Annotated in this window: 48 protein-coding genes (2 of these 48 running past the window's edge); 34 read left to right on the top strand and 14 right to left on the bottom strand. The window is 70.4% G+C overall.

Translation table 11 applies throughout. The features are described from left to right. Together F9C11_RS01530 and F9C11_RS01525 are read right to left on the bottom strand one after the other, a co-directional pair. Positions 1–1114, bottom strand: the 5' portion of a protein-coding gene (locus F9C11_RS01530) for a hypothetical protein (RefSeq protein WP_409186786.1). 218 nt of this gene lie to the left of the window's left edge; the window shows 1114 of its 1332 coding nt (coding positions 1–1114); its start codon is at positions 1112–1114; its stop codon lies beyond the left edge, outside the window. Positions 1115–2118: 1004 nt separating this feature from the next. Continuing rightward, complete coding sequence (locus F9C11_RS01525; RefSeq protein WP_409183169.1) at positions 2119–3891, bottom strand: DEAD/DEAH box helicase; 1773 nt, start codon at positions 3889–3891, stop codon at positions 2119–2121. A gap of 328 nt (positions 3892–4219) precedes the next feature. Between F9C11_RS01525 and F9C11_RS01520 the strand changes: the two genes are divergently transcribed. After that, positions 4220–4903, top strand: a complete 684-nt coding sequence (locus tag F9C11_RS01520; protein ID WP_409183168.1) for a ferritin-like fold-containing protein — start codon at positions 4220–4222, stop codon at positions 4901–4903. A 104-nt stretch (positions 4904–5007) separates the two neighbouring features. Beyond that, positions 5008–5238, top strand: coding sequence for a DUF3107 domain-containing protein (locus F9C11_RS01515; RefSeq protein WP_409183167.1), 231 nt, complete (start codon positions 5008–5010; stop codon positions 5236–5238). 99 nt (positions 5239–5337) lie between these two features. On the opposite strand, the gene F9C11_RS01510 is transcribed toward F9C11_RS01515, so the two are convergent. Together F9C11_RS01510 and F9C11_RS01505 are read right to left on the bottom strand one after the other, a co-directional pair. Further along, complete coding sequence (locus tag F9C11_RS01510; protein WP_409183166.1) at positions 5338–5658, bottom strand: DUF4873 domain-containing protein; 321 nt, start codon at positions 5656–5658, stop codon at positions 5338–5340. A gap of 14 nt (positions 5659–5672) precedes the next feature. Continuing rightward, positions 5673–6461 carry a TetR/AcrR family transcriptional regulator gene (locus F9C11_RS01505; protein ID WP_409183165.1) on the bottom strand — a complete coding sequence of 263 codons (789 nt, stop codon included), beginning with the start codon at positions 6459–6461 and terminating at the stop codon, positions 5673–5675. Between the two features lie 102 nt (positions 6462–6563). Here F9C11_RS01505 and F9C11_RS01500 point away from each other — a divergent pair, with 102 nt between their 5' ends. The 3 genes from F9C11_RS01500 (at position 6564) to F9C11_RS01490 (ending at position 10120) form a co-directional block, all read left to right on the top strand. Next, entirely contained in the window at positions 6564–7472 is a 909-nt protein-coding gene (locus tag F9C11_RS01500) for an AurF N-oxygenase family protein (protein WP_409183164.1), read from the top strand. After that, a complete protein-coding gene (locus F9C11_RS01495) occupies positions 7469–8371 on the top strand; it encodes an alpha/beta fold hydrolase (protein WP_409183163.1) in 903 nt (300 codons plus the stop codon). The genes F9C11_RS01500 and F9C11_RS01495 overlap by 4 nt, the downstream gene beginning before the upstream one ends. A gap of 162 nt (positions 8372–8533) precedes the next feature. Beyond that, positions 8534–10120 carry an ATP-binding protein gene (locus F9C11_RS01490; protein ID WP_409183162.1) on the top strand — a complete coding sequence of 529 codons (1587 nt, stop codon included), beginning with the start codon at positions 8534–8536 and terminating at the stop codon, positions 10118–10120. Position 10121: 1 nt separating this feature from the next. Here the strand turns inward: F9C11_RS01490 and F9C11_RS01485 are convergent, their stop codons facing one another. After that, a complete protein-coding gene (locus F9C11_RS01485; protein ID WP_409183161.1) occupies positions 10122–10796 on the bottom strand; it encodes an alpha/beta fold hydrolase in 675 nt (224 codons plus the stop codon). Between the two features lie 5 nt (positions 10797–10801). Then, the gene (locus tag F9C11_RS01480; protein ID WP_409183160.1) at positions 10802–11425 is read right to left on the bottom strand and encodes a TetR/AcrR family transcriptional regulator; all 624 of its coding nucleotides are present in this window, start codon (positions 11423–11425) and stop codon (positions 10802–10804) included. A 108-nt stretch (positions 11426–11533) separates the two neighbouring features. On the opposite strand from F9C11_RS01480, the gene F9C11_RS01475 reads away from it, so the two are divergent. From F9C11_RS01475 to F9C11_RS01425, 11 genes are all read left to right on the top strand, one after another. Then, positions 11534–12520, top strand: coding sequence for an alpha/beta fold hydrolase (locus F9C11_RS01475; RefSeq protein WP_409183159.1), 987 nt, complete (start codon positions 11534–11536; stop codon positions 12518–12520). Between the two features lie 80 nt (positions 12521–12600). Beyond that, entirely contained in the window at positions 12601–13764 is a 1164-nt protein-coding gene (locus F9C11_RS01470; protein ID WP_409183158.1) for a DUF3152 domain-containing protein, read from the top strand. A 98-nt stretch (positions 13765–13862) separates the two neighbouring features. Beyond that, the gene (gene moeZ, locus F9C11_RS01465) at positions 13863–15044 is read left to right on the top strand and encodes an adenylyltransferase/sulfurtransferase MoeZ (RefSeq protein WP_409183157.1); all 1182 of its coding nucleotides are present in this window, start codon (positions 13863–13865) and stop codon (positions 15042–15044) included. A 362-nt stretch (positions 15045–15406) separates the two neighbouring features. Further along, positions 15407–16204, top strand: coding sequence for a TIGR02569 family protein (locus tag F9C11_RS01460; protein ID WP_409183156.1), 798 nt, complete (start codon positions 15407–15409; stop codon positions 16202–16204). Between the two features lie 115 nt (positions 16205–16319). Then, the gene (locus F9C11_RS01455) at positions 16320–18356 is read left to right on the top strand and encodes a molybdopterin oxidoreductase family protein (protein WP_409183155.1); all 2037 of its coding nucleotides are present in this window, start codon (positions 16320–16322) and stop codon (positions 18354–18356) included. Beyond that, the gene (locus F9C11_RS01450; protein ID WP_409183154.1) at positions 18353–19777 is read left to right on the top strand and encodes an FAD-dependent oxidoreductase; all 1425 of its coding nucleotides are present in this window, start codon (positions 18353–18355) and stop codon (positions 19775–19777) included. Before F9C11_RS01455 ends, F9C11_RS01450 begins: the two co-directional genes overlap by 4 nt. A 26-nt stretch (positions 19778–19803) precedes the next feature. After that, a complete protein-coding gene (locus F9C11_RS01445; protein ID WP_409183153.1) occupies positions 19804–21141 on the top strand; it encodes a nitrate/nitrite transporter in 1338 nt (445 codons plus the stop codon). A gap of 1 nt (position 21142) precedes the next feature. Beyond that, entirely contained in the window at positions 21143–23647 is a 2505-nt protein-coding gene (nirB, locus tag F9C11_RS01440) for a nitrite reductase large subunit NirB (protein WP_409183152.1), read from the top strand. Further along, positions 23644–23976: a nitrite reductase small subunit NirD gene (gene nirD, locus F9C11_RS01435; protein ID WP_409183151.1), complete on the top strand. Its 333-nt coding sequence runs from the start codon at positions 23644–23646 to the stop codon at positions 23974–23976. The genes nirB and nirD overlap by 4 nt, the downstream gene beginning before the upstream one ends. After that, positions 23973–25100 carry a uroporphyrinogen-III synthase gene (locus tag F9C11_RS01430; protein ID WP_409183150.1) on the top strand — a complete coding sequence of 376 codons (1128 nt, stop codon included), beginning with the start codon at positions 23973–23975 and terminating at the stop codon, positions 25098–25100. The genes nirD and F9C11_RS01430 overlap by 4 nt, the downstream gene beginning before the upstream one ends. Positions 25101–25110: 10 nt before the next feature. Further along, entirely contained in the window at positions 25111–25725 is a 615-nt protein-coding gene (locus tag F9C11_RS01425; protein WP_409183149.1) for a formylglycine-generating enzyme family protein, read from the top strand. On the opposite strand, the gene F9C11_RS01420 is transcribed toward F9C11_RS01425, so the two are convergent. The 3 genes from F9C11_RS01420 to F9C11_RS01410 are packed head-to-tail and all read right to left on the bottom strand — an operon-like array spanning position 25722 to position 28220. After that, positions 25722–26672, bottom strand: coding sequence for a squalene cyclase (locus F9C11_RS01420; protein WP_409183148.1), 951 nt, complete (start codon positions 26670–26672; stop codon positions 25722–25724). The genes F9C11_RS01425 and F9C11_RS01420 overlap by 4 nt on opposite strands. Before the next feature lie 22 nt (positions 26673–26694). Then, positions 26695–27813 (bottom strand): DNA glycosylase AlkZ-like family protein, encoded by a 1119-nt coding sequence (locus tag F9C11_RS01415; RefSeq protein WP_409183147.1) that lies wholly within the window; start codon positions 27811–27813, stop codon positions 26695–26697. Positions 27814–27824: 11 nt separating this feature from the next. Next, the gene (locus F9C11_RS01410) at positions 27825–28220 is read right to left on the bottom strand and encodes a DUF3224 domain-containing protein (protein ID WP_409183146.1); all 396 of its coding nucleotides are present in this window, start codon (positions 28218–28220) and stop codon (positions 27825–27827) included. A 62-nt stretch (positions 28221–28282) separates the two neighbouring features. On the opposite strand from F9C11_RS01410, the gene F9C11_RS01405 reads away from it, so the two are divergent. Continuing rightward, entirely contained in the window at positions 28283–29260 is a 978-nt protein-coding gene (locus F9C11_RS01405; RefSeq protein ID WP_409183145.1) for a helix-turn-helix transcriptional regulator, read from the top strand. 190 nt (positions 29261–29450) lie between these two features. Next, complete coding sequence (locus F9C11_RS01400; protein WP_409183144.1) at positions 29451–30257, top strand: uroporphyrinogen-III synthase; 807 nt, start codon at positions 29451–29453, stop codon at positions 30255–30257. Here the strand turns inward: F9C11_RS01400 and F9C11_RS01395 are convergent. After that, positions 30254–31075 carry a siderophore-interacting protein gene (locus tag F9C11_RS01395; RefSeq protein ID WP_409183143.1) on the bottom strand — a complete coding sequence of 274 codons (822 nt, stop codon included), beginning with the start codon at positions 31073–31075 and terminating at the stop codon, positions 30254–30256. The genes F9C11_RS01400 and F9C11_RS01395 overlap by 4 nt on opposite strands. Before the next feature lie 420 nt (positions 31076–31495). Then, on the bottom strand, positions 31496–31825 hold the full coding sequence (locus F9C11_RS01390) for an MGMT family protein (protein WP_409183142.1): 330 nt from the start codon (positions 31823–31825) through the stop codon (positions 31496–31498). Positions 31826–31941: 116 nt separating this feature from the next. Between F9C11_RS01390 and F9C11_RS01385 the strand changes: the two genes are divergently transcribed. Both F9C11_RS01385 and F9C11_RS01380 read left to right on the top strand, forming a co-directional pair. After that, a complete protein-coding gene (locus tag F9C11_RS01385; RefSeq protein WP_409186785.1) occupies positions 31942–35115 on the top strand; it encodes an ATP-dependent helicase in 3174 nt (1057 codons plus the stop codon). Then, positions 35112–38480 carry an ATP-dependent helicase gene (locus F9C11_RS01380; RefSeq protein WP_409183141.1) on the top strand — a complete coding sequence of 1123 codons (3369 nt, stop codon included), beginning with the start codon at positions 35112–35114 and terminating at the stop codon, positions 38478–38480. The genes F9C11_RS01385 and F9C11_RS01380 overlap by 4 nt, the downstream gene beginning before the upstream one ends. A gap of 3 nt (positions 38481–38483) precedes the next feature. On the opposite strand, the gene F9C11_RS01375 is transcribed toward F9C11_RS01380, so the two are convergent. Next, positions 38484–38867: a DoxX family protein gene (locus F9C11_RS01375; RefSeq protein WP_409183140.1), complete on the bottom strand. Its 384-nt coding sequence runs from the start codon at positions 38865–38867 to the stop codon at positions 38484–38486. Positions 38868–38973: 106 nt separating this feature from the next. Between F9C11_RS01375 and F9C11_RS01370 the strand changes: the two genes are divergently transcribed. Together F9C11_RS01370 and F9C11_RS01365 are read left to right on the top strand one after the other, a co-directional pair. Next, on the top strand, positions 38974–40056 hold the full coding sequence (locus F9C11_RS01370; protein ID WP_409183139.1) for a potassium channel family protein: 1083 nt from the start codon (positions 38974–38976) through the stop codon (positions 40054–40056). Positions 40057–40660: 604 nt separating this feature from the next. Further along, positions 40661–41131: a hypothetical protein gene (locus F9C11_RS01365; RefSeq protein WP_409183138.1), complete on the top strand. Its 471-nt coding sequence runs from the start codon at positions 40661–40663 to the stop codon at positions 41129–41131. A gap of 35 nt (positions 41132–41166) precedes the next feature. Here the strand turns inward: F9C11_RS01365 and F9C11_RS01360 are convergent, their stop codons facing one another. Continuing rightward, positions 41167–42351: a neutral zinc metallopeptidase gene (locus F9C11_RS01360; protein ID WP_409183137.1), complete on the bottom strand. Its 1185-nt coding sequence runs from the start codon at positions 42349–42351 to the stop codon at positions 41167–41169. A gap of 198 nt (positions 42352–42549) precedes the next feature. Between F9C11_RS01360 and F9C11_RS01355 the strand changes: the two genes are divergently transcribed. Genes F9C11_RS01355 through F9C11_RS01335 form a run of 5 tightly spaced genes read left to right on the top strand, consistent with a single transcriptional unit; the run spans position 42550 to position 48051 of the window. Beyond that, entirely contained in the window at positions 42550–44043 is a 1494-nt protein-coding gene (locus F9C11_RS01355; protein ID WP_409183136.1) for a hypothetical protein, read from the top strand. Continuing rightward, positions 44037–44672 carry a DUF4129 domain-containing protein gene (locus F9C11_RS01350; RefSeq protein ID WP_409183135.1) on the top strand — a complete coding sequence of 212 codons (636 nt, stop codon included), beginning with the start codon at positions 44037–44039 and terminating at the stop codon, positions 44670–44672. The genes F9C11_RS01355 and F9C11_RS01350 overlap by 7 nt, the downstream gene beginning before the upstream one ends. Continuing rightward, positions 44669–45808, top strand: a complete 1140-nt coding sequence (locus tag F9C11_RS01345) for a DUF4350 domain-containing protein (RefSeq protein WP_409183134.1) — start codon at positions 44669–44671, stop codon at positions 45806–45808. The genes F9C11_RS01350 and F9C11_RS01345 overlap by 4 nt, the downstream gene beginning before the upstream one ends. After that, positions 45805–46770 carry an AAA family ATPase gene (locus F9C11_RS01340; RefSeq protein WP_409183133.1) on the top strand — a complete coding sequence of 322 codons (966 nt, stop codon included), beginning with the start codon at positions 45805–45807 and terminating at the stop codon, positions 46768–46770. Before F9C11_RS01345 ends, F9C11_RS01340 begins: the two co-directional genes overlap by 4 nt. Further along, a complete protein-coding gene (locus F9C11_RS01335) occupies positions 46771–48051 on the top strand; it encodes a DUF58 domain-containing protein (RefSeq protein WP_409183132.1) in 1281 nt (426 codons plus the stop codon). A gap of 36 nt (positions 48052–48087) precedes the next feature. On the opposite strand, the gene F9C11_RS01330 is transcribed toward F9C11_RS01335, so the two are convergent. Beyond that, complete coding sequence (locus F9C11_RS01330) at positions 48088–49092, bottom strand: stage II sporulation protein M (protein ID WP_409183131.1); 1005 nt, start codon at positions 49090–49092, stop codon at positions 48088–48090. A 51-nt stretch (positions 49093–49143) separates the two neighbouring features. Between F9C11_RS01330 and F9C11_RS01325 the strand changes: the two genes are divergently transcribed. The 7 genes from F9C11_RS01325 to F9C11_RS01295 form a co-directional block, all read left to right on the top strand. Next, on the top strand, positions 49144–49986 hold the full coding sequence (locus F9C11_RS01325) for an RDD family protein (protein WP_409183130.1): 843 nt from the start codon (positions 49144–49146) through the stop codon (positions 49984–49986). Positions 49987–49990: 4 nt separating this feature from the next. Next, positions 49991–51094 (top strand): hypothetical protein, encoded by a 1104-nt coding sequence (locus F9C11_RS01320; protein ID WP_409183129.1) that lies wholly within the window; start codon positions 49991–49993, stop codon positions 51092–51094. Further along, on the top strand, positions 51091–52599 hold the full coding sequence (locus F9C11_RS01315; RefSeq protein WP_409183128.1) for a DUF2207 family protein: 1509 nt from the start codon (positions 51091–51093) through the stop codon (positions 52597–52599). The genes F9C11_RS01320 and F9C11_RS01315 overlap by 4 nt, the downstream gene beginning before the upstream one ends. 9 nt (positions 52600–52608) lie before the next feature. Further along, on the top strand, positions 52609–53901 hold the full coding sequence (locus tag F9C11_RS01310; RefSeq protein ID WP_409183127.1) for a M16 family metallopeptidase: 1293 nt from the start codon (positions 52609–52611) through the stop codon (positions 53899–53901). Further along, the gene (locus F9C11_RS01305; protein ID WP_409183126.1) at positions 53898–55289 is read left to right on the top strand and encodes a M16 family metallopeptidase; all 1392 of its coding nucleotides are present in this window, start codon (positions 53898–53900) and stop codon (positions 55287–55289) included. Before F9C11_RS01310 ends, F9C11_RS01305 begins: the two co-directional genes overlap by 4 nt. Next, complete coding sequence (gene nudC, locus F9C11_RS01300) at positions 55289–56296, top strand: NAD(+) diphosphatase (RefSeq protein ID WP_409183125.1); 1008 nt, start codon at positions 55289–55291, stop codon at positions 56294–56296. Before F9C11_RS01305 ends, nudC begins: the two co-directional genes overlap by 1 nt. A gap of 326 nt (positions 56297–56622) precedes the next feature. Beyond that, on the top strand, positions 56623–57671 hold the 5' portion of the coding sequence (locus F9C11_RS01295; protein ID WP_409186784.1) for an ROK family transcriptional regulator. The gene runs 148 nt beyond the window's last position; the window shows 1049 of its 1197 coding nt (coding positions 1–1049); the start codon lies at positions 56623–56625; its stop codon lies beyond the right edge, outside the window.

Raw genomic sequence — 57671 nt, 5'->3', positions numbered from 1 at the left:
GGGGCGACAGGTCGTCTCGGGACAGCGCAACGGTTTTGGAGCCGCTGAACCAGTAGATCCCCGCCGCGGTGCGGGTCGTTGCTTCGGTGCCGCCGACGGGGTCGTTCGCGGTGTCCGCGGCGGGGAGTTCCATTGGGTAGGCGGCTTTTTGCGAACCGTCCGCGCCGTAGACGACGTACAGCTTCTGGTCCGGCAGCAGCACCCCGGTGAGGTCGCCCGACATCGCGATGACCCGGGCTCGCTTGCCGGCCAGCAGGGCGGTGTAGGTGACCTTCGGTTCGTCCTCGTGCTCGGCGGTCGCCTTGTAGACAGTCAGCCGGTCCGTACGGTCGCCGGGGCAGCGTTCGATCACGCCGATTTTGTCGGCGGCCACTGCTACCGTGCCGTAGGTGCAGTTGGGGCGCGGTTGCTTGTTCGCATTTTGCAGGAACGGGACTTTGCCGTACTCCATGCTCTTCACGAGATCGTCGCGCCACGTGTCGAGAAGATGTTTGCCGGTCGTCGTGACGTGGCTGCCGTCGTTGACGAGACGGGTGCCGAGTTCGGCGTCGCCGTTGCGCTGGGCGGTGATGCGGCCGGTGGCGGGGTCGAGCTGGGTGACCTCGCTGCAGCCCATGGTCTTGTGGTACACCGCGTTCACCCGTCCCCATGCAGTGTCCACAGTGCACAGTTGCAGGTTCTCGCGGGTGTAGTGCCAGCGGATCTGCCCGGTGAGCGGATCGCGGCCGGCGACCTCGCTGCCGTCCGCGGTGGTGACGGTGTCGGACTGTCCGATCGGGATCGGCGTCGCCGAACTCGGGGCCTGCCACAGCTGCGTCATCGACCCGGGCACCGAGGACGGCGGCGCGGGGAGCGCGTGCGGCGGATCCGCGAGCGCGCGGCTGGTGTGCAGATTGTCGCTGGTGGCGGCGACGATCGCGGCGACCACCGCGACCACGACGACGATCGCCCCCGCGATCAACCGGTCCCGCCCGCGATTCCACGGCGAACGGCGGGCTTTGCCGGGCGGCGCAACGGGATCTGCGGCGGGTTGGCGGGGGAGGAGGTTTTCGGAACCGTACGACCTGGCGGCGGTGCTGCCGCCCGCGGCGGGTTCGTCGGTGACGCGCGCGATCGGGCCGGTTTGCTCCTCGGCGGTGACCGGCGGGATCGCGGGGGTGGCGTCTGAGGCTGAAGCCTGGGCGGCCGGGTCTGCGGATTGGGGGCCGCGAACTGGCGATGCGGCGGGAGGGCTGCTCGGGGTTGCCGCGGGGGAGTCTGCAGCTGGTGCGGGGGTGTTTCCTGTGGAGGGGGAGGCGGCCTCGGTGGGCTTGTGTGCTTCGGGGGAAGCTTGGGCCGGGTTGGCGGTGACCGGGCTGCTTGAGGTTGCGGCAGGGGAGTCTGCAGCTGGTGCGGGGGTGTTTCCTGCGGAGGGGGAGGCGGCCTCGGCGGGCTTGTGTGCTTCGGGGGAAGCTTCGGCCGGGTTGGCGGTGACCGGGCTGCTTGAGGTTGCGGCAGGGGAGTCTGCAGCTGGTGCGGGGGTGCTTCCTGCGGAGGGGGAGGCGGCCTCGGTGGGCCCGTGTGCTCCGGGGGAAGCCTCGGCCGGGTTCGCGGTGGCAGGGCTGCTTGGGGCTGCTGCCGGGGTGTTTCCTGCGGAGTTGGCGGCCTCAACAGGCCTCTGTGACCCGGCGGAAGCTTCGGCCGGGTTCGCGGCGGCAGGGCTGCTTGGGGTCGCGGCAGGGGAGTCTGGAGCTGGCGCGGCAGATCCGGGGGTGTTTCCCGCGAAGGGCGAGGACGCCTCAGCGGCCCCGGGCGATTCCGCATGAGCCTGGGCCGGGCCTCCGGCTGGTGCGGCAGCGCTTCCCGCAGAGCCCGGGACGGCCTCAGCGCGTCCGGATCCGGCGGAAGCCTCGGCAGGAGTCGGCAGCCCGGCGGTTGCGGAGGACTGGTCAGCCGACGGCGAAGTCGGACCGGCCCCCGCAGCACCTCCCTCCGAGACGTGCGCCCCGGCCGGAAAGTCCGGCCGGGGGCGTTCGTCGGGATTCGCGGGAGTGCCCGCTACGTTCGATCCGGGTTCGGGGGGCGTTTCGTCGGTGCCGTTCCCGTGGTCGTTCACGTAACTGACTCCCGGTGTGTCGCTCAGTCTGCCGACGCAGGTGTATCAGATGCGGACGGGCGGCGGCGACGGCGGCGGCGGGCCGGGCGTTCCGCGGTCTCTCCGGAGTCGGACGTCGTCGCGGGGGTGGCGTTGCCGGTGGAGGTCGCCGGGCCGGTCGCGTCTGCTCCCGAGCGGGTGCGGCGGCGCGTCCGGGGGCGTTCTTCCTGCTGGTCCGACGCCGTCGAAGCGGTGGCGTCCGCGGCTTCTACCGCCGCGGCCGCACGAGCGCCGCCTCGGGTTCGTTTGCGCGGGGTTCGGTTGCGTTTGCGCGGGGCTTCCTCTTCCGAAGAAGCAGAAGCGGCAGAACCTCGACGGCCGCCGCGGCGTTTGCCGCCCAGGTCTTCTTCCTTTTCCGCGGACAGGCCGGCTCGCGTGCGCTTCGACAGCGGCAAGCGGCCCTTCGTACCCTCCGGGATGCCCAGGTCGCTGAACAGGTGCGGCGACGACGAGTACGTCTCCACCGGCTCCGCCAGGTCGAGGCCCAGCGTGTCCGAGATCAGTTTCCAGCGCGCTTCCTCGTCCCAGTCGACCAGGGTGATCGCGACCCCGGTGCGGCCCGCGCGGCCGGTGCGGCCGATGCGGTGCACGTAGGTCTTCTCGTCCTCCGGGCACTGGTAATTGATCACGTGCGTGACGTCGTCGATGTCGATGCCGCGCGCCGCGACGTCCGTCGCCACCAGCACGTCGACCTTGCCCGAGCGGAACGCGCGCAGCGCCTGCTCGCGCGCGCCCTGTCCGAGGTCGCCGTGCACCGCGGCCGCGGCGAAACCGCGTTCGACCAGGTCGTCGGCGATCTTCTGGGCGGTGCGCTTGGTGCGGCTGAAGATCATCGTGAGCCCGCGGCCCTCGGCCTGCAGCGCCCGCGCGATCAGCTCCGTCTTGTCCATCGAGTGCGCGCGGTAGACGAACTGCGCCGTGCGCTCGTGGATCGCGCCCGCGTCGTTCTCCTCGGCCCGGATGTGCGTGGGCTGGTTCAGGAACGTCCGCGCGAGCGTGATGATCGGGCCCGGCATCGTGGCGGAGAACAGCATCGTCTGCCGCTCGTCCGGCACCATCCGGAGGATCCGCTCGATGTCCGGAAGGAAGCCGAGGTCCAGCATCTCGTCGGCCTCGTCGAGGACGAGCCCGCGGATCTTGCCCAGCACCAGGTGCTGCTGTTCGGCCAGGTCGAGCAGCCGGCCCGGCGTCCCGATGACGACGTCGACGCCCTTGCGCAGCGCCTCGATCTGCGGCTCGTACGGCCGCCCGCCGTAAATCGCCAGCGTGCGGATGCCGAGGTGCTTGCCCGCGCCCTTCAGGTCGTTCGCGACCTGGATGCACAGCTCGCGCGTGGGCACCACGACCAGCACCTGCGGGGTGCCGTCGCCGGGCACCTGCACGCGGTGCAGCAGCGGCACGCCGAAGCCGAGCGTCTTGCCCATGCCGGTGCGGGCCTGGCCGATGAGGTCGTCGCCGGCCATGGCCAGCGGCAGGGTCAGTGCCTGGATGGCGAACGTGTGCTCGATGCCCGCCTCGGCGAGCGCTTTGACGATTTCGGGTTTCACTCCGAACGACGCGAACGTCGGCGACTCCTCGGTCACCGGGGCACCGGCCTGCAGCGGGTGCGACGTGTCCAGCGCGGCCGGCCCGTTTTCGCTGTGCTCGAGGGCGACAGCGGGGCTGGCCTGCGCGGTTTCGGTCTGTTCGGTTGTGGACTGTTCTGCGGTCAGGGTGATCGCCTCTCTCGTGACCAGCGCGCACAGGCCGGTTGTCACTCGACACTCGACCGGGGGCCTGACTCGCACCGCGGCCTCTGCGATGGAGGCCAGTGGTGCCGGAGCCGCCCTCCCGGGAATGCCGCTGGGAGGCGTGCACGCACACTTGCGGCGAACCCCGGCTGCCCTGGTGGCACCGGCCGTTCGCCTGGTTCCCGCCGCTCCCGGGACCCTTGAGAAAAAGGCGGTCCGGCGCGGCGAAGCTTCTGTTTATCCCTCCCCACTCTACCTGGTCAGCCGTTTTCCGGGGAATACCGGGAGCGGCGGCGCGGCGTGGGATCGGTCTCTTCGCGGCGCGGGCCTGCGGTTCGGCGATACCCTCGTCGCCGTGACCGACCCCGCCGTGCCCGCAGAGCCCGCCGCATCCCCGCCCACGATCAGCGAAGGCGTCGTCGACCTGCTCGGCGTGATCGCCTACCTGGAGCTGTCCGCGTTCGACCGGATGGCCGAGGACGCCCGCAGCGCGCCGACGCTCGCCGGCCGCGCCGCGCTCGCCTCGATGGCGGCCGCCGAGATCGGGCACCTCGATCTGCTGACGAAGCATCTGGCCGCGAACGGCGTCGCGGTCGAGGACGCGATGGCCCCGTTCGTGTCGCAGGTGGACGCCTGGCACGCCTCCACCCGGCCCAAATCGTGGCTGGAGTCGCTGGTCAAGGCGTACGTCGGGGACGGGCTCGCGGCCGACCTCTACCGCGAGATCGCGAACTGGCTCGACCCGGAGACCAAGGAGCTGGTGCTGACCGTGCTCGCCGACACCGGGCATTCGGCGTTCGCCGAGCGCGAAGTCGCGGCCGGGATCAAGGCCGATCCGAAGGCCCGCGACAAGCTCGCGCTGTGGGGGCGGCGGCTGCTCGGCGAGGCGCTCACCCAGGCGCAGTACGTGGTGGCCGAACGCGATGGCCTGGCCGAACTGATCGTCGCCGGGTCCGGCGACCTCGCGGGAATCGGCGCGCTGTTCCGCCGGTTGCAGCAGGGGCACACCAAGCGCATGCAGGCACTGGGGCTGGGCTGAGCCGAGTGGTCGCGAATCACCCGCTGGTCGCGCGCCACCGCGGCGGCCCGCTTCGGTTAGCCTTGCCGGGCGTAGTCACAACGAGTTTCCAGCGGAGGTCCCACGTGGAGGTCAAGATCGGCATCAAGGACACGCCGCGCGAGCTGGTGGTGTCCAGTGGCCAGACTCCCGAAGAGGTGGAGAGGCTGGTCGCCGAGGCGCTGACGGCCGGTGACGGGCTCTTCCGCCTCAACGACGAGAAGGGCCGCAAGTACCTGGTCCCGTCCGACCGCATCGCGTACGTCGAGATCGCCCCGTCCGACGTCCGCAAGGTCGGGTTCGGCGTCGGCGACTGAGCCAAGCCGTACACGAAAGGCCGCCCCGGAGATCGCTTCCGGAGCGGCCTTTTCGCGTAATCAGCCCTGGTCAGGCAGGGTCAGGCGGGGTCAGGCGGGTCAGGCAGTCGCTTCCTCGACCTCGGCCAGCGTCTTCGGGACCGCGAACGGCGGCGTGGACGTGCCGGTGAGCCGGTAGCGGCCCCACGGGTCGGGATCGGACAGCTCGCCCTCGGCGGTGTGCTCGCCGACCCGCACCTCGCACGCCTTCTTCCGCCCGCCGATCGCCTCGGCCAGCTTCGGGTTCGCGGCGACGCGGCCGTACCAGTGGTAATACCCGTCGATCGGCTGGAAATAGCCGCGCAGATCGACCTCGGCGGACACCTGCTCGCCGTCGACGACCAGCGTCGCGGTGCCCGTGTAGCCGTCTTCGTCGCTCATCCGGAGTCCTCTCGTCAGCCTGCGTCGCTGTTCGTGCCTTCTTCGGTGCGTCCGAGCTGGACGACCTTGTTCTCCTCGAGCGGCAGGTTCGGGTCGATCACCACGCCTTGCTGGCGGGTGAGCCCGTCGATCGCCGCCCAGATGATCTGGGTGAGGTACTCGACCACCGAATCGCGGCCCATCGAACGCCGGTCCAGCCACCATTCGCCGGTGCTCTGGACCATGCCGACGATCCCGTGCGCCCACGGTTCGGCCGCGCCGGAGTCCATGTTGAACATCCGCATGTAGTCGCCGAGCAGGGCGGTCAGCGCGGTGGCGATGACCTCCTTGTCCTCCGCGACGACGTCCGAATCGACGGTTTTGCCCGGCAGCCCGCCGTGTGCCAGCAAGCGGTACAGGTTCGGGTGTTCTTCGATGACGCCGAAGAACGCGTCGAGCGCCATCCGGATCCGCGGCACCGGCGCGAGTTCCGCGTTGATCGCGGGGATGAGCCGCTCGAACAGGATCTCCGTGCCGCGCTGGCCGAGTGCGACGTACAGGTCGGCCTTGTCCTCGAAATGCCGGTACAGCACGGGTTTCGTGACGCCGGCTTCCGCGGCGACGTCCTCCATGCCGAGTTCGGGACCGTGCGCGTCGAGCGCGCGCAGGGCCGCTTCGACGAACTCCGCGCGGCGCGCGATGCGGTGCTTGCGCCAGCGATCGCGGCGGGCGTCCCCGGTGTCCGCCGGATCTTTCCCGGTGTCGGCCGCCTGCTTGCCGGACTGCTTGCTGGAGCGCTTGACACGTTCGATCACGGCGGTCATGCTACCAGAGGTAACTGTTACCACGGGTTACATGTTCTGTGGGAGCAGGCGGTACGCGGCTTCTCGATTCAACGGCGAGTCAGGCGCTGGAAGGGGCTGATGATGACGCGGACGCTCAAGGTGACCGACCGGGAGGCGACGGCACAGCGGTTGCTGAAGTCGGCGGCGAACAAGTTCTACGATCCGGACGTCGACATCGACTGGGACGCGCCGCTGGTCGAGGGCAAGCGGTACATCCTGCCGGAGCGCTCGTCGCTCTACGGCACTCCGCTGTGGGACCGGCTGAGCCCGGAGCAGCGGATCGAGCTGGGCAAGCACGAGATGGCCAGCATCGCGACCACCGGGCTGTGGTTCGAGATCCTCTTGATGCAGATGCTGCTCAAGGAGGTCTACGAACAGGACCCGACGACCGCGCACGCGCAGTTCGCGCTCACCGAGATCGCCGACGAATGCCGGCACTCCACGATGTTCGCGAGGATGTCCGCGCGGATCGGCTGCCCGACCTACGGCCCGGTGCCGGTGCTGCGGCAGCTCGCGAAGCTGATGCCGACCATTTCCTACGGCCCGGCGCGCTACGGCGCGATCCTGGTGGCCGAGGAGGTGCTCGACCGGCTGCAGCGCGAGCAGATGAACGACGACCAGATCCAGCCGCTGGTCCGGATGGTCAACCGGATCCACGTGCTGGAGGAGGCGCGGCACGTCACCTTCGCCCGCGAGGAAGTCACCCGCGGCATGGCGAAACTGGGTCGCGCGGAGGTCGCCTACCAGCAGTTCAGCATCGCGCTGATCTCGTACTTCGTGACGCGGGCGTTCATCAACCCGAACGTCTACAAGGCGGTCGGGATCCGGCCGCGCGAGGGCGTCGAGACGGCGCTCAACAACCCGCATTGGCGCGCGACGATCGCGTGGGCGGGGGAGAAGATCATGCCGTTCCTGCAGGAGTCCGGGCTGGTCGGGTTGCCAGGGAAACCGTTCTGGCGCAAGTCTTTCCTGTTGCCGGAGGGCAAATGACCACCGTAGAGCGGCTTCGCAATCCGGCTCGCGAGCATCGGTTCGTGACCAGCGACGGCTGTGCGCTGCACGTCGAACTGAGCGGTCCGGCCGACGCCGCGGTGACGCTCGTGCTGGTGCACGGCTGGACGCAGGACCACCGCACGTGGGACGGCGTCATGGAGCACCTCGGCCCGGGCGTCCGGACGTTGCGCTACGACCTGCGCGGGCACGGCGGTTCCGCGCCCGCGACCAAGGAAACCGGGACGATTCCGCGGCTGGCCGACGATCTGGCCGAGCTGATCGCCGCGCGCGTGCCGTCGGGTCCGCTGGTGCTCGCCGGGCATTCGATGGGCGGCATGACCATGATGGCGCTCGCCGAGCGGCATCCGGACCTGGTCCGGGACCGGGTCGTCGGAGCGGCGTTCGTGGCGACGTCGTCGGGGCAGATGGACCGGATCACGTTGGGGCTGCCCGGAATGGCGGGACAGTTCTCCGCGCGGTTCGAGCGACGGCTGGCGAAAGCGTTGTCGCACCGCAAAGGCGAGCGGCTGCCGTTGAGCCCGGCGATGGTGCGTTCGGGCGCGCGGTTCCTCGTTTTCGGCGACCACCCCCGGCGCGCCGACCTCCGGCTGGTGGCGGATCAGCTGCTGTGCGCGCATCCGGCGAGCCTCGGCGCGTTCCAGGACGCGATTTCGACGCACGACCGCCGCGTCGCGCTGGCGACTTTGCGCGGCACCCCGTCGGTGGTGCTGGCCGGGGAAAAGGACCGGCTTTGCCCGCTGCCGCACGCGAAAGTGATCGCGGACGAGTTGCCGGACGCGGAGTTTGTCCGTTTTCCCGGCGCCGGGCACATGTTGCCGCAGGAACGGGCGGGCGAGGTCGCGAAACGCATCGGGGCGCTGCTGCGGGTTTCGTGAATGTCTTTGCCGGGAGGACCGGCATGAACACTCACGAGAGCCACGCATTCGTGACCGTGCGCGTTCGCCTTTTCCGCGCTCGTACCTGACTGTCGGCTGTTCCTGGTCGCCCGGCGCTGTCACGCTGGGTGGCTGGGATGTCGCCGACGGGACAGGACGGGCATGGGGCAGCCGCTGAGCGCGCACGTCAACCGGAGCCTGATGGCGATTTCCCGGCGGGCGGAGAGCGTGGACCGGCATACGCTGGCCAAAACCTTCGTGGTGGCCGGGTCGTTCTCGGCGATTCTGCATTCCGCCGACCATCAGATCCTTTACGGCCGCCGCGGCACCGGGAAAACGCACGCCCTGCTCTATCTGGCCGATCTGGTCGAGGAAACCCACGACGTCGCGGTGTACCTGGATTTGCGCACGATCGGCTCCACCAGCGGCCTGTACGCGAATCAGCAGCTGCCGGTGCCGCTTCGGGGCACGCAGTTGCTGGTCGACACGCTGGAAGCGGTGCACGAACAGCTGCTGACCACCGCGATCGAGACGAGAGTTTCCGACCAGGAAGGCCTGCTGCAGGGCCTGGACGAGCTGACCGAGGCGGCGACGACGGTCGAGGTCGTCGGCAATGTCGAGCGCGAGACCACGGTCGGCGGCTCCGCGGAGCAGGCGAGCAGCGCCGGAGCGTCGGCGTCCTGGGGGCCGGGCGGTCCGCGTGGTCAGGTGACGATGTCGGGCAGCAGCCGGCAGTCGGTGACGGCCTCGGATCGGTTGCGGCGCACCGGAACCGAGCATCACCAGGTCATTTTCGGTCCGCTCAGCCGGGCGCTGGCGCGGGTCACGGCCGCGCTGGCGCCGGCCCGGCTGTGGCTTTTGCTGGACGAGTGGAGTTCGATTCCCCTTGAGCTGCAACCATTGCTGGCGGATCTGCTGCGCCGCAGCGTGCTCCCGACGCGCGGGACGACGGTCAAGATCGCGGCGATCGAACGCCGGTCCCGGTTCCGAGAACCGGGCTGCGAGGGCGATTACGTCGGGATCGAGGTCGGTGCGGACGCGGCGTCGGCGGTCAGCTTCGACGACGTGCTCCTGTTCGACCACGGCCGGAGCCAGTCGAGGCAGTTTTTCGCCGAGTTGTTCCTCAACCACGTACGACCGCGGATGCCGGTGACCGACGACGCCGCGGAGTTCGTGGCCACCGCGTTCAGCCGCACGGCCTTTCCCGAACTTGTCCACGCGGCCGAGGGCGTGCCCCGCGACGCGATCAACATCGCCGCGCTGGCCGCGCAGCACGCGAACACGGCGACGATCGGGATCCGGCACGTCCGGCAAGCCGCGCAGGATTGGTATCTGCGGGACAAATACGCCGCGATCGCCGGGAACGAACCGGCCTTGACGACGCTTCGCTGGCTGGTGGACGAGGTGGTCGGCCGGCGGCGCTCCCGCACTTTCCTGCTCGACCACGCGAGCGGCGCGCACGACGAGACCATGCGCGATCTGTACGACGCCCGGCTCGTGCACCTGGTGCGGCGCGGCATCGTCAACCGGAAGCGGCCGGGAACGCTCTACGACGGGTTCGCCATCGACTACGGCTGCTACGCCGCCTTGTTGTCCGAGGGCGAACAACCGTCCCGGAGAAGCAAATCCGACACCTGGCTGACCGATCCGAGCGGCGCGCTGCCGGACAGCGTCCATCTCGAGCAACTGCTGGTCGAACTGCCCGGCGCGGCGAGATCGGTGCCCCGCCAGCGAAAACCGCGCGAATGAGCTAGCGGAGCCGTTCGAGCGCGGCGACGGTGGCCGGGACGTCCTCCCAGATCGGCGAGTGCCCGGTCTCGACGGGGACGAGTTCGCTGTCCGGCAGATGGTCGACGAGGTGCTGGGCGTCCGCGAGGGTGCGGGCCCGGTCGTGGATTCCGTGCAGCACCGCGACCGGGCAGCGGATCGACGCCAGCCGCGGCGTGAGGTCCAGCTCCCGTTGGCTCGTCAGGACTTCCAGCGCGGCTTCGGCCGGGACGCGGGCGGCGTAGCCGAGAAGTTCGGCGCGCAGCTCGGGCGGCAGCGGTCGAGCGAAGGACCGGTCGAGGATCGCCGCGTGCAGTTCCGGACCCCAGTCGGTGGCGATCGTGGCGAGGATCCGGTCGACGTCGCCGTGGCCGCGCATGTGCGCGCCGGTGTTCGCGAGCAGCAGCCCGGACACCAGTTCCGGCCGGGTGGCCGCGACCGTCGCCGCGATACAGCCGCCAGTGGAGTGTCCGATGAGCGTGACCGGGCGGCCGCGCTGCTCGATCCGGTCCGCGACTCGCGCCGAGACGTCCTCGATCCGCCACGGGCCGGGCGCGGTCATCCAGTCGACCGCGTCCAGCTCGCCGGGCAGCGCGGCCGCCAGCGGCGCGTAGATCCGCGGGCTGCAGAGCGTGCCCGGAACCGCGACCACGCGCACTGAGGTCAGCTGTCCTTGAGCGGGAACCCGCCGCCGATGCCGCGCCACGCGAGGTTCGCGGTGAGCGCCACCGCGTCCTCGCGGCTCATCGACTGGTTGTGCTGCAGCCAGTAACGCGCGCTGACCTGGCTCATCCCGACCAGGCCGACCGCGAGCAGCCGGGCCTTCTCCTCGTCCAGCCCGGCGTCGGAGGTGATCGTCTCGGTGATGGCCTCGACGCTGGCCGAGGTCGCGCGGTCGACCGCCTCCTGCACGGCGGGCTCGCCGCGGAGGTCGGACTCGAAGACCATGCGGAACGCGCCCGCGTCGTTGTTCACGAAGTCGAAGAACGCCCCGACCGTGGCCGGGACGCGCTGGCGGTTGTCCGTGGTGGAGTTCAGCGCGCCCTGCACCCGGCCGACGAGGTCGTCGACGTGGCTTTCCAGCAGCGCGATGTACAGGTCGAGCTTGCCGGGGAAGTGCTGGTAGAGGACGGGCTTGCTGACCCCGGCCTCCTCGGCGATCTCGTCCATCGCCGCCGCGTGGTACCCGTGCTCGGCGAAGACGCGCTGCGCGGCCGTCAGCAACTGGGCCCGGCGCTCGGTCCGGGGCAACCGGACGCCTCGTTGCAGTCGCGCCATCTCCGTCATTCTTCCTCCGTCCGCAGCCTTCGCCGGGCGGGTTCACCACCGCGTGAAGTGAATCTGACATTACTCGTGGGTACGCCCGAAATGCCAAGGGTGAGGCATCCTGGACTGGTGACGACCACGACCTCCCGCCCCGCCGCCGCGGGGACGGTCCGCCCGCCGGTGACCCAGGTGCCATTGTCGACTACGCCCCTTCCGCCGCTCGACGGGGCGCTGCCGGCTTGGCCGGGAACGGTCGAAGACGGCCTCCACGTCCGGCACACGCCCGGTCCGGACGGCACGCCCGCGGTGTACGTGCACGGGCTCGGCGGCTCGTCCACGAACTGGACCGACCTCGCCGCGCTGCTCGCCCCGACCGCGTCCGGACAGGCTGTTGACCTGCCCGGATTCGGTTATTCGGAGCCCGCGGAGGGGTTCGCGTACAGCCTCGACGACCACGCCGAGGTCATCGCGGGCCGGCTGGAGCGGATCGGGAAGCCGGTGCACCTGCTCGGCAACTCGATGGGCGGCGCGATCTCGCTGCTGGTCGCGGCGCGGCGGCCGGAGCTCGTGAGAACTCTCACCCTGATTTCCCCGGCGATGCCGGACCGCCGCCCGGACCCGCGCCGGCTGTCCGATCCGCTGATGGCGCTGGCCTACCTGCCGGTGGTCGGGGCGAGGGTGCGCCGCCGGATGGCCGGGATGACCCCCCGCGAACGCGCCGCGCAGGTCATCAAGCTGTGCTTCCACGATCCGTCGCGGTTCCCGGACGCCCGGCTCGACGAACTGGTCGAGGAGCACGCCGCGCGCGCCGGGTTCCCGTGGGCGCTGGCCGCGATGGAACGGAGCACGTTCGGCATCTTCCGGCGCTGGACCGCGCTCGGCGCCGCGTCGCTGTGGTCGGTCGCCAAACAGGTCCAGGCCCCGACGCTGGTCGTCTGGGGACTCCACGACCGGGTGATCTCGGTCAAGCGCGCGCTGCGGACCGCGCGGGCGATTCCGCGCGCCCGGATGCTGGTCCTCCCGCGCACCGGACACGTTGCGCAGATGGAGCGTCCGCAGGCGGTCGCGCGGGCCGTGCTGGGTCTGTGGGAGGGCGCGGACGACGGCTCCTGGTAGCCCGAACGGGGGACCGCGGATCGCCGGGGAGCCCGCCAGTCGCTGCCGGGAACGTCGTCGCCGTGTGGCACCCTGGGTCGGTGGACCGGCTGAAGCAGGACGCGCGAGCGAAGGACCGGCGGGGCCCGACCGCCGGGTCGGCCCGGCGTTCCGGGGCTTCCGGGTCCGGCGATCCGGAGGCTGATTCGCCGCGCGTCGGCCAGTACCGGCCCGCGCGGAAACCGGCCCAGCGCGTCGGCGACGACCGGTACCGGCCGGGCGGCAGGCGCACCAGCGCGGAGCCGCTCGCCGCCGCCTGGAAACCCAAGGACGGCGGTTCCGAGAAGCGCCCCGCTCCGAAGAAGAAGCAGACGCCGTTCGCCCGGTTCGTGAAGACGTACGGCTGGCGGGTGTACGCGCTGCCGATCCTGGCGGTGATCACCGTGCTGGTCGCGGTCAACACCGCCTCCGGCCCCTCTGACGCGGGCCTGGCCGGCAGCGGAGGCGAGGTCGCGTCGGGCGACACGTCCTCGGGCGCGATCGACGGGGCGGGCGGCATTCCGGAGAACCCGGCGCAGCCGGTGAACCTCAACGTGCCGACCGCGGATCTGCCGAGCGGTGGCCCGTTCACACAGTCGGGCAAGGGCACCTGGCACGTCGTGCCGGGGTCCGGCGACGTCGTGGGCAAGAGCGGGAAGCTCTACACCTACACCGTCGAGGTCGAGGACGGCATCGATCCGGCGAGCTACGCTGGCGACGACAGCTTCGGGACCGCGGTGCAGGGCATTTTGTCCGATCCGCGCAGCTGGACCTGGAACGGCGAGATCCGGTTGCAGCGGGTCGACTCGAGCTATCCGAACCCGAGCTTCCGGGTGAGCCTCACCACGCCGGACACCACGCACCGGCCGGACGCGTGCGGGTTCCAGATCAAGTTCGAGGCGTCGTGCTACCGGCGCAGCATGGGCCGGGTGCTGATCAACTTGTCGCGCTGGGTGCGCGGCGCGAAGGTCTACGGCTCGGACATGACGGGGTACCGGCAGTACGCGATCAACCACGAGGTCGGGCACGCGCTGGGCAACAATCACGTGGGCTGCCCGGGAAACGACCAGCCGGCGCCGGTGATGATGCAGCAGTCGTTCGGCGTGGCCGACGACTACGTCGCGATGCTCAACAACATCCCGGGCGGCGACAAGGGCAAGGTCGCCGCGGACCACCGCGTGTGCAAGCCGAACGCGTGGCCGAACCCGACTCCGCCGGGCCAGTAACAACGTCCCACGATCTGAGAGCAGGGAAGTGTCCCTTGCGGGCGGGCGTTGAACATACTGGGATCGACTACGCGACCCGCGCGAGTATGGAGGACCCGATGTCAGACACGGCACTGCCGCCGCTCGTCGAGCCGGCAGCCGAGCTCACCAAGGAAGAGGTGGCCCGGTACAGCCGTCACCTGATCATCCCGGACGTCGGGGTGGTCGGGCAGAAGCGGTTGAAGAACGCGAAGGTCCTGGTCATCGGTGCGGGCGGCCTGGGAAGCCCGGCGCTGCTGTACCTGGCGGCGGCCGGCGTGGGCACGCTCGGCATCATCGACTTCGACGTCGTCGACGAATCCAACCTGCAGCGCCAGGTGATCCACGGCCAGTCCGACGTCGGCAAGCTCAAGGCCGCGTCGGCGCAGGAGTCCATCGCCGAGATCAACCCGCTGGTCAAGGTGCACCTGCACACCGAGCGGCTCGAATCGGCGAACGCGCTGGAGATCTTCGCCCAGTACGACCTGATCCTCGACGGCACGGACAACTTCGCCACCCGCTACCTGGTCAACGACGCGGCGGTGCTGCTCGGCAAGCCGTACGTGTGGGGTTCGATCTTCCGGTTCGAAGGCCAGGTGAGCGTCTTCTGGGAGGACGCCCCGAACGGCAAGGGTCTCAACTACCGGGATCTGTACCCCGAGCCGCCGCCGCCGGGCATGGTCCCGTCCTGCGCCGAAGGCGGCGTGCTGGGCGTGCTGTGCGCGTCGATCGGCTCGATCATGGTGACCGAGGCGATCAAGCTCATCACCGGCATCGGAGAGCCCCTGCTGGGGCGGTTGATCTCCTATGACGCGCTGGAGATGAAGTACCGCGAGGTCAAGATCCGCAAGGACCCGGAAACCCCGAAGATCACCGAACTGATCGACTACGAAGCCTTCTGCGGCGTCGTGTCGGACGAGGCCGCCTCGGCCGCCTCCGGCAGCACCATCACCCCGGCGGAACTCAAGGCGAAGTTCGACTCCGGCGAGGACTTCGCCCTGATCGACGTCCGCGAACCGCACGAGTACGAGATCGTGAACATCAAGGGCGCCACGCTGATCCCGAAGGACCGAATCCTCTCCGGCGAGGCACTGGCGGAACTGCCGCAAGACAAGCCCATCGTCCTGCACTGCAAGTCCGGCGCCCGCTCGGCAGAAGCACTGGCAGCCCTGCACGCGGCCGGGTTCAAGGACGCCACCCACCTGGGCGGCGGCGTCCTGGCCTGGGCCAGGCAGATCGACCCAAGCCTGCCGACCTACTGAGCACCAGCAGTCCGTGAAGGGCTCCTAGAGGGACACACCTCCCCTCAAGGAGCCCTTCACGGCTTTCAAGGCCCGTCAGGGCCGCCTTCACGCCCCTAAAACCGCCGCCGATGCACCCAAACATCGAGGCACCCAGCCCCTCCCCCGCACCCCGATACGAAGCCTCCCTGCGGTTCGGGGGTGCTTGTCAAGGCATCTTTCCCGCCTTGACAAGCACCCCCGAACCGTCAGCACAATCAAGCTTCGGGGTGCCCCACGCAACCCATCAATAGCAATGTCGCCGCCAGGCGACGAGCCGACCCCAACCCCCGACCAGCGCGTCTCCCCATCCCCCACCCCCCACCGGGGTAACCTCCCCCTTTGTGCGGTCAACCCTCGAACGTCCCTCCAACCGCGTCTGCTCCGCGTTCGGCAGCGACGCCGACGCCGTCACCCTCCTCCCGGACTCCGAAACCTGGCACGCCGGAGAAGTGGTCTTCAAACGCGTAACCGACCGCTCCCAAGCCCTCTGGACCGCCCGAGCCCTGGACTTCGCCGAGGACCCCGGCCTCCGCATCTCCAAGCCGATCCGCTCCCGGGACGGCCGCTGGATCGTCGGCGACTGGTCCGCCTGGCGCTACCTCCCCGGAACGACCGAACACCGCTGCGACGAATCCGTCCTGGCCGCGGTCCGGCTGCACCGCGCCACCGCGGACCTGCCCCGCCCGGACTTCCTCTCCTCCCGGGACGACCGCGACGCGATAGCCGACCGCATCGCCTGGGAAGAACAAGACCGCCCCCTCCCCGAGGAAAAAGGCGGCCGCTGGTTCGAAATCCTCGCCCCGGCCCGCCGCCCAATCAAGCTCCCGCACCAGGTCGCCCACGGCGAACTCCTCGCCGGGCTGCTCTTCGACGGCGAGGCGGCCCCCGGCGTAGTCGATTTCGTCCCGTACTACCGCCCCGGCGAATGGGGCGCGGCGATCGCCGCGGTCGACTCCCTGAGCTGGGGCGGAGCCACCGGAGCCCTGCTGGAACGCTGGGCCCACCTTCCGGAATGGCCCCAGCTCCTGCTGCGCGCGATCCTCTTCCGCCTCGCCTCCCACGCACTGGACCCCAAGTCCACGAACGCCGCACTGGACGGCCTGCGCGCCGCGGCCCGTGAGGTCAGCGCGATCCTCTGACTCACCGCGCACTCCCGCTGTGACGGCGGGCAATGTCAACTGCCTGAAACATTCCGGCGCTTTGAGGTAACACGGCGTCCTTACCGTCGGGTCATCGCCGACTCGAGGAGCGCCTGTGCCGCACGTCGACACACATTGCCCGTACTGCGCTCTGCAGTGCGGGATGCGCCTGGACGAGACCCGGGTCACCCCAAGGGATTTCCCGGTCAACGCGGGCGGCCTGTGCCAGAAAGGCTGGACCGCCGGTTCGCTGCTGCGATCCGGTGCCCGGCTGACCTCGCCGCTGCTTCGCCGAGACGGTGAACTCCAGCCGATTTCCTGGGACGAGGCGCTGGATTTCGTCGCGGATCGGCTGCTCGCCTCGCGCCGGGACCACGGGGCGGACTCGGTCGCCGTGTTCGGCGGTGGCGGTCTCACGAACGAAAAGGCTTACCTGCTCGGGAAATTCGCCCGAGTCGCGCTCGGAACGTCGCAAATCGACTACAACGGCCGGTTCTGCATGTCCTCCGCCGCGGCGGCCGGGATGCGCGCGTTCGGGGTCGATCGCGGACTTCCGTTCCCGGTCACCGATCTCGCGAACGCGGACGTCGTCCTGCTCGCCGGAGCGAACCCGGCCGAGACGATGCCGCCGTTCATGCAGCATCTGGACAGCGCGGAACTGATCGTGGCCGACCCGCGCCGCACGCCGACCGCCGAGCGCGCCGCGTTGCACCTCGCCCCGGCTCCGGGAACGGATCTTGCCCTGGCGCTGGGAATTCTGCACGCGGTGGTTGCCGAGGGGCACCTCGACAAGTCCTATGTGGATCTTCGGACCTCCGGGTTCGACGAGATGTGGCGCATCGCCGCGACCTGGTGGCCGGAACGAGCCGAGCGGGTGACCGGGGTCTCCGCGGCCGATCAGCGCCGGGCGGCGGAGATGCTGGCCCGGGCAGGCAACGCCTATGTGCTGACCGGGCGCGGGACCGAGCAGCACGCGTCCGGCACCGCGACGGTCGGCGGGTGGATCAATCTCGCGCTGGCGCTGGGACTGCCCGGCCGGGCGGGGTCTGGCTTCGGCTGTCTGACCGGACAGGGCAACGGTCAGGGCGGACGCGAGCACGGCCAGAAGGCGGATCAGCTGCCGGGTTACCGCAAGATCGACGACCCGGCGGCACGGGAGTACGTCGCGAAGGTCTGGGGCGTGCCGGCGGAAAGTCTGCCGGGTCCGGGACGTTCGGCGGTCGAGCTGCTCGACGCGCTGGGCGATTCGATCAAGGCGTTGCTGGTGTTTGGCAGCAATCCGGTGGTGTCGGCCCCGCGCTCGTCCCGGGTGCAGGACCGGTTGGCCGCACTGGATCTTCTCGTGGTGGCGGACTTCGTCCTGTCCGAGACCGCGGAGCTGGCCGACGTGGTTTTCCCGGTTCCGCAATGGGCCGAAGAGGAAGGCACGTTGACCAACCTCGAAGGCCGGGTCCTGATGCGGCAACGGTCGATTGAACCGCCGGACGGGGTGCACAGCGATCTGTCGCTGTTGCGGGGTCTCGCGGTCCGAATTGGACAGCCGGCCGAGAAGTTTCCCGACGATGCGGCGGAGGTCTTCGAGGAGCTGCGTGTCGCGTCGAAAGGCGGAGCCGCGGACTACTCCGGCGTGACCTATCAACGGCTGCGATCCGGGGAAGCGTTGCACTGGCCGGTTCCGGACGAAACGCACCCGGGTACGCCGCAAATGTTCCTCGACGGATTCGCGCATCCGGACGGACGGGCGCGGTTCGCCGAGGTTGACCACAGTGGACCGGCCGAACTTCCGGACGAGGTGTTTCCGTTGCAGGCCACGACCGGCCGGGTGTTGCAGCACTATCAATCCGGTGCGCAGACGCGGCGGATCGCGGAACTGACGGCGGTGGTGCCGGAGGTGTTCGTCGAGGTGCATCCCGATACCGCGGCGCGGTCCGGACTGGCCGACGGGGACCGCGCGGTGGTGCGGTCGCGGCGCGGCGAAACCGTCGCGCGAGTGCGGTGCGTGCCGTCGATGCGGGCTGATCTCGTCTTTATGCCGTTCCACTTTCCCGGTGCGGCGCGGGCGAATCTGGTGACCAATCCGGCGCTCGACCCGGTGAGCCGGATGCCGGAGTTCAAGGTGTGCGCGGTGTCGTTGGCGAGGGCGGAAGCATGAGCGCGCGAAACGTCGTCATCATCGGGTACGGGATGGCCGGGGCCCGGCTGGCGGACGAGATCCGGCGGCGCGATCCGGAAGGCGACCGGGTGCGGCTGACCGTGCTCGGCGAGGAGCCGCATCCGGCGTACAACCGGGTGCTGCTGTCCACTGTGGTCGCTGGCGGGATGAGCCCGGACACGGTGCGGCTGCACGATTCCGGGTGGGCCGCCCAAGCACGGGTCGATCTTCGGCTCGGCACGCGGGTGGTGCGAATCGATCCAGCGCGCCGGGTGGTCGGCACGGAAACCGAAGAATTCCCTTACGACGCAGTCGTTCTCGCGACCGGAGCCGCACCTTGGCTGCCGCCGGTCGAAGGGCTCGAACTCGGGCCGGAGGTCGTCGCGTTCCGCACTCTGGACGACTGCGCGCGCATCGTGGACGCGGCACGTCCGGGTGCGCCGGTCGCGGTGCTCGGCGGCGGGCTGCTCGGTTTGGAGGCCGCGCGAGGGCTGGCCGGTCGCGGCGCGAACGTGACGGTGGTGCATCCGCAGCCGCACGTGCTGGAGCGGCAGCTGGATTCCGGCGCGGGCCGAGTGCTGGCGCGCCGGTTGGCGGAGCTGGGCGTGACGTTCCGGTTCGAGGTGACGGCCGCTCGGCATCTTCCCGGCGACGGCCTCAAACTCGACGACGGAAGCTTCGTTCCGGCAGACCTCGTGGTCGTCGCGGCCGGGGTGCGGCCGGAGACGTCGCTCGCCGAAGCCGCCGGGCTCGCGGTGGACCGGGGAATCCTGGTGGACGACCTGCTCCGGACCAGCGACGGCCGGATCCACGCGCTGGGCGACTGCGCTCGGCACCCGGGCGCGCCGGCGGGATTGGTGCAACCGGCGTGGGAACAGGCCACCGTGCTCGCCGATCTGCTCACCGGCGCGGACGCCACCGCGCGCTATCGCGGGACACGCACGGTGACCCGGCTCAAAGCCCGCGACATCGATCTCGCCGCGCTCGGCGAAACGCAGGTGACCAGCGACGATGCCGCCGCCGAGGTCGTGACCTTCGACGATCCGTCCGGCGGACGGTACGGCAAGCTCGTCGTCCGCGGCGACCGCGTGACCGGCGCGATCCTGCTTGGCCTGCCGGACGCGGCGGCGACCGTGACACAACTGCACGACCGGGGCACCCCGGTGCCCGAAGACCGGCTCGCGGTGCTGCTCGGCCGTGCGTTGCCCGCGGGCGCGCCAACGGCGGCGAGCCCGGCCGATCTTCCTTCGTCCACAGTGATCTGCCGCTGCAACGCGGTGACCAAAGGCCGGCTGATCGAAGCCTGGCGGGGTGGCGCCACCGACGCTGCCGCACTCGCCCGCACCACCCGCGCGACCACCGGATGCGGCAGCTGCCGCGACACGGTCGGCGCGGTCGCGGACTGGCTGGCCGCGCAATGACCGCCCCCGGTAACGAGGAGGACGCCATGACCCGCCGTTGGATCGAGCACTGGGATCCCGAGGACGACGAGTTCTGGGAGACGACCGGCAAGCGAGTCGCCCGGCGCAATCTGTGGTTTTCCGTGTTTTCCGAGCACATCGGCTTCTCGATCTGGACCCTGTGGTCGGTCGTGGTGCTGTTCATGGGCCCGGCCTACGGGTTCAGCGCGGCGGACAAGTTCCTGCTCGTCTCCACGCCGACGGTGGTCGGCGCGATCATGCGGATCCCGTATACCTTCGCGGTCGCGCGGTTCGGCGGTCGCAATTGGACAGTCATCAGCGCGGTGCTGTTGCTCATTCCGACGGTGCTGACCGCCATCGTGCTGCACCCGGGCACCTCGCTCGGCACGTTCGTGGTGATGGCCGCGCTTGGCGGCGTCGGCGGCGGCAATTTCGCGTCGTCGATGGCGAACATCAACACCTTTTATCCAGAGCGGCACAAGGGCTGGGCACTCGGGTTGAACGCCGGTGGCGGAAACCTCGGGGTCGCGGTGATTCAGCTTGTCGGCCTGCTCGTCATCGGTACCGCGGGTGCCACTGCGCCGCGTCTGGTGCTTTACATCTACCTTCCGCTGATCGTCATCGCCGCGACGTGCGCCGCGCTGTTCATGGACAACTTGGCCAGTGTTCGCGGGGACACCAAAGCAATGCGCGAGGTAGTCCGTTATGGACACACCTGGGTGATGTCGCTGTTGTACGTCGGCACGTTCGGTTCCTTCATCGGCTACAGCTTCGCCTTCGGTTTGGTGCTGCAGAACCAGTTCGGCCGAACCCCGTTGCAGGCCGCCGCGGTGACCTTCCTCGGTCCGCTGCTGGGTTCGCTGTCGCGGCCGATCGGCGGATGGCTGTCGGACCGCATCGGCGGCGGACGGGTCACCTTCGCGACCTTCGGTGCGATGGCGCTGGCGACCGTGGTGCTGGTGCTGGCTTCCTCGACGAACTCGCTGGCGACGTTCACCGCCGCGTTCATCGTTCTGTTCGTGCTCACCGGAATCGGCAATGGGTCGACCTACAAGATGATCCCGGCGATTTTCCAGGTGAAGGCGCGCGCGGCGATTCAGGCCGGTGCGGACGAGGCGACGGAATTGCGCAACGCCCGGCGGCTTTCCGGGGCGTTGATCGGGCTGGCCGGCGCGATCGGCGCGCTGGGCGGGTTGTTCATCAACCTCGCTTTCCGGCAGTCGTTCGCCGCCGCGCACAGCGGAGTCCCGGCGTTCATCGGATTCCTGGTCTTCTACGCGGTGTGCGTGGGTGTGACGTGGTTCGGCTATCTGCGCAAGCCGGCGGTGCGCGCGCAGGTGGCGTTGGCAGGAGCGGAGGTCTGAAATGCCTACAGTGGTGGTTGCCGGGCACGGAATGGTCGCGCACCGGTTCGTGGAGGCACTTCGCGCGGCAGACTCGGCGGGCGAGTGGCGGGTCGTCGTCTTCGGCGAGGAAAACCGTCCCGCTTACGACCGGGTCGCGCTGACTTCCTATGTGGACAGCTGGGATCCGGCCGCGCTGGCGTTGCCGGGCTCGGATTACGCCGGCGATGACGCGGTCGACCTTCGGCTAGGCGAAGTCGTCGTGTCGGTGGATCGCGCCGCCAAGACGGTGACGACGGCTTCCGGACACGTTGAGCCGTATGACTCGCTGGTGCTGGCGACCGGTTCTCGTCCGTTCGTCCCGCCGGTGCCGGGCCGGGATCTGCCGGGTGTGTTCGTGTACCGGACGATCGAAGACCTCGACGCGATCCGGGCCGCGGCCCAGCGACAAGGACGCGGCCGTCGAGCCGCGGTGGTGATCGGCGGCGGCCTGCTCGGCTTGGAAGCCGCGAAGGCCTTGCGGGACATGGGTTTGTCGCCGCACGTCGTGGAGATGGCACCGCGGCTGATGCCGTTGCAGGTCGATGACGGCGGCGGCGGGCTTTTGCGGCGGCTGATCACGAACCTGGACGTGACCGTCCACACCGGAACCTCGACGGACGCGATCGAGGCCGACGGTTCGCGGTTGCTGGCTCGGCTGGGCAACGGCACGGAGCTGGACGTCGACCTGGTGGTCTTCTCCGCCGGGGTGCGGCCGAGGGACGACTTGGCCCGGGAGTCCGGTTTGGACGTTGGCGAGCGCGGCGGCGTGCTGGTCGACGCGACGTGCCGGACTGCCGACCCGTCGGTCTACGCGATCGGCGAGTGCGCGGCGGTCGAAGGCCGGGTGTACGGCATCGTCGCGCCGGGCTACGCGATGGCGGAGGTGGTCGCGGCGCAGCTCACCGGCACGACGGCGAGCTTCCCCGAACCGGACACCGCGACGAAGCTGAAGCTGATGGGCGTGGACGTCGCCAGTTTCGGCGACGCGCACGCGGCCACCGAAGGATCGCTGGAAGTAGCGGTGAACGACGCCGTCGCCGGGACGTACAAGAAGCTCGTGGTCACCGACGACGGCCGGACGCTGCTCGGCGGGGTCCTGGTCGGCGACGCCGCGGAGTACAACACGCTGCGGGCGCTGGTCGGCCGTCCGTTGCCGGCTGACCCGGGTGCGTTGCTCGCCCCAGCTGGCGGCGGTGCGGCGGTGGGCGTCGACGCGTTGCCGGACGAGGCGCAGGTCTGTTCCTGCAACGGGGTTTCCAAGGGCACGCTGACCCGGGCGATCACCGAGGACGGCTGCGATTCGGTCGGCAAGTTGAAGGCGTGCACGCGGGCGGGGACGTCCTGTGGTTCGTGTGTGCCGATGCTGGCGAAGCTGCTGAACGCGTGCGGGGTCGAGCAGTCGAAGGCGCTGTGCGAGCACTTCACGCAGTCTCGCGCGGAGCTGTTCGAGATCATCCAGGCGACGCGGATCACCACGTTCAGCGAGCTGATCAGCCGGTATGGCACCGGGACCGGTTGCGCGGTGTGCAAGCCCGCGGTGGCGTCGATTCTGGCGACGCTCGGCAACGGGCACATTCTCGCCGGCGAACAGGCCGCGCTGCAGGACACGAATGACCGGTTCCTCGCGAACATGCAGCGCAACGGCAGTTATTCGGTGGTGCCGCGGATTCCCGGCGGCGAGATCACGCCGGAGAAGCTGATGGTGATCGCGCAGGTCGCGCAAGATTTCGGGCTGTACACGAAGATCACCGGCGGACAGCGGATCGACCTGTTCGGGGCCACTGTGGACCAATTGCCGGACATCTGGCGGCGGCTGGTCGACGCGGGCTTCGAATCCGGACACGCGTATGGGAAGTCCTTGCGGACGGTCAAATCCTGCGTCGGCTCGACCTGGTGCCGATATGGCGTGCAGGACAGCGTGGGGCTGGCGATCGATCTGGAACTGCGGTATCGCGGACTGCGCTCGCCGCACAAAATCAAGGCCGGCGTTTCCGGTTGTGCGCGGGAATGCGCGGAGGCGCGCGGCAAGGACTTCGGCGTGATCGCCACCGAACACGGGTGGAACCTTTACGTCGGCGGCAACGGCGGAGCGACGCCGCGGCACGCGGAACTGCTGGTGTCTGATGTGGACACCGAAACGCTGGTGCGCACGATCGACCGGTTCCTGATGTTCTACGTGCGCACGGCGGACCGGTTGCAGCGCACGGCGCCGTGGATCGAGGAGCTGGACGGCGGCCTCGACCACTTGCGCGCGGTGATCGTGGACGACAGCCTCGGCATCTGCGAGGACCTGGACGCCGCGATGGCGAAACACGTCGAGGGCTACACCGACGAATGGCGAGGAGTGCTGGAGGACCCGGACAAGCTGGCGCGGTTCAGTTCGTTCGTGAACGCGCCGGGGACGCCGGACCCGTCGATCTCGTTCCGCGCGGAGCGGGAGCAGAAAATCCCGGTGCTGCTGGGACTTCCGGAGGTGCGGCGATGACCATGACTTCATCCTGGACCGCGGTTTGCGCGGCCTCGGACATCCCGGAGTTCTGCGGAGCCGCGGCACTGATCGACGACCAGCAGGTCGCGGTGTTCCACACCGCTGGCGGCTGGTACGCACTGTCCAACTGGGACCCGTGCAGCGGGGCGGCCGTGTTGTCGCGCGGGATCGTCGGCGACGCCGGGGGAGAGCCGGTGGTCGCGTCGCCGGTCTACAAAGAACGGTTCTCGCTGGTGACCGGTGCGTGCCTCGACGCGGAAGGGGTTTCGGTGCCGGTGTATCCGGTTCGCGTACGGGACGGGGTGATCGAGGTGGGCTCGCCGTGACCGACGTCCGGCCGCTGGCCGGGTTCACGGTGGGAATCACGGCAGCGCGCCGGGCTGAAGAGCTGGGCGCGCTGCTTGTGCGCCAGGGTGCCGCGGTCCGTTATGGACCGGCGATCCGGATCGTGCCGCTCGCCGACGACACCGAACTCCACGCGGCGACGATGCGGTTGCTGGAGTCGCCAGTGGACATCGTGGTGGCGACGACCGGAATTGGTTTCCGGGGCTGGATCGAGGCCGCGGAAGGCTGGGGTCTGGCCGAAAAGGTGCTTGAGCATTTGTCGAACGCTTCGCTGCTGGCTCGCGGTCCGAAGGCGGCCGGGGCGGTGCGGACGGCCGGGTTGGCGGAGGACTATTCGCCCGCTTCGGAGAGCAGCGCGGAGCTGCTGCAGTACCTGACAAACTCCGGAGTGGACGGACGGCGGATCGCGCTGCAGTTGCACGGTGAGCCGCTGCCGTACTTCGCGGAGACGCTCCGGCAGGCGGGGGCCGAGGTGATCGAGATCCCGGTGTACCGCTGGGTGGCCCCGGCCGATCCGGGACCACTCGACCGGCTGTTGGACGCGGTTCTGGAGGGCACCATCGATGCTTTGCCGTTCACGAGCGCGCCCGCGGCCGCGTCGACCGTCGCGATGGCCCGGCGGACTGGTCGCCTCGGTGCGTTGATCGAGGTGTTGAGCAACCGGGTGGTCGTGGCGTGCGTCGGCCCGATCGCGGCCGGGCCGCTCGCCTCGCTGGGCATTCCGACTGTCCAACCAAGACGGTCGCGGATCGGCGCGCTGGCGAGAACGGTCGGCGACGCCTTGGTCGCCGCTTCGCCGACGCTGTGTGCCGCCGGGCATGTACTACAGATCCGCGGCACCGGCGCGCTGGTGGACGGCGAATGGCGTGAGATCGCGCCCGCCCCGATGGCGCTTCTGCGTGCTCTCGCACGCCAGCCTGGCCGGGTGGTCGCGCGCCGGGAGCTGTCCGCCGAGCTACCGTCCGGTGGCGAGGCACACGCGGTGGAGACGGCGATCGGCCGGTTGCGGACGTCTCTCGGCGGCGCCGGCGTGGTGCAGACGGTGGTCAAGCGCGGTTACCGGCTGGCAGTGAATCCCGGCGACACCCCAGCGTCGATGGGCTAGCCTCGGTGCGGTGCGGATGGTCCCGATTCCGCCGGGAACGGTGACGCTCACCGACCGGCGGACAGAACGCAGCTGGACAGTCGACGTGCCCGCGTTCGAACTCGGCGCGTTCCCGGTCACCCAGGAGGAATACCACGGCGGTGATGGGCTGCCTGCGGTCGAAGTGTCCTGGTTGGACGCAGTGCGGTTCTGCAACACACTGTCCGAACGCGACGGATTGCCGCTCGCGTACCTGGTCGAAGGCAACGAGGTGGAGTGGGACCGGTCGTCGCCCGGCTACCGGCTGTCCACCGAAGCCGAATGGGAGCACGCTTGCCGCGCCGGCACCGAGGGCCCGAGGTACGGCGAGCTGGACGAGATCGCCTGGTATGAAGGAAACTCCGGTGGCCGGCTGCATCCTCCCGGCGAGAAGCGGCCGAACGCCTGGGGTGTCTACGATCTGCTCGGCAACGCCTGGGACTGGTGCTGGGATCTCTACGACCCCGCCGTCTACGGCGAGTATCGAGTGCTCAAGGGCGGCGGCTGGGCGGATGAGCACTGGAGCGTCCGGGTGTCCGTGCGCCGCCGCAGCCATCCGACGTTCCGGGTGGACGACGTCGGCTTTCGCGTCGCACGGTCTGGTTAGGACTGTGCGGAGTCCCACCAGGACAGGATCCGGGTGCCGTACAGCGTCAGCCATTTCGAGGGCTGTCCGGCTGGGACGTCGACCTCGAACCACATGTCGCCGGGCAATCGGCCGTCCTGCAGCCAGGTTCCGTCCGGCTGGCGGGCGGCGCGGACTCGTTCCACCGCGTCGGCGAGGCGCGGGTCGGGCGGAATGTCGTCCACGATGGCGGCTTCGCGGAAGTACTCGAGCGCGTTGATCGCGCTGTAATGCCACCGCACCGGGTACGCGAAGTGGTCGACCCAGGACGCGACCTGCTCGCCGGTCGAAAGGCGGTACAGCAGTTGGCGCTCCAGCAAGTACTCCTCGCCGGCTCGGCGGGCGGCGTGCGTCTCGTCGGTGCCGCCGGTCGCGATGTCGTAGGCGAGCAAGCCTTTCAGCGCGTTCAACGTCGAATGGAAGGACGAGCGCTTCGATCCGTCGACCCATTCGCAGTTCCACCCGCCGTCGGCCATCTGGTGCTCGGGGAACCAGTGGGCGAGCCGGGAAACGTCAACGCCGAGCCAGCCGCCGTTCGCGAGCGTCCAGGCATTGATGCAGACGTCGACCTCACCGTCCCAGTACGGCAGATCGTGGTATTCCCAGCGGGCATTCTCGGCGATCAATTCAGCGGTGCGATTGGCGCGCAGCACCGCCGGATCGAGGCCCCATTCGCGCAGGGTGGTGAGCGACCATGTGGTCGCCGTCCACGGTTGTCCGGTATCGGGGCCGGGCGTGAATTGCGCTGGGAAGAAAGCGCCGCCGGCCCACTGTCCGTCCGGGTCCTGCCGGGCGAGGAGCTGGGCGCCGAAACCCTCGGTCGCGATCTTGTGCCGGGTGGCCGTCCAGACCTCGGGCAGCGCGTCCGCTAAGTCCCGTTCGACCTGCCAGCGCAGCGTCGGGTCTGAGTCGAGCAGCCATTTCAGCACGTCGAAAACTCTAGTCCGGTGGTCAAGCCCAGGTCACGGAAAAGTCCTGGTAACCCCGGGCGGACGCGGCCCGGGCCGCCTCGTCCTCGGCGGCTGCGCGGTCGGCGCGGCGGAGCGGATCGAATTCGGTCAGCGTGAAGGCCAGCCGTTTGCCGGAGACCTTCATGCGCCAGGTACCGAGGATCTCGCCGTCGACCAAGAGCGCGCCGGGGCTGCCGAGAATTTTCCACACTTCTTTCGCGCGTGCTTTATCCGGAACGAGGACGGCTTTGTCCCGGCCCTGCGTGTACGGATCGAGCGGCGGAAGAAGACGTACTCCGGCCGGCGAGGGCGGGTTCTCCAACGCGGTTAACCGATCATTCGGGAGGAAGGCGCGCCGACCGTCCACTTTGATCTCGGTGACCGCGGAAGGCCAGGTTTCGCTGAGGCAAGTTTTCGCAGTGCCGACGAAACCGGCCGCGTCGCCCGGAGTCGCGGGTCCGTTGAAGCGCAAATACTGTTCAAGAACTCGCGAAACCGCCGCCGGAACCGGGCGCGTGGACATCCGTCCGCGATCCTCCAGCGGCGCGAGCGTCGCCGGACTCTGCCCGGCTTCGAGCCGCGTACCGCCGTGCAGAGAAGCGATGCGCATGAGCTGTTCGTGCACATGGGTCGCGTTGCAGGGACGGCACCACCGGCTGAACGCGGGCGGCAGCAGCTTCGTGATCGCGGCGCTCACCGTGCCCTTGGTCATCGGCTTGGTGACTACTTTGCGAATCGCCCGCGCGGTCGTGAAAATGATGTCCACAGGGGACTCGTCCGCGGCCTGAATGTCTTTCTTCTGCCACAACATTCGCGCCAGCGCGTCCGGATCGTTGAGCGGCACCAGCGCGGCCGTCAATTCCGGCAGATCCACGCGCCGGTGGAAATGCGGCGCGCCCCGGTGCGACCACACCAGGGCGAGCCGCGGATCGTCCACAAGAGACTCCGGCCTGACCGGATCCGGCATCCGGGCCGCCAGCGAGAGCAACGCCGTGTCGCGCATGCTGTCCTGCAACCCCAGGTCCAGCAGCGGCAGGTCGTACGGATCGGCGACGGAGCGGTGCAGCCCCTGCTCGGCGATCCGGTACGCCAGCGCCTGTTCGCGTGACACCTCCAGCATCCCGGCCTCCTTCAGAGCGTGTAGTCGAAGGTGTACGACACGGTCGGTTCGCCGAGCACGCCGTGCACCGTGCCGGTGCCGCTGATACCGGCCAGCTCGCCGGTGCCGGAGCCGGGCACGACCTCGAAGGTCGAGCGGATGCTCTTCGGGTCGAAACCCCACTCCTGACGGACGATGAACGTGCCGCGGCGGCCGTCGACAGTGCCCTCGAACCGGTCGTAGCCCGGCGACGTGGTCGCGCCGCCGTCGTAGCCCTCGCCCGGGTCGTACAGCAGGTAGTCGCCGGTGGCCGCACCCTGGATCACGCCCGAGTACTCCATCGCGGCGTGCACGTAGGCGACGCGCGGGCCGCCCTCCTCGCCGCTCGCCACGTGCTCTTCCCACTTCGTCATGCCAAACGTGTTCATGCCGAGCACTCAACCACGCATACCTGCCATCTTGTGTCAGGTATTTCGGTCATACTTGGCGCATGCGTGCCGGACGTCTGCTCACCGTGCTTCTCCTGCTGCAGAACCGCGGCCGGATGACCGCCGAGGAACTGGCCGCTGAGCTGGAGGTTTCGGTCCGGACGGTGTACCGGGACATCGAGGCGCTGTCGGCGTCGGGCGTGCCGGTGTACGCCGACCGCGGCCGCAGCGGCGGGTACCAGCTCGTCGACGGCTACCGGACCCGGCTGACCGGGCTCAACGAGGACGAAGCCCAGTCGCTGGCGCTGGCCGGGCTCCCGGTGGCGGCCGCGGAGCTGGGGCTCGGCACCGTGCTGGCGGCGGCGCAGCTGAAGCTGTACGCCGCGTTGCCGCAGGAGCTGCGCAGCCGCGCCGGCCGCGTCGCCGAACGGTTCTACCTGGACGTTCCCGGCTGGCATCGCGGGATCGAGAGCCTGCCGACGCTGTCCGCGGTCGCCGACGCGGTGTGGGCCGGGCGGCGGGTCCGCGTCCGGTACGAACGGTGGGGACAGCGCGAGGTCGAGCGGGTGCTGGAGCCGCTCGGGCTGATCCTCAAAGCGGGCAACTGGTACCTCGCCGCCCGGTGCGAGGGGACCGATCGCACCTACCGGATTTCGCGCATCCACGAGCTGACCGACCTCGGCGAGGAGTTCGAGCGACCGGCGGAATTCGACCTCGCTCGTTACTGGCAGGAGTGGTCCGAGCAGTTCGAACGCCGGATGTACCCCCGGAAGGCGACAGTCCGCCTCTCGCCGCGGGCCCAAGCTCTCGTACCGTTCTACGCGGGAAGCGTCGGCGCGCGGGCGCTTCGCGAGGCAGTCGCCGCCGGAGCGGAACCGGACGGCGACGGATGGTTGACGATCGACCTGCCGGTCGAACCGGGAGAACCGGCGATCGGCGAACTGCTCCGGTTCGGGCCGCATCTGGAGGTGCTCGCGCCGGAGGACCTGCGCACGGAGCTGGCGGCGGCGATCCGGGAGATGGGGCAGGCGTATGAATGAGCCGGGCGGGGTTCCGGGTTGGCGGGCCTTCGCTGAGTCTGGATCGGCGAGTGAGACGTGCCGCCGCGGTGTGGTGCGGAGGCTGCGCGGGCGGGATGCTGTTGGCTGCCTGGCGGGTTTCGCCGGATACGAGTCGAGCGGATCGATGCGCTGAGCACGGCGCGTCCTTCGCAAGAGATGGAGCTGTCGGATGGCTGAGCTGGACGGCGTGCGGATCGGCGTCACGGCCGAGCGGCGCGCGGACGACCTGATCGGCGCGTTGCTCCGGCACGGCGCGGAAGTGCGGCACGCGCCGACGATCACCATCGTGCCGCTCGCCGACGATCCGGAACTGCGCCGCGGCACCGAAGCCGTGCTCGCCGCGCCGATCGACCTCACCGCGGTCACCACCGGAGCCGGGTTCCGCGGCTGGCTCGACGCGGCCGAAGGCTGGGGACTTCGCGAGGCGCTGGTGGACGCGCTGTCCGGGTCGCGCATCTTCGCACGCGGACCGAAAGCGGTCGGCGCGGTGCGGGGCGTCGGCTTGCGCGAGGAGTACTCCGCGCCCGGCGAGACCAACGAGGAGCTGTTCGGCGCGCTCACCGAAGCCGGTGTCGCGGGCGCGCGCGTGGCACTGCAACTGCACGGCGCACCGCTGCCGGAGTTCAGCGATCCGCTCGCCGCGGCCGGGGCGTCGGTGCTCGCGGTACAGCCCTATCGCTGGCACACGCCGCCGAATCCGGAGCCGGTGTTCTCGTTGATCCACGAAGTGTTGTCCGGAGAACTGGCCGCCTTGGTGTTCACCAGCGCTCCGGCCGCAACGAATTTCCTGGCACTCGCCGACGAATCCGGCCGCGGCGCGGAGCTGCGCGAGACCCTGCGCGGTGGCACGGTCGTCTGCGCGTGCGTTGGTCCGGTTACTGCGGCACCGTTGGAGGCGGCCGGAATCAGCACGCTACAGCCGGAGCGTCAGCGGCTGGGCGCGTTGGTGAAGCTGGTGGTCGCGAAGCTGGGTTAGGACGCTTCGGCCTGCTGTCGTCCCGCGGCTTCTTCGCTGAGACCTTGCCGCCAGTAGCCGGTGAAGCAGATGGCTGTCTTGTCGAAGCCGCGCTCGCGGACAAGGTGTCGCCGAACGAGCTTCACGACGCCTGCTTCGCCGGACACCCACGCGTACGGCGTGCCATTGGGCAGCTCGGCCGCGCGTACGGCCTCTACGAGCGCTTCGCCGTGCGTACGCGCACCTCGGACCACCCAGTGCACTTCGACCGCACCGTTGGTCTCGAAGGTCTGTCGCTCCGCGCGGTCCGGAATCTCGATGTACACCGACGCGCGCGCTGACTGCGGCAGCCTCTCGAGAATGCCGCCGATCGCGGGCAGCGCGGTTTCGTCGCCGACCAGCAGCTGCCACGTCGTCCCGTCCGGCACGTCGTACAGCCCGTGCGGCCCGAGGAACGCCACCCGACCGCCGACCTCCGCCTGCCCGGCCCACGTCGACGCCGGGCCGCCGCTCTCCTCGTGCAGCACGAAGTCGACGTCCACCTCGCCGGTCTCCGGACGCGCCGCGCGCACGGTGTACGTCCGCATCGGCGGCCGGACGTCGTCGGGCATCGCGAGGTACCGGCGATACCAGGACAGAACGTCGTCGTCACCCGTCTCGGCGGGCGGCAGGTTCGGCTCCTCGTCGCCGGGGAGCGGGAAGAACACCTTCACGTACGCGTCCGGCGCCACCGGGCCCGCCGCCGCGAGACCGGGGCAGTCGAAGGTGATCCGAGCCATGTGCGGGGTGACCCGCCGGACCGCGGTGACCCTGCCGTGGTGGTAAGTGAGGACGCCCATGAGGTGAGGCTAACCTAAAACCGGCGGGGCGGGCTATGGCCGGGGAGGATGGCGGAGGCCACGCTTTCCGGTGCCGGCGGGCGGCTGGGTGTCCGGTCGTGAGGGGGACCGTCACGGACTCTGCTTCACGGAGGGTTCCCCGCACGGACTTCCGCGGAAGCTCCGCCGTGGCTCGTCCCGGCCGCGCTGCGGCGTGGCACCGAACGCGATTCGATGCCCAGCAGGCACACCGGGTGGCCGCCGAGGTGCACGTCCTGCACCGCTGAACCGGCACCGGGTGCGGTAGCCGGCATCTGCCGGGCCTCGGTGTGGTCCGAAAGGCTCTAGAACAACCCGGGCGGCTCGTCCTCGTTCGGGCGCCAGCGGTAGTTCCGCCGCGGTAGGCGGCATCTGCCGAGCCTCGGCGTGGTCCGAAAGGCGCTAGAACAACCCGGGCGGCTCGTCGGCGTCAGGCTCGTCCCCGTTCGGGCGCCAGCGGTATTTCCGCAGGTCCACCTTCTCGCCGTCCGCCAGCACGCCTTCCGCGCGCAACCGTTCGAGCTGTTCGTGCAGCAGGTGCGGCGCGGGGGTGCCGTTCGCGCGGAGGACGCGGTGCCAGGGCAGGTCGTGGCCGTCCTCGGCGAGGACCCGGCCGACCATGCGCGGGGAGGGGGCGCCGGAGAGCGCTGCGACGTCGCCGTACGTCGCGACTGTCCCCGCGGGTACGTCGGCGATGACTGCGCGTATCCGCTCGTGCAGTTCGTCGTTCATGACCCGGCTGAGGATAGTCCCGCCGAGGGGTGTGCCGGTGCGCCACCCGGGTGAGTGGGCATGGTTCCATCGCTGATGTGCACGTGCGGAGAGCAGGGAACGGGCAGGCGCGGCTGGTGCGCCCGCCGGTCCCTGTCACACCCACGTTCACCTGGGACGAAGACGCTCGCCGGCTGCTGTCGGCGCCGGCCGGGTTCCGTCGGGTGCTCGGCGGGCCGGGCACGGGCAAGACGGCCTTGCTCGCCACCGCGGCCGCGCGCCGGATCGCCGAGGGGGCGGATCCGGAGAGCGTGCTGCTGCTCACGACGTCCCGCCGGGCGGCGGACGCGCTGCGGGCCGACCTCACGCGGCGGCTCACGTCGGATCCGGATCAGGAGTCTCCGCTGCCGCGCACGGTGAGTGAACCCCTCGTGCGCACAGTGCATTCGTACGCGTTTTCCTTGCTGCGCCTGGAAGCTCGCGCCGAGGAACTGCCGCCGCCGCGGTTGCTCGCCGGGGCCGAGCAGGACGTCGTCGTGCGCGAGCTGCTGGAGGGCGACCTGGAGGAGGGCGCGACCAACTGGCCGGAACAGCTGCGTCCGGCGCTGACCGTGCCCGGGTTCGCCGAGGAGTTGCGCGACCTGCTGATGCGGGCGGCCGAACGCGGGCTCGGGCCGGAGGATCTGACCGAACTCGGGCATCGCCAGGACCGCGAGGAGTGGGTCGCCGCCGGGCACTTCTGGGCGCAGTACGAGGAGGTCACCCAGCTGCAGGGGGCGGGCGGCAACGCGCTCGGCCTGCCCGCCGCGCCCGCGCTCGACGCCGCGGAGCTGGTGACGTCGGCGTTGCTCGCACTGGAGGACGACGAGGAGCTGCGCGAACGCGAGCGCGGCCGGGTCCGGCACTTGTTCGTGGACGACGCGCACCACCTGGATCCGTTGCAGGTCCAGCTGATCCGCACGATCGGGCACACCGCGGAGGAGTTCGTGGTGGCCGGCGACCCGGACCAGTCGGTGTTTTCCTTCCGCGGCGCGGACCCGAAGCTGTTCGCGGACGCCGACAACGACGGCGACCGGACGGTCCTGCTGACCACGTCGCACCGGCTCGCCCCGACGGTCCGGGCGGCGGTCGCGAAACTCGGCGCGACGTTGCCTGGCGCGTCACCGCATCGGAAGTTGGTTACGCCGCAAGGGAAACGCGGTGGCAAGGTTCGGGTGCGATTGATGCCGACCCCGGCGGCGGAAGCCAGCTGGATCGCCGATCAGCTGCGTCGGGCGCATCTCGTCGACGGCGTGCCCTGGTCGGAGATGGCGGTGCTGGTGCGGTCTCCGGCACGGACTTTCCTTGTGCTGCAACGTGCTTTGCGGGCGGCGGGGGTCCCGATTGGATCGGCGACCGAAGAATTGCCGTTGGCGAAGCACTCCGCGGTACGGCCGTTGCTGGCGGTGTTGCGGATCGCCGCCGAGCCGGAACTGCTCGACGTCGACATCGCGGAGATGCTGCTGTCCTCGTCGCTCGGCGGGGCGGACCCGTTGGCGTTGCGGCGATTGCGACGTGGTCTGCGCCGGCTGGAGCTGGCGGGCGGCGGGCAGCGGTCGAGCGACGAATTGCTCGTGGAAGCGTTGCGCGGCGGGGACATTCTCGTCGGCCTCGCGGACAACGAGGCGTTGCCGGTGCGCCGGGTCGGCAATCTGCTGAGTGTCACGCACCAGGCGGTGAGCCGCGGGGAAAGCGTCGAGCAGGTGCTGTGGGAGCTGTGGCAGGCGAGCGGACTGCAGGAACGGTTGCTGCGGTTGGTGGATCGCGGCGGCTCGCTCGGCGCGCAGGCTGATCGCGACCTGGACGCTGTGGTGGCGTTGTTCGATTCGGCCGGCCGGTATGCCGACCGGTTGCCCAAGGCGAGCGTCGCGGCGTTCGCGGATTACCTGTCGTCGCAGAACATCGCGGGCGACACGCTCGCTCCGGCGGCGATTCCGGGCGAAGGGGTTTCGCTGCTGACCGCGCACGCTTCGGCGGGTCGCGAGTGGACAGTGGTAGCGGTCGCCGGAGTGCAGGAGGGCGCGTGGCCGGATCTGCGGCTGCGCGGTTCGCTGCTGGGCGTGGAGCGATTGGTCGACCTGCTGTCCGGAGTGGACGAACACGACAAGGTGTCCGCCATCGCGCCGATTCTCGCCGAGGAACGGCGGCTGTTCTACCTCGCGGCGAGCCGGGCGCGCCGGACGTTGCTGGTGACCGCGGTGGCCGGAGAGGACGAACAGCCGTCCCGGTTCCTCGACGACCTGGAGGAGAACGGCGCCGACGACGGCATGCTCGACTCCCGGATGAAGCCGCCGGGCCGGTCGCTCGTGCTGGCCGAACTGGTCGGCGAGCTGCGCGAGGTCGTGTGCGACGACAAGGCGGATCCAGACCGCCGGAAGCGGGCGGCGAAACAGCTCGCCCGGCTGGCCGCGGCTGGGGTTCCGGGCGCGCATCCAGACACTTGGTACGGGTTGATGGAAGCGTCCACAGAGGACCCTGTGCACGGGCCCGGCGACCTGATGCGGATCTCGCCGTCCACTGTGGAAATCCTGGTGAAGTGCCCGCTGCGCTGGTTGATCGAGCGGCACGGCGGCAGCGATCCGGCGCAGCTGGCGGCGGTGACCGGAACTCTCGTGCACGGTCTGGCGCAGGCGATCGCGGGCGGCAGCACTGAGGAGCAGATCCAGGCCGCGCTGGACGAAGCGTGGGTGCGCGTGGACGCTGGCGCGCCGTGGTTTTCCCGGCGCGAGCGGTCCCGGGTGGAGCAAATGCTGCGCAACTTCGTGTCGTGGCTGGAAAAGTCGCGGCAGGAGCTGATCGAGGCCGGGGTCGAACAGGACATCGAGGTCGAGTTGCCGATGGGCGACGAAGAGGTGCGCGTGCTGCTGCGCGGGCGCGTCGACCGGGTCGAGATGGACAAGGACGGCCGTCCGGTCATTGTGGACATCAAGACCGGCAAAGTCCCGGTCTCCAGTGCGGACGCGGAGAAGCATCCGCAGCTCGCGGCGTACCAGCTGGCGGTGCTGCTGGGCGCGGTCGAGGGCAAGAACACGCCTGGCGGCGCGAAACTCGTGTACGTCGCGAAGGGGAACAACAAAACCGGGGCGACGCAACGGGACCAGCCGCCGATGGACGAGGACAGCGGGCGCGAGTGGCTGGAACTCGTGCGCTCGGCCGCTGCCGCCGCGGTCGGTCCGGACTACCAGGCGCACGAGAACGCCGACTGCGACCGGTGTCCGGCGCGTGGTTGCTGCCCGTTGCGTCCGGAAGGGCGTCAGGTGACCGGACCGTGAGCCCGGTCGTTGTCGCTAACCCGGTCGGACCCGCGGAAATCGCGGACGCGCTGGGCTTGCACCGTCCGACGCCCGAGCAGGCGACCGTGATCGCGTCGCCGGTCGAGCCGTCGCTGGTCGTCGCGGGCGCGGGCGCGGGGAAGACCGAAACCATGGCCGCGCGCGTGGTCTGGCTGGTGGCCAACGGAATCGTCAGCCCGGAACGGGTGCTCGGCCTGACCTTTACCCGGAAAGCTGCGCGTCAGCTCGGCGAGCGGGTGCGGGCGCGGTTGCGGCGGCTGGCCGGTTCGGGGCTGCTGGAGCGGATCGATCCTTCGGGCGCGTTGCGGGCCACTGTGGTCGCTGGCGAGCCGACGGTGCTGACCTATCACGCGTATGCCGGACGGTTGCTGTCGGAACACGGTTTGCGGCTTCCGGTGCAGCCTGGGGTGCGATTGCTTTCGGAGACTTCGTCATGGCAGCTGGCGCACCGCGTGGTGTCCACTTGGGACAATGACCTGGACACCGACCGGGTGCCGCCGACGGTCACCGCGCAACTGCTCGCGCTGGCCGGTGAACTGGGCGAGCACCTGATTTCGACGGAAAAACTCGGGCAGTACACCGAGTGGCTGTGCGAGATCATCGAAAACGCTCCACGCGCTAAAGGCCAGCGTGCGTCGCTTCCGGTGAAGCTGCAGGAAGTGCTGGCGGCACAACGTTTTCGGCTGGCTTTGCTCCCGTTGGTCGAGGATTACCACCGGCGCAAACGCGCGGAAGGCGCGCTCGACTTCGCCGACCAGATGTCGCTGGCCGCGCAGCTCGCCGAGGGATATCCGGCGGTGGTCGCGGGGGAGCGCGAGCGTTACGGTGCGGTGCTGCTCGACGAATACCAGGACACCGGGCACGCGCAGCGCGTGCTGCTGCGGTCGTTGTTCGGCGGCGTCGAGCATCCGCCGATGCCAGTGACCGCGGTCGGTGACCCGGCGCAGGCGATTTACGGCTGGCGCGGCGCGAGTGCGGCGAACCTGCCCCGATTCACCACGGACTTCCCCCGCCGCGGCGAGGAACGGCTCGAAACCGCGCACGAATTCGGGCTGCTGACCAGTTTCCGCAATCCGCCGGAGATTCTGGAATTGGCCAACGCGATCTCGGAACCGTTGCGGCAGCGGGGACTCGGCGTCGAACGGCTGCGGGCGCGGGACGGCGCCGGTCCGGCGGACATCGCGGTCGCGCTGCTGCCGGACGTGCGCGCGGAACGCGAGTGGGTCGCCGACCAGATGGCGCAGCGGTGGCATGCGGAGAAAGAGGAATCCGGCAAGCCGCCGACTGCCGCGGTGCTCGTGCGGCGACGGGCGGACATGGCTCCGATCGCGGCGGAAATGCGGATGCGCGGGCTGCCGGTGGAGGTCGTGGGCCTCGGCGGGCTGCTGGACGAACCGGAGGTCGCCGATCTCGTGTCCACGCTGCGGGTGCTGGCCGATCCGCTGGCGGGCAGCGCGGCGGCCCGGCTGCTGACGGGCGCCCGCTGGCGGATCGCGGCGGCGGACGTCGCGGCGTTGTGGCGGCGGGCCAACGAACTCACCTCGCCCGAACCGCGCGCGAAGGAGGGCGAGGAACCGGAACTGGTCGCCGAACGCGCGGAACAGGCCGGGCTGATCGACGCCGTCGACGAACCCGGTGCGCCGGAACGGTATTCCGCGGAGGGATACCGCCGGATTCGCCGCCTGGGCGCGGAATTGACCGCGCTGCGGCGTCGGCTGGATCAATCGCTGCCGGAATTGGTGGCGGACGTCGAACGCACGATGCTGCTCGACGTCGAATCGCTCGCCCGCCCCGGTTCGGCGGGCCGCGCGCATTTGGACGCGTTCGCGGAAGTGGTCACCGATTACGCGGAGACCGCGCCGACCGCGACTCTGCTGTCCTTTGTGGACTACCTGAACACCGCGGCACACGCGGAAGACGGCCTCACGCCCGGTGAGGTGCAGGTGGTTCCGGATCGCGTGCAGGTGCTCACCGTGCACTCCGCCAAAGGGCTGGAGTGGGAAGTGGTGGCTGTTCCGCATTTGGTCGCCGAGGTGTTTCCGGGCAAGCGCCGTTCGTCCTCGTGGTTGCGCACTTCTACTGCGCTGCCCGCGCATTTGCGCGGTGACGCGGCGGACCTGCCTAAGCTGCAGATCGCCGAAGGTTATGACCGCAAAGAAGTGCAGGAAGCGCTGGAACTGCACGAGGAAGGGTTCGTCGCGCGAGAAGCCGACGAGGAACGACGGTTGTGTTACGTCGCGCTGACCCGCTCCGAGCGCGCACTGCTCGTTTCCGGACATTGGTGGAACGAGAGCAGTACGCGAGCTAAAGGGCCGTCGATCTTCCTGTCGGAAATCGCCGAGGTGATGAACGAGGCCGATCCGCCGCTGGGCGTGGTGGACGTCTGGGCCGACGAACCGGCAGAAGACGAGGAGAACCCGCTGGTCGCGGATTCCCGGACGGCGCGGTGGCCGGTGGATCCGCTGGGCGACCGGCGGTCCGGCGTGGCCACCGGGGTGGATCTGCTGCTGGCGGAAATGGCCGCGCTGGAAGAAGAACCCGAACCCGAGGCAGAACCGCTGCCCGCGGCCGACGACGACGAAATCCCGCTGCCGCCGGAACCGGAAGACGACTACCCGCCAGACGACGAATACTTCGAAGACGACGAGGACGTCGTTGATCCGGAGGACCCGGACGGCTGGGCCGCCGACACCGACGTCCTCCTCGCCGAACGCGCCCGCTCGCAGTCCACTGTGGATCGAGTCGCCTTGCCCGCGCAGCTGAGCGTGAGCCAGTTGGTCGACCTGGCGTCCGACGCGGACGCTTTGGCGCAACGCCTGCGTCGACCGCTTCCGTTGCCGCCCAACACCTTCGCGCGCCGCGGCACCGCGTTCCACAGCTGGCTGGAGCAACGGTTCTCCGGCGACCGGCTGCTGGAAATCGACGATCTTCCCGGCGCGGCGGACGTCGGCGAAGCACCGGACACCGATTTCGAAGCCCTGCAAGAGGCTTTCGAGAACAGTGAATGGGCCGACCGGGTTCCGGTGGCGGTGGAGGTGCCGTTCTCCGCGGACGTCGAAGGCATCACTTTGCGCGGCCGGATGGACGCGGTGTACGCGGACCCCGACGGCGGCTGGACCGTCGTGGACTGGAAGACCGGCTCCGTCCCGTCCGAAGAACGGTTGCCAGCCTTGGCGATTCAGCTCGGGGCGTACCGGCTGGCGTGGGCGGCGCTGAAGAAAGTCCCGGTGGACCGGGTACGCGCGGCCTTCCATTATGTCCGACATGGACACACGCTGCGCCCGGCCGATCTGCTGGACGCGGAAGGCCTGCGCGCCTTGCTGCGGAACGTGCCGCAGGAGTAAAAGCTAGGCCCGATCGCGCACGGTCAACGCCCAGCTCACCAACGGCCACTGCAACGGCAGCCGCAGCCACGCCACCGCGCGGTCCCGTGCCGGACGCCCGCGGCGCTGATAATCCAACGCCATTTTCACATTCCCCGGAAAGACCCCGACGAACAGCAGCGCCGCCGCCAGCCCGCCCAGCCGACGCGTGCGCGGCAAGGCGATCCCGGCGGCGACGGTCATCTCGGCGACGCCCGAGGCGTACGTCCAGGTGCGCCGGTCACCGGGCAATTCCTTCGGGACCAGCGCGTCGAACGGCTTGGGCCGGACGAAGTGCATAACGCCCGCCCCGGCGAGGAGGACGGCGAGAAAATGCGCCGGACGTTGCGACGCGCGAGGCTCGGACATGCGGCAAGCCTGCCACAGCAAGAACCTCGGGACGGATGTGCGGGTGCTCCGATTGGGTTATCCTCCCGGCTGTGAGTGACGCCGAACGCCCGCGGGGAGCCGGTGCATGAAGGCCTTGAAACGGCTGCCCCTGAACGTCCGGTTGAACGACCGGCCCGACCACGAGCTCGTCGGCGTGATCCGGATGCCGGAACTCACGGTCAGCCCGATGCGGTCGATCGTCAAGCGGATCATCGGCGCGCTGCTGGCCCTGCTCGCCACGGTGCTGATCGTCTACCTCGACCGGGACGGCTACCGCGACGCCAACGGCGACGGCCTCTCGCTGCTCGACTCGCTCTACTACGCGACGGTTTCCCTCTCGACCACCGGCTACGGCGACATCGCCCCGGCCACCGCGTCCGCGCGGCTGGTGAACGTCATCGTGATCACGCCGCTGCGGGTGCTCTTCCTCATCGTCCTCGTCGGGACCACCCTGGAAGTGCTCACCGAGCGCTCCCGGCAGGCGTTCAAAATCCAGAAGTGGAGGACGAAGGTGCGTGACCACACCGTCGTCGTCGGTTTCGGCACGAAGGGCCGCTCGGCGGTCAACGCGCTGCTCGGCGACGAGGAGGTGCAGGCCAACCGCGTCGTGGTCGTCGACACCGACCAGCAGGCGCTGGACGCGGCGAGCGCGCTCGGCCTCGTCACCGTGCACGGATCGGCGACCCGGGCGGACGTCCTGCGCGTCGCCGGCGTGCAGCACGCGCGAGCGGTGGTGGTCGCGCCGAACCGCGACGACACCGCCGTGCTGGTCACCCTCACCGCGCGCGAGCTGGCTCCGAAGGCGCACATCGTGGCGTCGGTGCGCGAGGCGGAGAACGTGCACCTGCTGAAGCAGTCCGGGGCCAACCAGGTCGTGGTGTCGAGCGAGACCGCCGGACGGCTGCTCGGGATGGCGACGTCCAGCCCGCTCGTGGTGGACATGGTCGAGGACTTGCTCACGCCGGAGTCCGGCCTGGCGATCGCCGAGCGCGGCATCGAACCGAGCGAGGAAGGCGGCTCGCCCCGGCACCTGGGGGACATCGTGCTCGGCGTGGTGCGCGACGGGGTGCTCTACCGGGTGGACGCTCCGCAGGCGGACGCGCTGGAACCGGGGGACCGGCTGCTGTACGTCAAGAAGGTCACGCAGGTCGACCACATCGAACGCTGAGGTTCGCCGGATTTCGCTTCCTCGGCATCGCGCGCCGGGACTACTCGCGCGCATCCGCTGACTCCGCACCCGCTGCTGAGCCGACGCCCATGCCGCATTGGGGTGCATCGCGAGCCCCGATGTGGCCTTGGGTGCGTCAGACGCACCCAAGGCGGAATGGGGAGTGGCGGTGCGGCGAGTGGAACCGGGGTCGGCCGGGTGGGCGGCGGATGCGGTCTGGGGCGGTGGCGGGTGCGGTGTCTCGGGTGGTGGGCACCGTGATGGATGCGGTCTCGAGCGGCGGCTGGGGCGGTGGCGGGTGTGGTGTCTCGGGCCGTGGCGGGTGCCCTAGTGGGTGCGGTCTCGAGTGGTGGCGGGCTCCGTGGCGGATGCCGTCTCGGGTGGTGGCGGGGATGCGGCCTCGGGTGGCGGCGGGTGCTGTGGCGGATCCGGTTTCGGGTGGCGGCCGGTGCCCTAGTGGGTGCGCTCTCGGGTGGTGGCGGGCTCCGTAGCGGATGCCGTCGCGGGTGGCGGCCGGTGCCGGAGCGGATGCGGGCTCGCCCGGGGTCCCCCGTGCGCGGGCACCTCACTGGGTTTTGCCCCCGGCATCTGGAAGCATGGCGTCGTGCAGGTTTCCGACCCCCCGCATAAGAGCCCCGTCAAGCGGGGGCTGCAGGTGGGCATCCCGGTCGCGGCCGGGGTGCTCGTCGTGGTCTTGGCGTGGCTCGCCGGCCCGGGGCTGCTCGGCATCCACCCGAAGTCGCCCGGCGCGCCGGTGGACGCCCAGATCACCAAGGCCGTCGACTGTTCCGTTCCCGGGGCGGCCGAAACGGTCTCGTTCAAGCTCGGCGGCAAACCGCGCCAGGGCGCCCTCGACAGCTGCGGGCACGGCAAGGACGAGCACCTCCAGGTGCTGGTCTCGGACGACGCCCCGGCGGACGGCGTCGTCTCGGTCACCATGCCGGACACCACCGCGGGCGCGCAGGACCTGCGCGCGCCGATCGCGCTGGCGCTGCTGGTGTTCGCCTGCTTCTGCGGCGGGATGTACGCCTACCTGGTGATCCGCGGTCCGGGCAAGCTCGCGCTGCTCAGCTGAAGCCGCGACCACTACGCCCGTAGTGCCGCAGGCGATCAGCTGACGTCCGAGGCGGACGCGGCGAAGGTGTTGCAGTCCGCGATCCGGTTGTCCTTCGCCCCGGCGCGCCACCACTGCGCGTAGTGCGCGTTGGTGCCGTGGTCGTGGCTGCGGGAAGTGTTGTCCCCGCGCGTTTCCTGGTCGTTCCAGGCCTTGTTGTACATGTCGCGGGTGATCGTGCCGCCGCGGTCGACGTGCGCGCCGAGGAACATCCCGGAGAAGCACTGCGCCTGGAGTTCTTTGCGGCGCGACATGTCCAGGCCCTCGGGGCTGTTCTGCCCGGCCGCGTAGATCTTCTGCCACGCCGCGTCCATGATGCCCGCGACTTCCTGCACGTGGTGGCCGTACTCGTGGGCGAACAACGCCAGGTAGACGCCGGGGTTGTTGCCGTACTGGTCGGTCTGCAGGCCCTTGAACGGGACGTACAGGTTGTTCTCGCAGTAGTACGCCGCGGTGGCGATGCCGACCTGGATGGTGCCGCATTCGGTGTCGAAGCTCGGCCCGGTCGGGAAGTGCAGCGCGGGCGGCGTGAACGGCAGGTGGTAGGACTCGAGGAACGGGCCCCACGCCGCGTCGAGGCATTTGCTCGCCGCGGTGAAGAACGCTTCCGCGCCGTCCTGCGTGCTCGTCCACGGCGGCAGGTTGCAGACGCGGTTCTGCAGGCCGGCGTTGGGGTCCTGCAGGATCGGGTGGTCGGCCAGCTTGAGGATCTTGTGCGGGCCCGCGCTGGTCGAGGTGCCCGGGCTGTCCGAGGGACTGGTCGGCGTGCTCGAAGCGGTGGAGGAACCGCTGGTGGGCGGCAGTTCGTAGGCGGACGTCGGCGAGGGCGGCGCGGCCTGGTAGCCGGCGTTGCTCGGCCCGGAACCGCGGTTGAGCGAAACGATCGCGACGACGCCCAGCGCCAGCACCGCGACCGCGCCCAGGCACAGCCCGACGATCAGCCCGGTCGGCTTGCGCGGCGGCACCGGATAGGACGGCGGCTGCTGCCACTGCGGACCCTGCGGCGGCGGACCCTGGTACGGCGGCTGCTGTCCCTGATACGGCGCCTGTCCGGGCTGGGCCTGGTAGGAGCCTTGCGCCTGGCCCGGGTACTGGCCCGGCGGCACCGGTCCTTGGCCCGGCACCGGCGGCGGTTGAACGGTCCCGCGTGGCGGCACCTGGCCGTAGGGCGGTTGCGTCATCAGGGCAGTCCCGGTGGGTCTCGGCGCGGGCCGGGCGTTCCCCGGCTTGCCGTTCAGCATATCGGGGGACCCCCGGCCCTCCGCAGCACTTCGCCGGACTGGCTGCCCGCCCGGACGTCCCCCCAGGTCTGGCCGGGTGCGGACGGCTCTGGAAGAGTGACGGCAGCAACCGCAGGGCTGTGCAGACGAGGGGCTCCGATGACAAACGCACCCGGTGCGCCCGGGCAGGGGGACGACACGCCTACGCCGAGCCGGGGCTTCGCCGGTCCCGACCCGGACGCATCCGCCGCCGCTCCGCCGAAGACCGGCGAAACGGACACCCCGTCCGGCACGAACGCCGGAAGTTCGCCGTCCGGCAGCGAAAACGCGGCTTCGGCCGGGGCTCATCCGCCCGCCGAGGCTGGGCAGGCCAGCGCGAATCCGTCGCCTGCCAGCGAAAACCCGGCTGGCGCGGCTTCGCCGCCGGGTGGGGAAGCTTCGGGGATTTCGTCGTCGGGCAGTGCGAATCCGGCTGGCGCGACACCGCAGCCGGGTGGGGAAGCGCCGGGAACGTCGTCTTCCGGCAGCACGAACCCCGCTGACGCGACACCGCAGCCGAGCGGCGAAACCCCAGCCGGAACCACTCCGGCGCAGCCGGGCGCGGCTTCTCCCGCCGGAGAAACCCCGCCGCCCAGCGTCTTCCCGCCGCCGGACGCGCCGCCGCCCTCAGCCGGTGGCCAGTGGCAATCCCCCGGCCAGCAACCGCTTCCGCAGTACCCCGGCCACGGCCGTCCCGCCCCGGGCTGGAGTCCGAACGGGCTGGGCAAACCGGGCGTGATCGCGTTGCGCCCGTTGAACCTCGGCGACATCCTCGACGGCGCGATCACCGCGATCCGCCGGTATCCGCTGCTGATCCTCGGGGTGTCCGCGGTCGTCGCGGTGATCTCGGCCGGGCTGAACCTCGTCGCGACGCTGTGGCTGCTGCCCGATTTCAACCGGGTCACCCAGCTCGGCCCGGCCGCGACGCCGCAGCAGCAGCTCGACGCGGCGTACAGCCTGCTGGGCTCCGCGCTCACCGCGCTGGTGCCGACGCTCGTGATCTCCATGCTGGCGCAGACTTTCCTCACCGGCTTCCTCACCGTGGTGATGGGCAAGGCGGTGCTCGGCCGTCCGGTCGACTTCGGTTCGGCGATGCGTGAAGCCGCGCCGCGGCTGCTGCCGCTGCTGGCGGTCACCGTGCTGTACACGCTGGCCACGATGGTCGCCGCGGCCTTCTGCCTGCTGCCCGCCGTGGTGCCGTACGTGTTCTGGTCGCTCGCCGGTCCCGCGCTGGTGCTGGAACGCGGCACCATCGGGCAGGCGTTCACGCGGTCGCGCCAGCTCGTCTCGGGCATGTTCTGGCGGGTGTTCGGGGTGCTGCTGCTGGCCGCCGTGATCGGCTGGCTGATCTCGGCGATCATCGGCGTTCCGTTCAGCCTCGGCTCGGGCGGGTTCACCGCCATCTTCGACCCGCAGGCGGGGAACCTGCCGGAGGTGACGACCGGCGGTCTGGTGCTGCAGTCGGTGGGCAAGGTGATCGCGGAGACGATCGTCATGCCGTTCACCGCGCTGGTCACCGTGGTGCTCTACATCGACCAGCGGATGCGCCGCGAGGGCATGGACATCGAGCTGGCCAGGGCGGCGGGCATCCAGCCGCCGCGGCAGGCGTGGTGATCGGTTTTCCCGCCGACGTCCCGGTCGACATCGACCGGGACCCGGCCCGGCTGCGGGCGGTCCAGGAACTGACCGACCCGAATTACGCCGCCGCGCGGCCAGGTCTGCTCGAACAGTTCTGGCAGTGGCTCGGGCAGCGGATTTCCGAGCTGTTCAACGCGTTGTCCGACGTGCCCGGCGGCCCGTTCGGCCTGCTGCTGGTGCTGGGCTTGCTGATCGTGCTGATCGTGGTCGTGCGGCTGCGGGTGGGCAAGGTCGGCCGGTCGGCGAAGACGTCCGGCGAGGTGTTCGGCGGACGGCGGCAGACCGCGGACGAATACCGGAAAGCCGCCGAGGAAGCCGCCGCGCGCGGCGAGTTCGCGGACGCGGTGCGGGACCGGTTCCGCGCGCTGGTGCGGGGGATGGAAGAGCGCGCGCTCCTCGACGTCCGCTCCGGCCGGACCGCGGACGAGGCCATCGCCGAAGCCGGAAGGTTCCTGCCGGAGCTGGCGGTTGAACTGACCGCCGCCGCGCGGCAGTTCGACGACGTGCACTACGGCGGACGGCCGGGCACCGAAGCCGGATACCGCGCCTTGTCCGAAGTGGACGAACGCGTCCAGCGCGCGCGACCGGTTTTGGCGGACGCATGAGCACGGCTGTTTCGCCGGATCTGCGCCGAATCTGGCGTGGCACCCGGGTTCCGCTGGCGCTGCTCCTGCTGATCGTGCTCATCGCGCTGGCGATCGTGCTCAGCCGCGGCGACCAGACGAGCGGCGAATTCGACCCCGGTTCCTATGAGCCGCGCGGCAGCCACGCTCTCGCGCATTTGCTGGAGCAGGAAGGCGTTCAGGTCCGCGCGGTGCGTTCGCTCGCCGAGGCCCGCGAGGCCGCCGACAGCGGAACCCTGCTGGTGACCAACCCGCAGCTGGTGCCGAAGGACGGGTTGGCCGAGCTGCGCCGCCGGGTCGCGCACCTGGTGCTCGTCGCGCCCGGATCGAAAGCGTTGGGCATGACCGCGCCGACGGCTTCCCCGGTCGGGGCGGGAGAAGTGCGTACGCTGCAACCGGATTGCACGGTCGGCGCGGCGGTCAGCGCGGGTTCGGTCACGCTCGGCGGCCGCCATTACCGCACGGACGACAAGACGGCGCGGGCTTGCTACCGCGACGGCGGCGAGCCGACTTTCGTGCAGCTGGCGGACCGGACCGGCACGGTGAGCGTGCTCGGCTCGGCGGACGCGTTCACCAACGACCAAATCGCCAAGGACGGCAACGCGGCGTTCGGCATGCGGTTGCTGGGCGATCACCGGAAGCTGGTCTGGTACGTACCGTCCACAGCGGACCCCGCGCTGGACGACGAGAAGAAACCGTTTGTCGACCTGATTCCGCCCGGCTGGCGGTACGGCGCGCTGACCGCGGGAATCGCGATCGTCCTTTTCGCACTGTGGCGGGCGCGGCGGCTCGGGCCGGTGGTGCGCGAACCGCTGCCGGTGGTCGTGCGGTCGGCGGAAACGGCGGAGGGCCGGGCCCGGCTGTACCGGCGGGGCGGCGCGACCGGGCACGCGGCGGAAACCTTGCGCGAGGCGGCCCGGACAAGGCTGCGGAAGAGACTGGGATTGCCGCGCGACGCCGGCCCGCCCGCGGTGGTGGAGACGGTGAGCGCGCGGACCGGCCGGGCGCCGAACGAGGTCGGGGCGGTGCTGTACGGCCCGTCGCCGTCCGACGAGGCGGCGCTGGTGCGGCTGGCGGACGAACTTGACGCGGTGGAACGAGAGGTGGAGCGTTCTTGAGTACCGAACAGAAGCAGGACGCGCGGGCGGCCCTGATCGCGTTGCGCGCCGAGGTCGGGAAGGCCGTGGTCGGCAACGACGCGGCCGTCACCGGGCTCATCCTCGCGCTGCTCTGCCGGGGGCACGTGCTGCTGGAAGGCGTGCCAGGGGTCGCGAAAACGCTGCTGGTGCGGGCGTTGGCCGCGTCGCTGGAGTTGAAGACGACGCGCGTGCAGTTCACGCCGGACCTGATGCCGGGCGACGTCACCGGGTCCATTGTGTACGACGCGCACAGCGGTGAGTTTTCCTTCCGCGAGGGCCCGGTGTTCACGAATCTGCTGCTGGCCGACGAAATCAACCGGACGCCGCCGAAGACGCAGTCGTCGCTGCTGGAGGCGATGGAGGAGCGGCAGGTGTCGATCGACGGCGTCTCGCGGCCGCTGCCGGATCCGTTCGTGGTGATCGCGACGCAGAACCCGGTCGAGTACGAGGGCACTTACCCGCTGCCCGAGGCGCAGCTGGACCGGTTCCTGTTGAAGCTGACCATGCCGGCTCCCTCGCGGGAGGACGAGATCGGCATTCTTTGGCGGCACGCCCAGGGTTTCGATCCGCGGAATCTCGCCGCCGCGGGGGTCCGTCCGGTGGCTGGCGCGGCGGAACTCGCGGCCGCGCGGGAGGCGGTCGCGAAGGTGACCGTCGGACCGGAAGTGATCGGCTACGTCGTCGACCTCTGCCGCGCGACACGGGAGCTGCCGGCGGTGCGGATCGGCGTTTCTCCGCGTGGCGCAACGGCTTTGCTCGCCGTGACGCGCGCGTGGGCCTGGCTGTCCGGCCGGGATTACGCGACGCCGGACGACGTCAAGGCGCTGGCCCGTCCGGCGCTCCGGCACCGGCTCGACGTGCGGCCCGAAGCCGAACTCGAAGGCGTGACCGCGGACGGTGTCCTCGACCGGGTGCTGGCCTCCGTGCCGGTGCCGCGCTAAATGGCCGTCACCGGGCGGCTCGGGCTGCTGGCGCTCCTGGGGGCGCTGGTGGTCGGGCTGCTGTTCCCGTCCGGCACCGGCGTCGCGGTGGTGGGCGCGGTGCTGCTGGTGCTGGTCGTCGTGGATCTCGTCTTGGCCGGGAGCGTGCGGGCGCTGCGGTTTTCGCGCAGCGGCACCACTTCCGTCCGGCTGGGGGAGCCCGCCGAGGTCACGCTGACCGTCACGAACCCCGGCGGGCGCACCGTCCGCGGCTCGCTGCGGGATGCCTGGCCGCCGAGCGCCGGTGCGGATGACCGGCACGCGCTGGTGGTTCCTGCTGGCGAACGGCGTGCGCTGACGACCGCGCTGCTCCCGACCCGCCGAGGCGACCGTGTTGCGGCCCGGGTGACCGTGCGCGCGGTGGGCCCGCTGGGATTGGCCGCGCGGCAGGGTTCGCACGAGGTGCCGTGGACGGTCCGGGTGCTGCCGCCGTTCCACAGCCGCAAGCATCTGCCGTCGCGGCTGGCGCGGTTGCAGCAGCTGGACGGCCGCAACGCGGTGCTGATTCGGGGCCAGGGAACGGAATTCGACTCCCTGCGCGAGTACGTGATCGGCGACGACGTCCGGTCGATCGACTGGCGCGCGACGGCCCGCGCGTCCGACGTGATGGTGCGGACGTGGCGTCCGGAACGCGACCGGCAGCTGGTTTTGGTGCTGGACACCGGCCGCGTCTCGGCGGGTCGAGTCGGCGACGCACCCCGGTTGGACGCGGCGATGGACGCGGCGCTTCTGCTGGCCGCACTGGCCTCCCGGGCAGGGGACCGGGTCGACCTGGTCGCTTACGACCGCCGGGTGCGGGCGTCGGTGCCGAATGCTTCGACGCCGTCCTTGGTGAACGCCTTGGCCACGATCGAACCGTCGCTGGTGGAGACCGACGCCCGGGGCATGGTGGCGGAAGTCTTGCGCCGCACGCGGCGGCGGGCTTTGGTGGTGCTGCTGACCGGGCTGGAACCGGCCCCGTTGCAGGAGGGGTTGTTCCCGGTGCTGGGATCGTTGACCGCTCGGCACGAGGTGCTGGTGGCTTCGGTGGCGGATCCGCGGGTAGCGGAGATGGCAGCTTCGCGCGGATCGGCGGAGGCGGTTTACGACGCTGCCGCGGCGGAACGGGCGCTGGCGGACAGGGAGTCTTCGGTGGCTTGGCTGACCCGGCATGGAGTGGGGGTGGTGGACGCGGTGCCGGAGGAGTTGCCGCCTGCGCTGGCGGACCGGTACCTCGCCCTGAAGGCGGCGGGCCGGTTGTAGGTCCGTGAGGGGAATCTGAGCCCCGCCGGGTTCCTTCTACCCCGCCTCCGGAAGGGCGTCTCCGGCGGCCCGCCGGTCCACATCCCCGGTTTCGCCGTCCAGTGCGGCCCGCCTTCCCAGCGTGAACACGTACGTCAGGAACAGCAGCTCCACCACCGCCCCGATGCCGATCCTCAGCCACGTCGGCCAGCCCGACGGCGTCACGAAGGCCTCGATCACCCCCGACACCAGCAGCACGCACGCCAGCCCCAGCGCCATCACCACCACTGACCGGCCCTGTTCGGCCAGCGCCGCGCTGCGCGAGCGGCGGCCCGGGTCCACCACCGTCCAGCCGAGTTTCAACCCCGTGCCCGCCGCGATGAAGACCGCGGTCAGTTCCAGCAGGCCGTGGGGCAGGAGCAGGCCCAGCAGCACGTCGCCGCGGCCGGCTGAGGACATCAGGCCGATCGCGACTCCGGCGTTCAGCGAGTTCATCCACAGCGCGGCGATCACCGGCAAGCCCAGCGCGACGCCCAGGAACAGGCACGTCGCCGCCACCCAGGCGTTGTTCGTCCACACCTTCGCCGCGAACGACGCCGCTGGGCCGTCCGAGTAGTACGTCTCGTATTGGCCGCCCGGCGCGGTCATCGCCTTCACCTCGTCCGGCGACACCAGCGACGCGCGCACCTGCGGGTCGCCCGCGATCCACACGCCCAGCACCGCCATCACCGCGACCGACAGCAGCGCCGCCGGGATCCACCAGCGGCGGCTCAGGTACACCGCGGCCGGGAAGCGGCGGGTGAAGAACAGGGCCACCTCGCGCCACGCCGGGCTGTGCGAACCGGCGACCGCCGAACGACCGCGCGCGACCAGCGCCGACAGCCTGGCCAGCAAGGCCGGGTCGGGCGCGGTCGAGCGGATCATCGACAGGTGCGTCGCCGTTCGCTGGTACAACGTGACCAGCTCGTCCGCCTCCGGACCGGTCAACCTGCGCCGTCCGGCGAGCTCGCCGAGCCGGTTCCACTCCGCGCTGTGCACCGCGACGAACACGTCGACGTCCACCGGCCACCTCCTCCACCGCAAGGATAGAGGCAGGCGCTCTACGCTGGCCTCGTGCAGGAAGAGTCCGATCTCGTCACCGGTGAGGCCGTCGTCCTCGACCTGCGGGTGGCGAAGCTCGCCAGCCGCGCGGTCGCGATGCTGCTCGACGTCCTCGTCCAGGCCGCGTTGCTGCTGCTCGTGCTCGTCGCGCTGACGCTGACCGCGGGGTCGTTCGACTCGGCGCTCACCGTCGCGCTGATGCTGACCGTGTTCGTGCTGGTCGTGATCGGCTACCCGGTGCTGTTCGAAACGCTCAGCCGCGGCCGTTCCCTCGGCAAACTCGCGCTCGGCCTGCGCGTGGTGCGCCTCGACGGCGGCCCGATCAGCTTCCGGCACGCGCTGACCCGCGCGCTCGCCGGCTTCTTCGTCGACTTCTGGGCGCTCGGCTTCCTCGGCGCGGTGGCCGTCATCGTGTCGCTGTCGTCGTCGAACGGCCGCCGCGTCGGCGACTATCTCGCGGGCACCCTGGTGATCCGCGAACGCGTGCCGCAGTCCGCGCAGGCGATTCTCGCGGTGCCGCCCGGCCTCGAAGCGTGGGCCGCGCACTTCGATCTCAGCGGCCTCACCGACAACCTCGCCATGGCCGCCCGCCAGTACCTCGGCCGCTACCACGATCTGCGCCCGGAAGCGGCCGCGTCGCTCGGCTTCAGCCTGGCACAGCAGATTTCGGCGGCGATCGGGGTGCCGCTGCCGCACGGGATGCCGCCGTGGGTCTTCCTCACCGCGGTGCTGGCCGAACGCCGCAACCGCGACCACGCCCGGATCGCGCCGCCGCAGTACGGTTCCTACGCGCCGCCGCCGGTTCCGCCTCCGGCACCGCCGAAGTCCGACAATCCGTTCACCCCGCCGAGCTGAGGACATGCTCGCCGACGACGTCACCGTCACCACCGCGCAGGACGGTCAGCTGACGGTCATCGAGCGCATCGTCACCGACGCACCCGCCAGGCACCGCATCGCCGAGCGGGTACCGGTGAGCGACGACGAGGACCGGCTTTATTCGATCACTGATCTCCAGATCTCCGGCGCTGCTACCGCCGACGGAACGACGGTCACGGTCACCGGGCCAGCCACTGTCAGGTACACAGTGGACGGTGCGGTCGCGGCTGGGCAGGTTCGGGTTCAGCTCACCGGAGGCTGGGATCGTTCGGTCGACCGCGTCACCGCCACCTTCAGCGCGCCGGGCGTGTCCACAGCGGACTGTTACGCCGGTCGGCCGGGGTCGTCTCGGCAGTGCACGTTTTCCGAACTCCGCCGCGGGGGCGCGCATGCCGAGCAGAACGTTCTGCGCCAAGGGGATCGGATCGAGCTGGCCGTCCAAACCGGACCGTTGCCGGAGAACGCCCGGTTTGTCCCCACTGGACCGTTGGCCGCCTTCGCGCCGGGATTCCCGACTGTCCTCGGTGGTCTCGCGTTAGTGCTTTACCTGCTCATCGGCGCCGGTGTGCTGCGTCGCCGCGCCAGGCCGCGTGGGGAACTCGACCTCACCGGCACGGTCCTCGATCTCGTCGCCCGCGGGCATCTGCGCATCGCCGACGGTCGGGTCAGCCACGGCGAAGCCGATCCGCTCACGCCGTTCGAACTAGCGGTCAAGACGGCCTTCCCGCCGGGTCCGCTCTCTGCCGCGCGGCCGGATCAGGCGCAACTGCGCGCCCTTCTCGACGCCGAAGCGCATCGCCATGGCCGGCTGTCCGCGAGGCAACCGCACGTCCGCCTAGCCGGGCTCCTCCTGGCCGCTGCGGGCATCGTGACGACCGTCGTCCTCGCCCTCACCGTCGGCGAGGCGCTGATCGGCGTCGCGCTGCTGATCGCCGGAATCGCCACCTTCCTAGCCGCTCCGCTCGTTCAACCCCGCCGTGGCCGCGCGCTGGGCGCTCCGGCAGCACGAGCCGAATCCCCGCTGGCCGCCGAAATCGACGCGATCCAAGCACTGGCCGAACGACGCTCGGCGGTGTCCGCGCAATGAAACTCGCCGCTCTGCTGCTGATCCCGCTGCTCGCCACGGCGCAAGACCCGCCGTCGCTGCCCGGCCTGCCGCAGAGTGTCGAAGTAGCGCTGAAGGTCCAGCACGACGGCAGCCTGTCCGTCACCGAAGCGGTCTCCGTACCGCGCGACACCTCGATGAGCCGCACCATTCCGTTGCGCGCCAACGGTCGCGTCCTCGGCATCCGCGACCTCAGCATCGAGGGTGCGGGCAACGCCGAATCCGGCACCGACCAGGTGACCTTCTACCTGCGCGGCGGAACGTCCGTGCTCCGGTACACAGTGGACGGTGCGGTCGGCACGAGCCTCGGCGTCGAGCATGTGACCTGGGACGTCGCCAGCGGCTGGGACACCCGCCTCGAACTGGTCCGCGCGACCTTCGCCGCGCCCGCCATCCCGGACGCGCTCAGCTGCCTCGCCGGACCGCCCGGCTCGACGACCCGCTGCGGCGCCGCACAGATCGACCACTCCGGCCTCACCCGCGTCTCAGTGCCGAACCTCCAGCCCGGATCGCGCGTACAGCTGACCGCCGAACTTCCCGGTGGCACTGTCGCCGCGACCGAGCGGCTCGTCCCCGACGGCCCCTTCGCCGCGAGCGCGCCAGTGTGGTGGGCCTGGCTAGCCTTCGCCGTGCTGTCGATCGCCGGTGTCGTCACAGTGTTCGTACGCCGCCGACGAGACCGACAGCCCGGTCGCGCCACCCCCGTACAGCTCCTCGACCACGGTCGCTTCTCTTCTCCGGACGGCGTGCTCCCTGGACACGTAGGACTGCTTCTCACCGGACGCGTCAGCTCCGTCGATCTAGCCGCGACAGTGCTCGACTTATGCGTCCGTAACTATCTATGGGTCAGCGAAGACGGCCTGCGCAACTGGACCCTCGTACGTCGCAACCCGCCCGACGCACACCTAACCGCCTTCGAACGCGCGGTGTACGAAGCCGCTGTGCCCGGCGAAGCCGCGACGCTCGCCGAAGTACGCGAAGCAGGCGTACGCGAACTGGTCGCGGACACGGTCCGTCGCGGCTGGCGCTCTCCGAAGCGGCTGTCGAAGATCGGCCCGCGGCTATGTGGGTACGGCGTCTTCCTCACTGTCCTACTGGCCTTCACCGTCGGTTACGCACAACTCGGGTTGGTGCTTCTCGCCACCGGCCTCGCGGTGACCGCCGCAGCGCACCTGCTGCCGACGCGGACGAAGGCCGGACTAGACCTCCGAGACCGCCTTCTCGGCCTCAACGCACAGCTGCTCGCCATGGAAGCGCCGGACGACGAACTGCTCGCCTCTCGCGCGCTCCCGTACGCGTACGCGCTGGGGGAAGCGGACGCTTGGCTAGTTAACGCTTGTTCGCTCACGGCGTACTGGTACGGCACGTCCGGCGAGGACGTTGTGCCGTTGGTGCGGACCAGGGGATTCGCGGCCGCACTGACCGTCGCGTTCGAGGGCGCGAGGCACCTCCGACCGGACGAGCCGAAGACGCCCGCGCCTGCGTAGGGTGGAGGCATGGCCGATCCCGAGCTCTTCCGTTTCACGATCGACAACGGTCTGCGCGTGGTGCTCGCTCCTGACCCGACCGCGCCGGTGGTCGGGGTCAGCGTGCACTACGACGTGGGCTTCCGTTCCGAGCCGGAGGGGTTGACCGGTTTCGCGCACCTCTTCGAGCACCTGATGTTCCAGGGCAGCGAAAGCCTGGAGAAACTGGCGCACTTCCGGCACGTGCAGTCCAGCGGCGGCACCTTCAACGGTTCCACGCACCCGGACTACACCGACTACTACGAGGTGCTGCCCGCCGCGGCGCTGGAACGCGCGCTGTTCCTCGAGGCCGACCGGATGCGCGCGCCGAAGCTGACCGCGGAGAACCTGGCGAACCAGATCGAGGTCGTCAAGGAGGAAATCCGGCTGAACGTGCGCAACCGGCCGTACGGCGGATTCCCGTGGATCCTGCTGCCGCCGGTGCTGTACTCCACTTTCGCCAACGCGCACGACGGTTACGGCGCCTTCGAAGATCTCGAGGGCGCGACGCTGGACGACTGCGCCGCCTTCTTCGACACCTTCTACTCGCCGGCCAACGCGGTGCTGACCGTCGCGGGCGACTTCGAGGTCGAGGAGGCGAAGGCGCTCGTCGAGAAGCACTTCGGCGACGTCCCGCACCGGCCGGCTCCGGTGCGCCCGTCGTTCTCCGAGCCGCTGCCCACCGCACAGCTGAACGGCGAGCACACCGACCCGCACGCGCCGCTGCCCGCGCTGGCCGTCGGCTACCGGATGCCGGACCCGATCAACGACCTCGACGGCTACCTCGCCTACCTGGTGCTGGCCGGCGTGCTCACCGACGGTGACGGCTCACGGCTGCAGCAGCGGCTGGTGCACGTCGAACCGCTGGTGGTCGACGTCGGCGCGGGCGCCGGGCTCTTCGGCCCGTTCGAGGCGCGCGATCCGGACACCTTCACCATTACCGCGATCCACCCGCCGGACGTGCCGCGCGAGCGGGTGCTGGCCGCGCTGGACGAGGAGCTGGAGAAGCTCGCGTCCACGCCGCCGGACGAACAGGAACTGAAGAAGGTCACCGCGCGCTGGGCGGCGAGCCTGCACGCGGAGCACGACCGGCTCGTGTCGCGCACGCTGGCGCTCGGAGCGTTCGAACTGCTCTACGGCGACGCGTCGCTGGTCTACCAGCTCGCCGACCGGCTGTCCGCGGTCTCCGGCGAGGCCGTGTCCGCGGCGGCGAAGGCGCTGCGCCCGGACGCGCGCGCCGTGCTCGTCGTGAAGCCCGCAAGCACCGAAGGGACGGAACAGTGACCTCGGCTGAACAGGTCAAAGCCGCACACCGCAGCGCCGAGGAGATCGGCCGCACCGCCGCCGGACCGCGTCCGCTGCCCCCGCTCGGGCACCAGCGCGCCGCCGCCGATCTGTCCCATGTGGACACCGAGCTCTCCAACGGGCTGCGCGTGCTCGCGGTGCGCAAGGCGAGCGTCCCGATGGTCGAACTGCGGCTGTGGATCCCGTTCGCGGGCGAGGACCGGATGCACGCGGCCACCGCGGAGGTGCTCGCGGAAACCGTGCTCACCGGCACCGCGCGGCGCGACCGGGTGGAAATCGACGCCGAGGTCGCGCTGATCGGCGGCGACCTCAACGCGGGCGTCGACCCGGAGCGGCTGTACTTCGGCGGCACCGCGCTGTCCGACGGTCTGCCGACGCTGCTGGACGTGCTCGGCGACGTGCTCACCGGCGCCACGTACGGAGACGCGGAGGTGGCGCGCGAGCGGGAACGGCTGATCGAGCGCATCGCGGTGTCGCGCACGCAGCCGCGCACCATCGCGCGCGAAGCCCTGCAGAAGCACCGGTACGGCGATCACCCGGCGACCCGCGAGGTTCCGCAGGCGGAGGACGTCGCCGAGGTGACCGCCGAGCAGGTGCGCGCGCTGCACACCGCCTCGGTGCTGCCGCGCGGTGCGGTGCTCGTGCTGGTCGGAGACCTTGACCCGCAAGAGGTTCCGGCCGAGCTGGAGCGCGCGCTCGGCGGCTGGAAGTCGGACCGTTCGGCCGTCGTGCTGCCGCCGCTGCCCACGCTGACCGGCGGCAACGTCCTGCTGGTGCCGCGTGCCGGTGCGGTGCAGTCGCAGATCCGGCTGTCCGCGCAGACGGTGCCGCGCGTCGATCCGCGGTACCCGGCGCTGCAGCTGGCGAACCTGGCGTTCGGCGGGTACTTCTCCTCGCGGCTGGTGGAAAACATCCGCGAGGACAAGGGATACACCTACGGCGCGCACTCGGGCTTCGAGTTCACCGGCGACACGGCAGTGGTCAATGTGGACGCGGACACCGCCAACGAGGTCACCGCGGCGGCGTACCTGGAAACCCGGTACGAGCTGTTCCGGCTGGGCACCGTGCCGCCGACCGCCGAAGAGGTGGAATCGGTGCGGCAGTACGCGATGGGCTCGCTCGTCACCGGCACGTCGTCGCAGGGCGGGCTCGCCGGGCAGCTGATGGCGCTGGCGTCGAACGGCCTCGGCATCGAGTGGCTGCAGAGCCACCCGGAGCGGCTCGCGGCGGTCACCGCGGAGCAGGTCGCCGAAGCCGCGGCGGAGTTCTTCGCGCCGGGCCGGTTCACCGGGGTCGTGGTCGGCGACGCGGACCTGCTCGCGCCGAAGCTGGCCGCGCTGGGAGTTTCGGCAAGCGAGAAGGACTGATGAGCGTTCCGTTCGAACTAGGGGCCCTGCCGACGCTGTCCCGTTCCACAGTGGACCGGCAGGAAACCTTGCGCACCAACCCGGAGCGGCTCGCCGCGAAATGGTCGGAAGCCCGCGTGGTGCTGCTCGACGACACCGGCCGCACGCCGGTCGTCGAGGGCAGCTGTTCGCTGGCCACCCGCAAGGCGATGGACTTCGGCACCGAACCGCCCGCCGACGCGGTGTTCCTCGGCGAGTGGGAAGACATCGATTACTGGTCGCTGCCCGGCAGTATCGAGGGCGACGTCGACACCGTGCGGCTGGCCGGCAGCTGGGGCGTGATCGAGGAGGTCCCGCGCGCCAACGGCGAGCTGTGGGTCGAGCTGCGAGGCTACGGCGAGCAGCTGGACGACACGTCGGCCGGGCTGTTCACCACCGCACAGGCACTGCGGAACTGGCGGCGGCAGTCGCGGTTCTGCAGCCGCGACGGCTCGCCGACGCAGCTGATCCAGTTCGGCTGGGCCAGCCGCTGCGAAGCCAAGGGCCACGAGGAATACCCGCGCACCGACCCGGCGGTGATCTGCCTGGTGCACGACCTCGACGGCGTCAACGGTTCGCACGTGCTGCTCGCGCGGCAGCCGATCTGGCCGCCGGACCGGTACTCGGTGCTCGCCGGATTCGTGGAGGCGGGGGAGTCCCTGGAGGGCTGCGTCGTCCGCGAAATCCGCGAGGAGGCCGGGATCGAGGTGCGGGACGTGCGCTACCTCGGCAGCCAGCCGTGGCCGTTCCCGCGCTCGATCATGCTGGGCTTCACCGCGCGCGCGGACCGCGACGCGCCGCTGGTCCCGGCGGAGGGCGAGATCGAGGAAGCGCTGTGGGTGTCCCGGGAGGACGTTCGGGCGGCGTTCCGCAACGCGGGGACTGGGGTGCCGACGCCGATCGCGGGTGGTGCGTCGAATCTGTTGTTGCCGGGCAACTCGTCGATCGCCCGTGTGATGTTGAAAGCGTGGGCGGAAGCCGAGGAGTAGCTCTTTCGGCGATGTGTGCCTCTGGGCCTCGTGAGCGGCGACGCCGGTGAGAACCGGCCTAGCCACTCACGAGGCCCTGTTGCGTCGTGGCCTCCCCGCCCCGGACCACGCCCTGCCCGCGGTCCGCCTCGGCCAACCCTGCGCGTTCGCCCGGTCACCCTGCGCCTAGCGCGGACATCTCGCGGTATCAAGCCGTTACCCCGCTGTTTCCCGAGCCCATTGACGTCCTGTGGCCGCGCTCACTACAGTCCCGGAAAACCGTCTGTAAAGTTTCCTAATAAAGGAGCAGCCAGGTGCGAGCCGGCAGTCCGCGAACGTTGCGCGAGATGAACGACCGCGCGGCGATCGAGGCGTTGCTGCGGAACGGGCCGATGACCCGGGGCGAGCTGGAGGCCGTCATCGGGCTGTCCAAACCGGCCACCGCGCAGCTGCTCACCCGGCTTGAGCAGGACAATCTCGTCGGCAAAGCGGGGGAGCGCGCGGGCGGCGGGCGCGGGCCGCGGGCTCAGCTGTGGGCGGTCAACGGCGCGCTCGCGCACGTCGCGGCCGTCGACCTCACCCCGCGGGTCGCGGACTTCGTGGTCGCCGACGTCGCCGGAGCCGTGCTCGCCGAGTACCGCGTGCAGCTTCCGGTGGCCGAGGACGCGGACGTCGTCGGTTCGTTCGGCCAGGCGCTGCGCCGGGTCGCCAAGTCCGCGGGCCTGCAGCTCGACGATCTGGCCAATGTGGTCATCGGCGCGCAGGGCGCGTTCGACCCGCGCACCGGTTTGCTGTCCTCGGCCCCGCACATCCCGGGCTGGCTCGGGTTCGACGTGCCGAAGCGGCTGAGCGACGAACTCGGCGTCACGGTCAAGATCGAGAACGACGTAAACCTTGTCGCGGTTGAGGAAATGACCGTCGGCAACGCGCAGGACGTCGACGACTTCGTGCTGGTCTGGCTGTCCGAGGGCGTCGGCGGCGCGGTCGTCATCGGACGGCGGCTGCTGCGCGGCGCGACCGGCGGGGGCGGCGAGATCGACTGGATGCGCGTTCCCGATCCGGCCACTGTGGACACTGGCGACAGCTGGCCGTCGGCCGGAGCGCGGTACGGCAACCTGGTCGACTCGTCCGCGATCGTCCGGCTCGCCAAGGCGCACGGCATCACCGCGGACAGCGGATGGGATGCCGTCGCGCAGGCTCGACGCACGGCACACCAAGGGTTTCTGGACGATCTCGCGCGGCGCGTCGCCAGCGGGGTCGCGAGCCTCGTCGCGGTCGCCGACCCGCAGCTCATCCTGCTGTGCGGCGAGACCAGCCGCGCCGGCGGCGACGAGTTCGCCGGGATCGTCGCGGAAAAACTGCACGAACTGGTCCTGCCGCGCACGCCCGTCGGCGT

It is taken from the genome of Amycolatopsis sp. VS8301801F10 (assembly GCF_046195355.1).
Lineage (GTDB): Bacteria > Actinomycetota > Actinomycetes > Mycobacteriales > Pseudonocardiaceae > Amycolatopsis.
This window is presented reverse-complemented; position numbering and strand designations above follow the sequence as displayed.

What these genes read in the sequence shown, in the direction of transcription:
- nudC (WP_409183125.1), top strand. Translation starts at nt 55,289, where the DNA reads ATGAGCGTTCCGTTCGAACTAGGGGCCCTGCCGACGCTGTCCCGTTCC.
- F9C11_RS01370 (WP_409183139.1), top strand. Translation starts at nt 38,974, where the DNA reads ATGAAGGCCTTGAAACGGCTGCCCCTGAACGTCCGGTTGAACGACCGG.
- F9C11_RS01315 (WP_409183128.1), top strand. Translation starts at nt 51,091, where the DNA reads ATGAAACTCGCCGCTCTGCTGCTGATCCCGCTGCTCGCCACGGCGCAA.
- moeZ (WP_409183157.1), top strand. Translation starts at nt 13,863, where the DNA reads ATGTCAGACACGGCACTGCCGCCGCTCGTCGAGCCGGCAGCCGAGCTC.
- F9C11_RS01360 (WP_409183137.1), bottom strand. Translation starts at nt 42,351, where the DNA reads ATGACGCAACCGCCCTACGGCCAGGTGCCGCCACGCGGGACCGTTCAA.
- F9C11_RS01490 (WP_409183162.1), top strand. Translation starts at nt 8,534, where the DNA reads ATGGGGCAGCCGCTGAGCGCGCACGTCAACCGGAGCCTGATGGCGATT.
- F9C11_RS01500 (WP_409183164.1), top strand. Translation starts at nt 6,564, where the DNA reads ATGACGCGGACGCTCAAGGTGACCGACCGGGAGGCGACGGCACAGCGG.
- F9C11_RS01505 (WP_409183165.1), bottom strand. Translation starts at nt 6,461, where the DNA reads ATGACCGCCGTGATCGAACGTGTCAAGCGCTCCAGCAAGCAGTCCGGC.
- F9C11_RS01400 (WP_409183144.1), top strand. Translation starts at nt 29,451, where the DNA reads ATGGCTGAGCTGGACGGCGTGCGGATCGGCGTCACGGCCGAGCGGCGC.
- F9C11_RS01410 (WP_409183146.1), bottom strand. Translation starts at nt 28,220, where the DNA reads ATGAACACGTTTGGCATGACGAAGTGGGAAGAGCACGTGGCGAGCGGC.
- F9C11_RS01405 (WP_409183145.1), top strand. Translation starts at nt 28,283, where the DNA reads ATGCGTGCCGGACGTCTGCTCACCGTGCTTCTCCTGCTGCAGAACCGC.
- F9C11_RS01320 (WP_409183129.1), top strand. Translation starts at nt 49,991, where the DNA reads ATGCTCGCCGACGACGTCACCGTCACCACCGCGCAGGACGGTCAGCTG.
- F9C11_RS01355 (WP_409183136.1), top strand. Translation starts at nt 42,550, where the DNA reads ATGACAAACGCACCCGGTGCGCCCGGGCAGGGGGACGACACGCCTACG.
- F9C11_RS01390 (WP_409183142.1), bottom strand. Translation starts at nt 31,825, where the DNA reads ATGAACGACGAACTGCACGAGCGGATACGCGCAGTCATCGCCGACGTA.
- nirB (WP_409183152.1), top strand. Translation starts at nt 21,143, where the DNA reads ATGCCTACAGTGGTGGTTGCCGGGCACGGAATGGTCGCGCACCGGTTC.
- nirD (WP_409183151.1), top strand. Translation starts at nt 23,644, where the DNA reads ATGACCATGACTTCATCCTGGACCGCGGTTTGCGCGGCCTCGGACATC.
- F9C11_RS01450 (WP_409183154.1), top strand. Translation starts at nt 18,353, where the DNA reads ATGAGCGCGCGAAACGTCGTCATCATCGGGTACGGGATGGCCGGGGCC.
- F9C11_RS01415 (WP_409183147.1), bottom strand. Translation starts at nt 27,813, where the DNA reads ATGCTGGAGGTGTCACGCGAACAGGCGCTGGCGTACCGGATCGCCGAG.
- F9C11_RS01445 (WP_409183153.1), top strand. Translation starts at nt 19,804, where the DNA reads ATGACCCGCCGTTGGATCGAGCACTGGGATCCCGAGGACGACGAGTTC.
- F9C11_RS01480 (WP_409183160.1), bottom strand. Translation starts at nt 11,425, where the DNA reads ATGACGGAGATGGCGCGACTGCAACGAGGCGTCCGGTTGCCCCGGACC.
- F9C11_RS01510 (WP_409183166.1), bottom strand. Translation starts at nt 5,658, where the DNA reads ATGAGCGACGAAGACGGCTACACGGGCACCGCGACGCTGGTCGTCGAC.
- F9C11_RS01345 (WP_409183134.1), top strand. Translation starts at nt 44,669, where the DNA reads ATGAGCACGGCTGTTTCGCCGGATCTGCGCCGAATCTGGCGTGGCACC.
- F9C11_RS01335 (WP_409183132.1), top strand. Translation starts at nt 46,771, where the DNA reads ATGGCCGTCACCGGGCGGCTCGGGCTGCTGGCGCTCCTGGGGGCGCTG.
- F9C11_RS01375 (WP_409183140.1), bottom strand. Translation starts at nt 38,867, where the DNA reads ATGTCCGAGCCTCGCGCGTCGCAACGTCCGGCGCATTTTCTCGCCGTC.
- F9C11_RS01395 (WP_409183143.1), bottom strand. Translation starts at nt 31,075, where the DNA reads ATGGGCGTCCTCACTTACCACCACGGCAGGGTCACCGCGGTCCGGCGG.
- F9C11_RS01495 (WP_409183163.1), top strand. Translation starts at nt 7,469, where the DNA reads ATGACCACCGTAGAGCGGCTTCGCAATCCGGCTCGCGAGCATCGGTTC.
- F9C11_RS01310 (WP_409183127.1), top strand. Translation starts at nt 52,609, where the DNA reads ATGGCCGATCCCGAGCTCTTCCGTTTCACGATCGACAACGGTCTGCGC.